This is a genomic window from Avibacterium sp. 20-129 (assembly GCF_026226845.1).
In the GTDB taxonomy this organism is placed as follows: domain Bacteria; phylum Pseudomonadota; class Gammaproteobacteria; order Enterobacterales; family Pasteurellaceae; genus Avibacterium.
The window spans coordinates 1-57671 of sequence record NZ_JAKKOE010000004.1; the positions used below are offsets into that span (position 1 = coordinate 1).

General features: G+C 40.2%; 47 protein-coding genes, 2 tRNA genes and 1 riboswitch (1 of these 50 running past the window's edge). Of the genes, 19 read left to right on the forward strand and 30 right to left on the reverse strand.

Annotated elements, in window-relative coordinates; all coding sequences use genetic code 11:
• Positions 1 to 212, reverse strand: a 212-nt coding sequence (locus tag L5B90_RS11235; protein ID WP_265762988.1) for a hypothetical protein, incomplete at its 3' end; no start/stop codon positions are given.
• A 396-nt stretch (positions 213 to 608) separates the two neighbouring features.
• On the opposite strand from L5B90_RS11235, the gene L5B90_RS11240 reads away from it, so the two are divergent.
• Positions 609 to 6944: a S8 family serine peptidase gene (locus tag L5B90_RS11240; RefSeq protein WP_265762989.1), complete on the forward strand. Its 6336-nt coding sequence runs from the start codon at positions 609 to 611 to the stop codon at positions 6942 to 6944.
• Positions 6945 to 7165: 221 nt separating this feature from the next.
• On the opposite strand, the gene L5B90_RS11245 is transcribed toward L5B90_RS11240, so the two are convergent.
• The 4 genes from L5B90_RS11245 to potA form a co-directional block, all read right to left on the reverse strand.
• Positions 7166 to 8242, reverse strand: a complete 1077-nt coding sequence (locus L5B90_RS11245) for an extracellular solute-binding protein (RefSeq protein ID WP_250363336.1) — start codon at positions 8240 to 8242, stop codon at positions 7166 to 7168.
• A gap of 135 nt (positions 8243 to 8377) precedes the next feature.
• Positions 8378 to 9145 carry a spermidine/putrescine ABC transporter permease PotC gene (gene potC / locus L5B90_RS11250; RefSeq protein WP_250349812.1) on the reverse strand — a complete coding sequence of 256 codons (768 nt, stop codon included), beginning with the start codon at positions 9143 to 9145 and terminating at the stop codon, positions 8378 to 8380.
• A complete protein-coding gene (potB, locus tag L5B90_RS11255; RefSeq protein ID WP_250363335.1) occupies positions 9145 to 10005 on the reverse strand; it encodes a spermidine/putrescine ABC transporter permease PotB in 861 nt (286 codons plus the stop codon). The genes potC and potB overlap by 1 nt, the downstream gene beginning before the upstream one ends.
• Positions 9992 to 11107, reverse strand: a complete 1116-nt coding sequence (gene potA, locus L5B90_RS11260; protein WP_250349814.1) for a spermidine/putrescine ABC transporter ATP-binding protein PotA — start codon at positions 11105 to 11107, stop codon at positions 9992 to 9994. Before potA ends, potB begins: the two co-directional genes overlap by 14 nt.
• A gap of 201 nt (positions 11108 to 11308) precedes the next feature.
• On the opposite strand from potA, the gene pepT reads away from it, so the two are divergent.
• Positions 11309 to 12565: a peptidase T gene (pepT, locus tag L5B90_RS11265; protein ID WP_442778777.1), complete on the forward strand. Its 1257-nt coding sequence runs from the start codon at positions 11309 to 11311 to the stop codon at positions 12563 to 12565.
• Here pepT and glnE read toward each other — a convergent pair.
• Entirely contained in the window at positions 12562 to 15522 is a 2961-nt protein-coding gene (glnE, locus tag L5B90_RS11270) for a bifunctional [glutamate--ammonia ligase]-adenylyl-L-tyrosine phosphorylase/[glutamate--ammonia-ligase] adenylyltransferase (RefSeq protein ID WP_265762990.1), read from the reverse strand. The two genes, pepT and glnE, sit on opposite strands and share 4 nt — an antisense overlap.
• Positions 15523 to 15638: 116 nt before the next feature.
• Positions 15639 to 15727, forward strand: a riboswitch (TPP riboswitch).
• A 43-nt stretch (positions 15728 to 15770) separates the two neighbouring features.
• On the opposite strand from glnE, the gene thiB reads away from it, so the two are divergent.
• The 4 genes from thiB (at position 15771) to bioB (ending at position 20177) form a co-directional block, all read left to right on the forward strand.
• A complete protein-coding gene (gene thiB / locus L5B90_RS11275; protein ID WP_265762991.1) occupies positions 15771 to 16778 on the forward strand; it encodes a thiamine ABC transporter substrate binding subunit in 1008 nt (335 codons plus the stop codon).
• A gap of 35 nt (positions 16779 to 16813) precedes the next feature.
• The gene (gene thiP / locus L5B90_RS11280) at positions 16814 to 18373 is read left to right on the forward strand and encodes a thiamine/thiamine pyrophosphate ABC transporter permease ThiP (protein WP_265763029.1); all 1560 of its coding nucleotides are present in this window, start codon (positions 16814 to 16816) and stop codon (positions 18371 to 18373) included.
• A 97-nt stretch (positions 18374 to 18470) separates the two neighbouring features.
• Entirely contained in the window at positions 18471 to 19124 is a 654-nt protein-coding gene (thiQ, locus tag L5B90_RS11285) for a thiamine ABC transporter ATP-binding protein (RefSeq protein WP_265763031.1), read from the forward strand.
• 39 nt (positions 19125 to 19163) lie between these two features.
• Positions 19164 to 20177 (forward strand): biotin synthase BioB, encoded by a 1014-nt coding sequence (gene bioB / locus L5B90_RS11290; protein WP_265762992.1) that lies wholly within the window; start codon positions 19164 to 19166, stop codon positions 20175 to 20177.
• A gap of 115 nt (positions 20178 to 20292) precedes the next feature.
• Here the strand turns inward: bioB and L5B90_RS11295 are convergent, their stop codons facing one another.
• Positions 20293 to 20850 carry a Crp/Fnr family transcriptional regulator gene (locus tag L5B90_RS11295; RefSeq protein ID WP_442778779.1) on the reverse strand — a complete coding sequence of 186 codons (558 nt, stop codon included), beginning with the start codon at positions 20848 to 20850 and terminating at the stop codon, positions 20293 to 20295.
• Between the two features lie 12 nt (positions 20851 to 20862).
• Entirely contained in the window at positions 20863 to 21666 is an 804-nt protein-coding gene (locus L5B90_RS11300) for a sulfite exporter TauE/SafE family protein (protein WP_250349819.1), read from the reverse strand.
• Positions 21667 to 21956: 290 nt separating this feature from the next.
• Between L5B90_RS11300 and L5B90_RS11305 the strand changes: the two genes are divergently transcribed.
• Both L5B90_RS11305 and L5B90_RS11310 read left to right on the forward strand, forming a co-directional pair.
• Positions 21957 to 23021 (forward strand): porin, encoded by a 1065-nt coding sequence (locus tag L5B90_RS11305; protein WP_250363330.1) that lies wholly within the window; start codon positions 21957 to 21959, stop codon positions 23019 to 23021.
• A 10-nt stretch (positions 23022 to 23031) separates the two neighbouring features.
• Entirely contained in the window at positions 23032 to 26037 is a 3006-nt protein-coding gene (locus tag L5B90_RS11310; protein WP_265762994.1) for a chondroitinase family polysaccharide lyase, read from the forward strand.
• 63 nt (positions 26038 to 26100) lie between these two features.
• Here L5B90_RS11310 and L5B90_RS11315 read toward each other — a convergent pair whose 3' ends face one another.
• The 3 genes from L5B90_RS11315 to can form a co-directional block, all read right to left on the reverse strand.
• Positions 26101 to 27291, reverse strand: coding sequence for an amino acid aminotransferase (locus L5B90_RS11315; RefSeq protein WP_250349822.1), 1191 nt, complete (start codon positions 27289 to 27291; stop codon positions 26101 to 26103).
• Between the two features lie 173 nt (positions 27292 to 27464).
• A complete protein-coding gene (gene purK / locus L5B90_RS11320) occupies positions 27465 to 28562 on the reverse strand; it encodes a 5-(carboxyamino)imidazole ribonucleotide synthase (RefSeq protein WP_265762995.1) in 1098 nt (365 codons plus the stop codon).
• 65 nt (positions 28563 to 28627) lie between these two features.
• Positions 28628 to 29326 (reverse strand): carbonate dehydratase, encoded by a 699-nt coding sequence (gene can, locus L5B90_RS11325; RefSeq protein ID WP_250349824.1) that lies wholly within the window; start codon positions 29324 to 29326, stop codon positions 28628 to 28630.
• 256 nt (positions 29327 to 29582) lie between these two features.
• Between can and L5B90_RS11330 the strand changes: the two genes are divergently transcribed.
• Positions 29583 to 29765 (forward strand): type II toxin-antitoxin system RelE family toxin, encoded by a 183-nt coding sequence (locus L5B90_RS11330; protein WP_250363326.1) that lies wholly within the window; start codon positions 29583 to 29585, stop codon positions 29763 to 29765.
• Between the two features lie 52 nt (positions 29766 to 29817).
• Complete coding sequence (locus tag L5B90_RS11335) at positions 29818 to 30165, forward strand: helix-turn-helix domain-containing protein (RefSeq protein ID WP_250363325.1); 348 nt, start codon at positions 29818 to 29820, stop codon at positions 30163 to 30165.
• An 85-nt stretch (positions 30166 to 30250) separates the two neighbouring features.
• Here L5B90_RS11335 and trpA read toward each other — a convergent pair whose 3' ends face one another.
• The 8 genes from trpA to fumC form a co-directional block, all read right to left on the reverse strand.
• Positions 30251 to 31057 (reverse strand): tryptophan synthase subunit alpha, encoded by an 807-nt coding sequence (trpA, locus tag L5B90_RS11340; RefSeq protein WP_250363324.1) that lies wholly within the window; start codon positions 31055 to 31057, stop codon positions 30251 to 30253.
• Positions 31057 to 32253, reverse strand: a complete 1197-nt coding sequence (trpB, locus tag L5B90_RS11345; RefSeq protein WP_250363323.1) for a tryptophan synthase subunit beta — start codon at positions 32251 to 32253, stop codon at positions 31057 to 31059. Before trpB ends, trpA begins: the two co-directional genes overlap by 1 nt.
• 15 nt (positions 32254 to 32268) lie before the next feature.
• A complete protein-coding gene (trpCF, locus tag L5B90_RS11350; protein WP_265762996.1) occupies positions 32269 to 33678 on the reverse strand; it encodes a bifunctional indole-3-glycerol-phosphate synthase TrpC/phosphoribosylanthranilate isomerase TrpF in 1410 nt (469 codons plus the stop codon).
• 15 nt (positions 33679 to 33693) lie between these two features.
• Positions 33694 to 34698, reverse strand: a complete 1005-nt coding sequence (gene trpD, locus L5B90_RS11355) for an anthranilate phosphoribosyltransferase (protein WP_265762997.1) — start codon at positions 34696 to 34698, stop codon at positions 33694 to 33696.
• Between the two features lie 318 nt (positions 34699 to 35016).
• Complete coding sequence (locus L5B90_RS11360) at positions 35017 to 35403, reverse strand: tautomerase family protein (protein WP_250349829.1); 387 nt, start codon at positions 35401 to 35403, stop codon at positions 35017 to 35019.
• A 10-nt stretch (positions 35404 to 35413) separates the two neighbouring features.
• Positions 35414 to 35995 carry an aminodeoxychorismate/anthranilate synthase component II gene (locus L5B90_RS11365; protein ID WP_250349830.1) on the reverse strand — a complete coding sequence of 194 codons (582 nt, stop codon included), beginning with the start codon at positions 35993 to 35995 and terminating at the stop codon, positions 35414 to 35416.
• 9 nt (positions 35996 to 36004) lie between these two features.
• Positions 36005 to 37549: an anthranilate synthase component I gene (gene trpE, locus L5B90_RS11370; RefSeq protein ID WP_265762998.1), complete on the reverse strand. Its 1545-nt coding sequence runs from the start codon at positions 37547 to 37549 to the stop codon at positions 36005 to 36007.
• Positions 37550 to 37744: 195 nt separating this feature from the next.
• On the reverse strand, positions 37745 to 39139 hold the full coding sequence (gene fumC, locus L5B90_RS11375; protein WP_265762999.1) for a class II fumarate hydratase: 1395 nt from the start codon (positions 39137 to 39139) through the stop codon (positions 37745 to 37747).
• Positions 39140 to 39381: 242 nt separating this feature from the next.
• On the opposite strand from fumC, the gene L5B90_RS11380 reads away from it, so the two are divergent.
• From L5B90_RS11380 to L5B90_RS11420, 9 genes are all read left to right on the forward strand, one after another.
• The gene (locus L5B90_RS11380; RefSeq protein WP_250349833.1) at positions 39382 to 39825 is read left to right on the forward strand and encodes a DNA polymerase III subunit chi; all 444 of its coding nucleotides are present in this window, start codon (positions 39382 to 39384) and stop codon (positions 39823 to 39825) included.
• The gene (locus L5B90_RS11385; protein ID WP_265763000.1) at positions 39825 to 40262 is read left to right on the forward strand and encodes a GNAT family N-acetyltransferase; all 438 of its coding nucleotides are present in this window, start codon (positions 39825 to 39827) and stop codon (positions 40260 to 40262) included. Before L5B90_RS11380 ends, L5B90_RS11385 begins: the two co-directional genes overlap by 1 nt.
• Positions 40262 to 40438 (forward strand): hypothetical protein, encoded by a 177-nt coding sequence (locus tag L5B90_RS11390; RefSeq protein WP_165779949.1) that lies wholly within the window; start codon positions 40262 to 40264, stop codon positions 40436 to 40438. Before L5B90_RS11385 ends, L5B90_RS11390 begins: the two co-directional genes overlap by 1 nt.
• On the forward strand, positions 40428 to 41024 hold the full coding sequence (locus L5B90_RS11395; RefSeq protein WP_250363314.1) for a zeta toxin family protein: 597 nt from the start codon (positions 40428 to 40430) through the stop codon (positions 41022 to 41024). The genes L5B90_RS11390 and L5B90_RS11395 overlap by 11 nt, the downstream gene beginning before the upstream one ends.
• Positions 41025 to 41044: 20 nt before the next feature.
• Complete coding sequence (locus L5B90_RS11400) at positions 41045 to 43909, forward strand: valine--tRNA ligase (RefSeq protein WP_265763001.1); 2865 nt, start codon at positions 41045 to 41047, stop codon at positions 43907 to 43909.
• A gap of 117 nt (positions 43910 to 44026) precedes the next feature.
• A complete protein-coding gene (gene pgsA / locus L5B90_RS11405) occupies positions 44027 to 44575 on the forward strand; it encodes a CDP-diacylglycerol--glycerol-3-phosphate 3-phosphatidyltransferase (RefSeq protein WP_265763002.1) in 549 nt (182 codons plus the stop codon).
• A gap of 359 nt (positions 44576 to 44934) precedes the next feature.
• Positions 44935 to 45010, forward strand: a tRNA-Gly gene (locus L5B90_RS11410).
• Between the two features lie 2 nt (positions 45011 to 45012).
• Positions 45013 to 45099, forward strand: a tRNA-Leu gene (locus L5B90_RS11415).
• Positions 45100 to 45181: 82 nt separating this feature from the next.
• Entirely contained in the window at positions 45182 to 46336 is a 1155-nt protein-coding gene (locus L5B90_RS11420; protein WP_265763003.1) for a 3-phenylpropionate MFS transporter, read from the forward strand.
• A 39-nt stretch (positions 46337 to 46375) separates the two neighbouring features.
• Here the strand turns inward: L5B90_RS11420 and L5B90_RS11425 are convergent, their stop codons facing one another.
• The 11 genes from L5B90_RS11425 to putP form a co-directional block, all read right to left on the reverse strand.
• Positions 46376 to 47122, reverse strand: coding sequence for an SDR family oxidoreductase (locus L5B90_RS11425; protein WP_265763004.1), 747 nt, complete (start codon positions 47120 to 47122; stop codon positions 46376 to 46378).
• Positions 47123 to 47135: 13 nt separating this feature from the next.
• Entirely contained in the window at positions 47136 to 47852 is a 717-nt protein-coding gene (gene mtgA, locus L5B90_RS11430) for a monofunctional biosynthetic peptidoglycan transglycosylase (RefSeq protein ID WP_265763005.1), read from the reverse strand.
• Positions 47836 to 48138 carry a trp operon repressor gene (trpR, locus tag L5B90_RS11435; RefSeq protein ID WP_103852641.1) on the reverse strand — a complete coding sequence of 101 codons (303 nt, stop codon included), beginning with the start codon at positions 48136 to 48138 and terminating at the stop codon, positions 47836 to 47838. Before trpR ends, mtgA begins: the two co-directional genes overlap by 17 nt.
• 49 nt (positions 48139 to 48187) lie before the next feature.
• Positions 48188 to 50344 (reverse strand): transglycosylase SLT domain-containing protein, encoded by a 2157-nt coding sequence (locus L5B90_RS11440; protein WP_265763006.1) that lies wholly within the window; start codon positions 50342 to 50344, stop codon positions 48188 to 48190.
• 176 nt (positions 50345 to 50520) lie between these two features.
• Positions 50521 to 51489 (reverse strand): protein translocase subunit SecF, encoded by a 969-nt coding sequence (secF, locus tag L5B90_RS11445; protein ID WP_250350017.1) that lies wholly within the window; start codon positions 51487 to 51489, stop codon positions 50521 to 50523.
• Between the two features lie 10 nt (positions 51490 to 51499).
• Positions 51500 to 53350 carry a protein translocase subunit SecD gene (gene secD / locus L5B90_RS11450; RefSeq protein ID WP_265763007.1) on the reverse strand — a complete coding sequence of 617 codons (1851 nt, stop codon included), beginning with the start codon at positions 53348 to 53350 and terminating at the stop codon, positions 51500 to 51502.
• A 33-nt stretch (positions 53351 to 53383) separates the two neighbouring features.
• The gene (gene yajC, locus L5B90_RS11455; protein ID WP_250350019.1) at positions 53384 to 53683 is read right to left on the reverse strand and encodes a preprotein translocase subunit YajC; all 300 of its coding nucleotides are present in this window, start codon (positions 53681 to 53683) and stop codon (positions 53384 to 53386) included.
• A gap of 248 nt (positions 53684 to 53931) precedes the next feature.
• Entirely contained in the window at positions 53932 to 54444 is a 513-nt protein-coding gene (locus L5B90_RS11460; protein WP_265763008.1) for a hemerythrin domain-containing protein, read from the reverse strand.
• Between the two features lies 1 nt (position 54445).
• On the reverse strand, positions 54446 to 55624 hold the full coding sequence (tgt, locus tag L5B90_RS11465; RefSeq protein WP_265763032.1) for a tRNA guanosine(34) transglycosylase Tgt: 1179 nt from the start codon (positions 55622 to 55624) through the stop codon (positions 54446 to 54448).
• 60 nt (positions 55625 to 55684) lie between these two features.
• Positions 55685 to 56776, reverse strand: a complete 1092-nt coding sequence (gene queA / locus L5B90_RS11470; protein WP_265763009.1) for a tRNA preQ1(34) S-adenosylmethionine ribosyltransferase-isomerase QueA — start codon at positions 56774 to 56776, stop codon at positions 55685 to 55687.
• A 133-nt stretch (positions 56777 to 56909) separates the two neighbouring features.
• Positions 56910 to 57671 carry the 3' portion of a sodium/proline symporter PutP gene (gene putP / locus L5B90_RS11475; RefSeq protein WP_265763011.1) on the reverse strand. 738 nt of this gene lie beyond the right edge of the window, so 762 of the gene's 1500 nt are visible here — the last part of the coding sequence; its start codon lies off the right edge, out of view; its stop codon occupies positions 56910 to 56912.

Below are 57671 nucleotides of genomic sequence, written 5' to 3' on the forward strand. Positions count from 1 at the left end.
AAATGTTTTTTTTTTTTTTTTTTTTTTTTTTTTTTTTTTTTTTTTTTTTTTTTTAAATTTTTTTTTTTTTTTGGGTTTTTTTTTTTTTTTTTTTTTTTTTTTTTTTTTTTTTTTTTTTTTTTTTTTGCAATATATTGATTTTGAAAGGTTTTTTGTAATTCGGGTTTTTGTTTATTTTGTTTTGTTATTTTTAGTAATGTAATTATTTTCATATGTATTGAAAAAGTAAATGCTCGTTATTTTGCGCATTTATTGTAACTTGGGTGAATTATTGCGTGATAAAAATATTTTGGGATGACCTAAAATAGTTTACAGCTAGAAATATTTGATGATGAGATTAACGCAGATGAAAGTTATTTTGGTTGTACGCTTAAAAGTAAGTAAGCGTACGAAGTTGTGAGTAAATTCGCTATAATCTGGCTTCTCAAGTGTAACGGCAAGGCTTATACTATCTTGTACTGAATATGCAATTAGCTAGCTTTATTTCTATTACGATTAAAATTCTGACATAAAGAGATACACTATTAGAGCAATTTGGAGTAAACTTTCATTCTAAGACATATCAATCTTCTTTTTACATCAAAAAATAATTAAAGGATATCCATATAATGAACTCACCTCGTCTTTTCTCGCTTTCACCATTGGCGATGGCGATTACGCTCGCACTTTTTCCTTACTTAGCACAAGGAAACCAAAACGATGCAGAAAACCGCCAAGACGCCGTGGCTAAATTAGCACATTTACCCGAAGCACAGGCTCAACCACATCAATGGCAAGATACAGATCATAATCATATTAATCAGGATAAACTGACGACTTTACGCGCGATGTTAGTGGATACGGGTGTTGATCTTCATACCTTTGAAAAAGACGAAATTTACCCAGAAAGCATTGTTGCTCACGGTTTCTCTTTCTATGATAGTGTTAGTCATCACATTAGTACTCAACTTAGCCCAGATATGATAGACGATGGTCCAGAAATGCACGGAACAAAAATGGCGCGTGTATTATTAAACACTGCTGGCGGTGGTTCAATTTATCCAGTACAAGGCTTAGTAAGAAAAAGAGGTGAGCCAGTTCCCCATTGGCGAAACCGATTATTAGCAATGGGGGTGGCGAATGAAAGAAGCATTGCACAAACAGGGCGAGCGGCTCCTGTTGTAGCCAATATTTGGGTAGAAGGTATCTCACAATATGCACAACCTGAATATATTGAAAAAATTGCTCATATTGCAAACCAAGGCTCTTTATTACTCTTTGCAAATGGCAATGAACCCCTTGATCCTGCGATTCCTAATGAACCTTATTCCTCTGTCTCAAGAATGCTTGCACCGAATTCTGGGCAACTTGATGAACGTTTAAAAGATAGTGCCATTGCCATTACAGCGATTACGAATGGTAAGCAAAAATATCAGCCTTGTGGAAAAGCGAAAAATTTTTGTTTGGCGGCAAATGCAGATACACCAATCAACTATTTTGATCCGATTCTAAAGCAATGGATTTATGCGGATATTCCTAATGGCACTTCTAGTGCAACCGCTTATGCGAGTGGCGTTGCGCTTGCTATTGCACAAAAATACGATTGGTTTAAAGCAAAAGATATTCGTAACACTCTCTTTACCACGGCAAATGATAAAGGTGACGCGGGCATAGATGCCGTTTATGGTGTGGGTGAAATCAATAAACAAAAAGCGTTAAATGGCTATGGACGTTTTGATGCCCAAAATAATAATGTGCTTGATGTAAATGGTATCGCAGAACGCTATTATTTTGACAATGATATTGAGGGCGATAGCGGCTTCACAAAACGCGGTGATAAAGAACTTGTTCTTAATGGTAATAATCGTTTTCAGGGAAAAGGGGTAATAGAACAAGGAAAACTCACCATTAACGGAACAAATACTGCGCAATTTGAAGTTAAACAAGGAGCAACACTCGCAACGGGAACAAGCCCAAATAAAATCTCTACGGGAAGCCTTTATAACAGCGGGCGTCTTGAAGTTATCAATCCTTCACCATTATATATTGAGGGGGATTTTACCAATACGGAAACAGGCGAGATCAATACTGCAATAGGCTCAAGCATCAATGTGAGTGGACGGGCAATTCTAAATGGTGTAATGCGAGTCAGCCAAATTGCTCAAGGCTATGTTCCTCAAGCGGGGCGGAGAGAAGTGCTGTTACGAGCAAATGAATTGGTCGATGATGGCATTCGTTTACGCTTGGATTCTGCATTAATTCACATTGCTGATACCATCGCCTTTGATCAAAATAAAAAACAAATCTATGTTGGATTACAACGTAAAAATATTAGCGAGGCACTTGATGATTTAACTCATACGATCACTCCACCATCTCCGCCGATATCCCAAACATCGGATACAGCTATAACAAATAAAGAAAAAACGGATACAACAGTTTCCGCTCATTCAGAAAGTGCGGTAATAAATTTAGCAGATTTACCTGAAGCAGAAAAAAACTATTTTCCGAATTGGACAGATACAGATCGTTATCCAACAACCTCATCCTCTCATAAACCAGCTATCGCAATGCTAGTTGATACGGGAGTGGATGCTCGTACCTTCAAAGAAGGGGAACTTTATCCTGAAAGCGTTGCGGCTAAACCAAATCAAACACCGAGTTTTGAAGTACAACATTACTTTCAGCCAGATGTGAATGATCATAGCTTCCATGGTTCAAAAATGGGACGTATTTTGCTTAATACCGCAGGAACGGGTCAATTATATATCACTCAGGGAGTACGGGCTCCTAATAGTTCTTGGCGTTCAATCTTATCTGCTAGTTATGCAGCAAACCAACGTTTACAACAACAAACTCAAAAAGCAGCTCCCGTTATTGGAAATATTTGGAAAGATTTTATAGAAATACAAAATTATCAAGAGTACATCAATCAAGTACAAAATATAAAAGAACAAGGTTCTTTACAGCTTTTCGCAACAGGTAACGAAAGCAGTGAATATCACAGTGAAGCTGGTACTCAACCAGGGCGTACAATCATCGCGCTTATTGATAATAATACTGGAGATTTGCTGACCTCACTTAAAGATACAATTATTGCGGTAACAGGTGTGAAGAGCAATGGACAAAAAGTATTTCGTCCTTGTGGAAAAGCTAAAAACTTCTGTATAACATCTAATGTGGATACGCAAATTAGTTATTTTAATCCTGATAAAGGATATCGTGAAATTAGTCGTCCCGGTGGTACTTCTAGTGCTACGGCATATGCCAGTGGAGTAGCCCTTGCAGTAAAACAAAAATATGATTGGTTTGAAGCTAAAGATATACGCAACACACTGTTTACAACAGCTATTGATAAAGGTACCCCAGGTATTGATGAAACTTGGGGTGTTGGCGTAATTAATAAATCTCAAGCATTAATGGGATATGGACGCTTTGATTCCCAAAATGATAACCGACTCACTGTCAATGGTATTGCAGAACGTTATTATTTTAATAATGATATTGAGGGTGATGGCGGTTTTACGAAATTAGGTGAAAAAGAACTCGTTTTCAATGGTAATAATAGCTTTAAGGGTGATGGGATCATTGAACAGGGTAAACTAACTCTAAACGGCTCGAATCAAGCCAATTTTATCGTAAAACAAGGAGGAACACTCGCATCTGGAACATTAGTTAAGCTTTCATCAAAAGATCAAAAAGCTCAACCGATAACATCTGGTAGTGTAAACAATTTTGGAATAATAGAATCACTTAATCAAACAGATTGGAATATCAATGGTAATTTAATTAATAACGCGACTGGCGTAATTAATAAAGCAATTGGTTCAACCATTAATGTGAGCGGTATAGCAAACCTTGGAGGCATAATGAATGTCGATCAAATTGCTCCATACTATGTGCCACAAAACGGCCGACGTGAAGTATTATTGCGTGCCAATGGGTTAGTTAATAATGGTATTCAACTTAATTTAAATCCTGCTTTAATTGATGTGGCAAACACAATTGTTTTCGATGAGAATAAAAAAGAGATTTATGTAGGATTACAGCGTAAAAGCGTTCAGCAAGCCTTAGAAGATCAAGATACCTCAAATGGGCATTCACCAGAAACACCTGTAATTAAGGATAAAGTCACTCCTCCAACGGAAGAAACAGCTTCTACTGTTGAAACAGACAATCCAACTGAGTCGGCATCAACTGAACATTCAGAGGAAACATCGACAACCGAAGAAACAACTGTTCCATCAACGGCAGAAACAGCTTCTACTGTTGAAACAGGCAATGCAACTGAAGCTGCATCGACTGGGCATTCAGAGGAAACATCGACAACCGAAGAAACAACTGTTCCAGCAATGACTGAAACAGCTTCTACTGTTGAAACAGGTAATCCAACTGAATTCGAATCAAATGGTCATTCAGAGGAAACATCGACAACTGAAGAAACAACTGTTCCAGCAACCACTGAAACGGCTTCTACTGTTAAAACGGACAATGCAACTGAATCTGCATCAACTGAACATTCAGAAGAAACATCGACAACTGAAGAAACAACTGTTCCAGCAACCACTGAAACAGCTTCTCCCGTTGAAACGGACAATGCAACTGAATCCGCATCAACTGGACATTCAGAGGAAACATCGACAACCAAAGAAACAACTGTTCCAGCAACCACTGAAACAGCTTCTACCGTTGAAACGGACAATGCTACTGAATCCATATCAACTGAACATTCAGAGGAAACATCGACAACCGAAGAAACAATTGTTCCAGCAACCACTGAAACAGCTTCTACCGTTGAAACGGGCAATGCAACTGAATCCGAATCAAATGGTCATTCAGAGGAAACATCAACAACCGAAGAAACAGCTGTTCCAGCAACCACTGAAACAGCCTCTACCGTTGAAACGGACAATGCAACTGAATCTGAATCAACTGAACATTCAGAGGAAACATCAATAATCGAAGAAACAACTGTTCCAGCAACCACTGAAACAGCTTCTACTGTTGAAACAGATAATACAACTGAATCCGAATCAACTGAACATTCAGAGGAAACATCGACAACCGAAGAAACAACTGTTCCAGCAACCACTGAAACGGCTTCTACTGTTGAAACGGACAATGCAACTGAATCTGAATCAACTGAACATTCAGAGGAAACATCAACAACCGAAGAAACAACTGTTCCAGCAACCACTGAAACAGCTTCTACTGTTGAAACAGACAATCCAACTGAGTCGGCATCAACTGAACATTCAGAGGAAACATCGACAACCGAAGAAACAACCGTTCCTGCAACCACTGAAACAGCTTCTACTGTTGAAACAGACAATCCAGCTGAATCTGAATCCAACGGACATTCAGAGGAAACATCAACAACCGAAGAAACAACTGTTCCACCAACGACTGGAACAGCTTCTACTGTTGAAACGGGCAATGCAACTGAATCCGCATCAACTGAACATTCAGAGGAAACATCGACAACTGAAGAAACAACCGTTCCACCAACCACTGAAACAGCTTCTACTGTTGAAACAGACAATCCAACTGAGTCGGCATCAACTGAACATTCAGAGGAAACATCGACAACCGAAGAAACAACCGTTCCACCAACCACTGAAACAGCTTCTACTGTTGAAACGGACAATGCAACTGAATCTGAATCAACTGAACATTCAGAGGAAACATCGATAACCGAAGAAACAACCGTTCCAGCAACCACTGAAACAGCTTCTACTGTTGAAACAGATAATACAACTGAATCCGCATCAACTGGACATTCAGAGGAAACATCGACAACCGAAGAAACAACTGTTCCAGCAACGACTGAAACAGCTTCTACTGTTGAAACCGACAATGCAACTGAATCCGAATCAAATGGTCATTCAGAGGAAGCATCCTCGATAAATAAAAAGAATAAAGCGCAGAGAGCTTATTTAGGGGCAATGGAAGATGCAAGATTACTCGATCGCGTTTTAGAAAAACTCGATCAAGGCTATGCTTCACAGCAATTAAATACACAGCAAAAACAATGGGCAAACCGTTTATTCAATATAGATAGAACACATTTTACTGAATATTTATTCAGTCAAGGGATTCAATCATTAATACATCAGCAGCAAAGCTGGGTTAACCACGAGGCCTTTCAGCGTTTAAATTGGATTGCATCATTTTCACAAAAAAATCATACCGCACTTTGGATTAGTGGTGAAAATCGTTCTGCCTCGCCTGAGGTTAGCCATATTAATACGACTGATCACTTTAATAGTGTGGCAATTAATGGTCTTCTTGTGGAAGGCAAACACCGATTCAGTTTCAGCATTAGTGAGCAGCGGCAGAAATATGAAGAGCATTACAAAGAGGTTGAAAAATCGTTTAATGAACGTGATGTTGCATTCCGTCTAGGTTATGGATATGAATTGATACCAAACTGGACGCTCTTAACAAGTTTTAACTACGGTGTAGGAAAATTAAAATATCAACAACAATTTAATACACAGAACACCCATTCACAAGGCAATACTCAATCTTATGCTTCAACCCTTGGCATTCATTGGTCACAACCTATTAATGCCCAATGGATATGGCATAATATCGCCAATATTGATTACACACATAAACAATTAACACATTTAATGTTAAATGATGATGTGAAAATTAATCGCTTAGTCACAGAGCAGACAAATATTGGTATCATTTCAGAGCTAGAATACAAACTGAAAAACCTTACTTTATTCGGTCGCTTAGCTTTACAAAAAACCTTACATAATAAAAATCGTGGTCGCGTAAGCTATGCTACAACCACAGTGGATATTGAGCAGTCTTATCGTCTCTATCCTGATTGGAAACCACAATTTGGCATTGGGATGGGCTATCAATATCATAATTGGCGTTTTTCTTTATCTGGAGATATGGCTAAAGATCATTATCATCGAGTTAATGTTTCTGTCGGTTATTCTTTTTAGATAGCATATTTGCATAAAGCACGGTTTATCGTGCTTTATGCTTTTTTCCGTTTACTCCGCTTCTCATTATAAAACTCACTTTTTAAGAATACGTTTGCAACATAAGGATTATTGTATTCGCGATATTTTGAGTACATTAAGTGCGGTAAGATTTTGATAAATTTTTTGCTAGAAGACAAAAATAAACCTCGCATTTAGCGAGGTTTATTTGTCGCGAGAAATTATTTCGCGGCTTTTAATTTTTGGTAATATTCTTCATAGTACTGAACCGCATCACCAACATCATCTTGCCAGTAGCTGTTTTGTAATACTTCAGCGGTTGGGTAGATTGCTGGGTCTTTAGTAATTTCATCAGGAAGTAATTTTAATGCTTCAACATTTGATGTTGGATAACCAATTTCTTCCGTTAATTTTGCCGCAGTTTTAGCACCTAACATATAGTTAATTAGTTTGTGTGCGCCATCAGGGTTTTTAGAGGTTGCTGGAATGGCAAGGGTATCAACCCAAAGAACAGGCCCTTCTTTCGGGAATACCATATCTAAAGGTGCTTGTTCTTTTTTCGCAATACGCACAGAACCGTTCCATAATTGACCAACTGTTACTTCACCAGAGATGAATGAGTTAGCTGGGTTGTCAGAGTTGAAAGAAAGTACGTTTGGACGTAATTTGAGTAACTCTTCATAAGCCTGTTTGATAATAGCAGGATCTTGGGTATTTGGATCTTGACCTAATTTTAATAACGCAATGTTAAAGACTTCGCGTGCATCATCAAGTAATTGTACTTTTCCCGCAAATTCAGGTTTCCATAAATCACCCCAAGAAGTGAAATCAGCTCCTTTGTAATCATTGGTGTTATAGGCAATACCCGGCGCGCCTAATAATTGTGGTAAAGAATATTTGTTACCTTTATCATAAGGTTTATCTAACCAGTCTGGGTTTAGCTCTTTAATAACAGGTAATTTGCTGTGATCTAATGGCATTAACATACCTTCACGCGCCATTTTTGACACAAAGTAGTTTGATGGGGCAATCACATCGTAACCACCGGATTCACCTTGTGTTTTTAATTTAGCGTACATTGTTTCATTAGATTCTAGACTTGAAACAATGACTTTGATTCCAGTTTCTTTAGTAAATTCATCTAATAGACCATCTGGCACATATTCTGTCCAAGTATAAAGATATACGGTATCGTTAGCGGGTGCTTTGGTTTCCGCATTCTTTGTTTCTTTATCATTACAAGCTGTTAAAGTCACTGCGATCATTCCGGCTGTGAAAAGACCTGCAAATTTTTTCATTTCTATCATTCTCCTGTTAAGAGGGTTAGAGATATATTTTGTTAAACAAAATACGAATAAAAAACGCCTTGAGGACGTCAAGGCGTATTCTATTTTGTCTATACTTATTTGTGAAGTATTATTTTCCCTTTTGGGCTATTTATCTTTTTTCGCCACAAGCTGACTTAATATGACTAAAGTTAGCGAGAAAATAATCATTATGGTTGCCAGTGCATTCACTTCAGGTGTTACCCCTGTTTTTACCAATGAGAAAATTTTCAGCGGTAAAATTTCGTAGCTGACACCACTTACGAAAGAGGAAACCACAACATCGTCAAGTGAAATGGTAAAGCTGAGTAACCAGCCTGAGACAATGGCAGGCAACGCTAAAGGCAGAATAATTTTTCGCAGAATGGTAATTTCACTCGCACCTAAATCTTTTGCCGCTTCAAGCATTTTGGCATCAAATCCTTTTAAGCGAGAAAAGACGGTAACCACCACATAAGGTAAGCAGAAGGTAATATGTGCCAGTAATAATGACCAAAAACCTAATGAAATGCCGACAATCATAAATAGGGCAAGTAAGGATACGGCCATAACGATATCAGGCGACATCATAACGATAAATAACATTCCGCTCACCGCTTGTTTACCGCGGAAACGATAGCGATATAAGGCTATGGCGGTTAATCCCCCCACAATGGTGGCAAGGGTTGCCGCAAAAAAGGCAATGGTAACAGAGTGCAATGCGGCTTGGATCAGCGTATCGTTATTAAATAAACGCTCATACCAATTCCAGCTAAACCCTTTCCAACTCAATCCATAACGATCAGCATTAAAAGAATTGGTGACCAAAATGATAATTGGGATATACAAATAAGCGTACACCACCAACATAAAAATATTACGCAGTAAACGACTCATTATTCCAACTCCATTTTCTTATTCATTAATTTACTTGCTTTGTAATAAACAAAAATGAGTAACGCCATTAAAATGGTTAAGCCAATACTAATTGCTGAACCAAATGGCCAGTTACGTGAAATTAAGAACTCGCTCTTAATCACGTTACCCACCAGCAATACTTTCGCACCGCCAAGTAAATCAGCCACATAGAACATTCCCATAGCAGGTAATAACACTAATAAGCAACCTGCGATAATGCCCGGCATCGTGAGTGGAATAATCACTTTGACAAAGCGTTGGAAACTGTTTGCTCCTAAGTCTTTAGCCGCTTCTAATAAACGGTGATCTAATTTTTCAATAGCGGCATACAATGGCAAAATCATAAATGGTAATAATAAATAGACTAAACCAATAATTACCGCCACTTCGGTATTTAGAATACGAATTGGTTCGTTAATTATGCCTAAGGTCAGTAATGTACTATTTAATACCCCTTTTACGCCAAGGAAAATTTTCATTCCATAAATACGAATGAGTGAGTTTGTCCAAAATGGTAAAACCACTAAAAAAAGCAAAATTGGACGATATTTTTCCTTAATTTTGCTAATCATAAAGGCAAAAGGGTAACCAATAATTAAACAAATAATGGTGGCAATACCCGACATATAAAGTGAATTCCACACCACTTGGGCATAAAGCGGTTCAAATAGGCGTGTGTAATTCTCAAATGTAAATGGCAATGTATAAAAATCACTGCCATCACGGGTTAAGAAACTGACTGTTAGCACCAATAGGTTAGGCGCTAATACAAACAAAATTAACCAAGCAAAGATGGTTGTAATGGTAATTTTTTGAAATCCCGTATTAGCTGTCTTCATCGTCTAACACAACCTCCCAACCTTCGTGCCAAGTGAGGGCGACCTTTTGTCCTACTGAGTGATCAATATGCGGATCATCTTCATTGAAGAATTCACTCACTAACACTTTCATATCATTATGATCAAGAATAATGCTGGATTCCAACGTCATTCCTTTATAGTTACGATCAGAAACGTGTCCGATAATCGCTTTAGATTGCTCATTTTCATCTAATTCTTCAATCACAATATCTTCAGGGCGTAACAGCACTTTCAAGTGTTGATCTGGTTGAACCGGTAAATCCGTATAGATTTCGCAAATACGTCCTTCAACATTGGCTTTTACGGTTTTTTCGCTTACACGCTCAATCACTTTGGCATCAAAAACGTTGATCTCACCAATAAAGCGTGCAACAAATAAATTCTTCGGCTCTTCGTAAATTTCACGAGGCGTACCGTCTTGTTCAATATTCCCTTTGTTCATTACGATAATACGATCAGACATCGTCAAGGCTTCTTCTTGATCGTGAGTAACGAAAATAAAGGTAATCCCTAATTGACGTTGCAATGCTTTCAGTTCATTTTGCATTTCTTTACGCAATTTATAATCCAATGCAGAAAGAGATTCGTCTAGTAATAACACTTTTGGCTTATTGACTACCGCTCTTGCAATGGCAATACGCTGTTGCTGACCGCCAGAAAGCTGAGTGGGTTTACGTTCAGCCATTTCTTCTAAACGAACCATACGCAAGGCTTCCATTACACGTGGCTTAATTTCTGCGTTTGGCACTTTTTGCATACGTAAACCAAAAGCCACATTCTCAAAAATCGTCATATGTGGGAAAAGAGCATAACTTTGGAATACGGTATTCACAAAGCGACGTTCTGCCGGCACGTCAGTAATATCCTGACCGTCAAGAATAATCTTACCGCCGTTAGGATCTTCTAATCCTGCAATTAAACGTAAAACAGTGGTTTTACCACAGCCTGAAGGCCCTAAAATCGTTAAAAATTCGCCATTGTTAATGGTAAGATTTAAACCATCAATAATCGTTTTGTCGCCATAAGACTTAGTTAAAGAACGAAGCTCAATAATCGGTTTGGTTTGAACTGAATTTTCCACTAGCTTTGGTTTTCTCCCTAACAAGTTGGTTGAACAATCAATAGATAAAAATAAGTGCTAATGATATAGCGAACGCCTTACAATGAAAAGCAATTAATCACATTTTGCCTAAAAAAATTAGGTTGAATTTTGTTATATATCAATACCTCAAGCCAACAGCCTCGTTAGAATAAAATGCAACAATTTTTGTAAGGCGATAAAATGATTATGGAAAACAGCACGCAATATCAAGAAGGATTACTGGAACGTTTTTTAAACTATGTGAGTTTTGATACACAAGCAAAGTTTAATGCCAAACCCATTCCCAGCTCCATAGGGCAAGCAAAGTTAGCCAAATTTCTGCAACAAGAGCTTTTCGCACTGGGCTTGCAACAAATTGAATTAAGTAAACAAGGTATTCTTACCGCATTTTTGCCTTCCAATATTAGCCCCAAAATGCCAACAATTGGGTTTATTAGTCATCTTGATACGTCACCGCAATGTAGTAGCAAACATACCTTACCTGAAGTGATTGAAAATTATCGCGGAGGTGATATTTCTCTTGGCGTTGGTGAGGAATTTATTAGCCCTGTATATCATCCGTTTTTGCAAAAACTGATTAACAAAACCTTGGTGGTGGGTGATGGAAAAACCTTGTTAGGGGCAGATAATAAAGCAGGAATTGCAGAAATTCTGACCGCACTTTATATTTTGCAACAAAATCATCTTTCTCATTGCAATATTCGCCTCGCCTTTGTACCAGACAAAGAAACAGGGCAAGGAATGAAACATTTTCCTTTTGATAAATTTACTTGCGACTGGGCATATTGTCTTGCAGGGGAAGGGGTTGGCAGTTTGGGCTATGAAAATGTGAATGTTGCTACCGCCACCGTAACGCTTTATGGACGCAATATTCAAGCTGGCGTAGGCAAAGATAAAATGCGTAATGCATTGACATTAGCGTGTGAATTTCAAAAAGGCTTGCCCGCCCAAGAAGTGCCAGAAAAAACAGAACGCAAGCAAGGTTTTTTTCATTTAGAAAGTCTAGCGGGCGACATTGAAAAAGTGGAAATGCGCTATTTAATTTGTGATTTTGATAGGGTGAGTTTTGAGCAACGTAAGGCATTTTTGGCGATGATGATTGTGGATTTTAATCGCAAAAAACGTTTAAGAAAGAAAGCACAGCTAAGTATTGAAGATCAATATAGCAATATGGCTGAGATCATTAAACAACAGCCAAAATCGCTCCAACTTGCTGATTTAGCTATGAAGCAATGTGGTATTGAACCTATTCTCACGCCGATTCGTTCAGGCTATCTTGGTGCAAAATTGGCGGAAAAGCAAATTCCTTGCCCAATGTTATTTACGGGCGGATACAATTTTCATAGCAAGCAAGAACTGACGACCCTCGAAGGAATGTGGGACGCAACAAGGGTGATTGTGAAAATGGCTCAGTTAGCCAATAAACTCTGTGGCTAATCAAATAACATTTGCCAAATTTGGCGAATAAACTGCCGTTCAGATTGATATTCTGCTTGCTTTACCACCGCAGGCAAGCCAAGTAAGTTTAAATGATGAATACGGTTGCGTAGGCGAGTGTAGGCATTTTTCAAATGTTCAGAAATATCAACATTTAGCACCGCACTTTTGTTTTCGCTATTTTGGAGTTCTGCCATTGACTCAAAAATCCGCACATTATCTGACCAAATGGTTAAATTAGGGTATTGCGGCGCGTAAGTCAATACCAAATATTGGGCGATAAACTCAATATCCGTAATGCCGCCTTGATCGGTTTTAATATTAAATTCATCAGGATTGGTATGGGCAAGATGTTGATACATTTTCTCACGCATTGCTTTTACGTCTTCCTTAAGTTTGACAAGATCCCGTGGCGCAGAAAGTACCTTGCGGCGAATTTGTTCAAAGCGTTGGCGTAAGGCAACATCGCCATAAACGGCACGGCTTCTTACTAAGGCTTGTTTTTCCCACGTCCAAGCGTCATTAAGCTGATAATTCTCAAAGGCACTTAACGAGCAGCCAAGTAAACCCGCATCACCAGACGGGCGTAGGCGAATATCGATATCATAAAGCACTCCCGCACTCGTATTCATACTAAAAATACTGATGATTTTTTGTGTCAGTTTGAGATAAAACTGATTGCTATCGATCACTTTTCTGCCACCTTGCGTTTGACCTGTTTTGCTACCGTCAAACAGAAAGACCAAATCCAAATCAGATTTGTAGCCCAGTTCAATGCCACCTAATTTGCCATAACCAATGACTAAGAAACCTTTCTTATTAGGCGGAAGATATTCAGGAATGCCAAAGCGCGCAGTAACTTGTTGCCAAGCAAGATCTACAACGGCAGCAATAATGGCTTCTGCCAAATAGGTCAAATGATCGCTTACTTTCATTACGGGCAATGCGCCGAGAATATCTGCGGCTGCCACACGTAACAAGGTGCTTTGCTTAAATTGACGCAGGGCATCAATAAACTGTTCTTCGTCATCTTGCGGTAAACGGAGCAGATATTGCTTTAATTCGCTGGCATATTCGCTGAAATCGGTCGGGTTTAATAATGCGTTGCGATCTAATAATTCATCAAGCAAAATGGGGTGTCGCGCCACTTGTTGAGCAATAAGCTGTGAGTGTGAACATAGCTCAATGAGCTGATTGAGTACTTGCGGATTTTCCACTAATAATTCCAAATAGGCGGTGCGAGTGAGAATTTTATCCACAATATCCAACATTCGGGGGAGCAAGCTTTCATAGGCTTGATGTTGAAACACTTGGGCAAGTAGCATTGGCATTAACTGCCTTAATACGCCACGCCCTCTGGCTCCAATCGGACGGCGAGCCAGTTCGTTGCGAAACTGAGTAAGGCGTTGTAAGAGCGGTGCATTTTCTGCCAATGTTATGCCATTTTGTTGCAGAATGAGCTGAAGGTCTTCTTCATTGAGATCCGTTTCTAAAAAATCGTTCCATTGGCTATTTTCTTGTGGCGAGGGATCATTTTCTGCACCAATTAATTGCGAAAAAACCGACCGCACTTTATTTTGGTGCGATTGTAATAAGGTATCAAAATCCACCCAGCTTGTTATGCTATTTTCCACGAGGACAGGCTGTTTTTGCGTATTCCATTGGGTATAACGTTGCAGAGCAACAATCAGGCGCTGGCGATCCAGCTCTTTTTCTGGCAAAAGCTGAGTTTGTTTGTCGTCAATGGCTTGCAACACATTTTCTACACGGCGTAAAAAAAGGTAAGCATTTTTTAAATCAGTGACTTCTTGAGAGCTAAGTAAAGCGAGTTGTTCCAATTCAGGTAATATGTGAAGCAATCCGTGTTGTTGCAATTTAATTTCACGTCCACCACGAATAAGTTGGAAAACCTGTACAATAAATTCAATTTCACGAATGCCTCCCGCGCCCAGTTTGATATTATCCGATAACCCACGGCGTCGCACTTCCCGTTCAATTTTATGTTTCATTTCGCGTAAAGATTGGATAACGCTAAAATCAATATAACGGCGGTAAACAAAAGGGCGGAGTAAATTTTGTAAGTTTTTGATATTGGGATCTTGCGGATCAGCGCCTAAAATACGCCCTTTGATCATTGCATAACGTTCCCAATCTCGTCCTTGTTCTTGGTAATATTGTTCCATTGCGGTAAAACTTAGGGCTAATGCCCCCGCTTCACCAAAGGGGCGTAGACGCATATCTGTGCGATACACAAAACCATCAGGGGTATATTGATCTAAAGCATTAATCAAACGTTGTCCTAAGCGAGTGAAAAAGACACTATTTTCAATAGAACGTCTTGCGCCTTGCGTTTCGCCGTTAGCAGGGTAGGTAAAAATGAGATCAATATCTGAGGAAAAGTTTAGCTCAAAACCGCCTAGTTTCCCCATTCCTAAAATATAAAGTTGTTGCGGTTTGCCGTGGCTATCCATTGGTATGCCCATTTCAGCACAGGCACGCTGATAAAGCCAATCCCGAGCGGCAATAATAATGGTTTCTGCCAATTGTGAAAGGGCAATGAAAATTTCTTCGACCGTCGCTAAGTTTAAACTTTGACATAAACTTAACTTCGCCATTTCGCGATGACGAAAAAGACGTAATTGGCGATAAAGTTGGGTGTCATCAGTAACTTCTTGAAGTAAGGAATGCAAGGCTTGTTGGTAATAGGCTGTATTTTCTAAATGGGGGAATTGTTGCCAACATTGGTGTAAAAAGTGCGGTTGTTTTTTTAACGTTTCTGCCACAAAATCAGACATTGCAATGCCTTGTGCCAGTTTACCTATTGGGCTAGTCGGATCATTTTTCTGCTGTGCAAGTTGCGTGTAAATCCCTTCATTATAATGTTCAGGGTAATGCTGAATTAAACAATCTGCCAGTGTTTTCAACGTATCGTCAAGGTGAGGAACAGAAAATGCCATAGGTTATCCTTATCAATCATTAACTGATTGCTAACTATAAAGAAATTTTAAGAATTTTTAAATACATAGATTGCATTGGTAAAGGAAAATTACTACACTGAGCGCGAGCTAGAGGCTCAAATTAGTCGGGGTGCTTGATAGCTGAGATCATACCCGTGAACCTGATACAGTTAATACTGACGTAGGAAACTAATTTTTTTGCTGTTCACGTCAATATTGCTGGTCGTTTTTTATTGGAAGGAAACACTATGCAATTCAAAAAATCTTTTTCTCTTACTTTTCTTACCGCACTTTTTAGCACTAGTCTGATGGCGACACCAAGCTCCGCGCAAGAGGTGCAAGTTTATACTTATGATAGTTTTAGTGCTGATTGGGGCGCCGGTCCAAAAGTGAAAACGCTATTTGAGCAAACTCACCCCCAATGTCAGGTGAATTATGTGCCTTTTGATAGCACAGGGGTAATGTTTAATCGGATTCGCCTTGAAGGGAAAAAGAGCAAAGCCGATATTGTGCTAGGCTTAGATCAAACAATGCTTGAAGAAGCGAAAAAGACCTCATTATTTGCAGAACATCAGGTGCCAATGGCGCAACTTTCTTTACCTGAGAAGTGGGAAGATAAGGTGTTCTTACCTTATGATTTTGGTGCTTATGCCTTCGTGTATCATAAAGAAAAATTACCAAACCCACCGAAAAGCCTAAAAGAATTGGTTGATAATCCACAACTTCGCATCATTTATCAAGATCCGCGTACCAGTGGTGTAGGGCGTGGATTAGTGATCTTAATGAATGAAGTCTATGGCGATGATGTAGAGGCGGCGTGGAAGAAATTGGCTCGCCATACCGTTACCGTAGGGAAAGGTTGGTCAGAAACTTACGGCGCATTTTTAAAAGGCGAATCAGATTTGGTGTTTAGTTATAACACTTCACCACTTTATCATCTGTTAAATGACAAGGATGCCAATTATGCCGCGACAGATTTTTCTGAAGGGCAAGTGCTACAAATTGAAACCGCAGCGCGAATGGCAAATCACCCTAACGCTTGTGCTGATGCCTTTATGCAATTTTTGATTACTCCAGAAGCGCAACGCCAAATTTCACAAAAAAATATTATGTTTGCCGTTATTGATGAAAAAATTGAACCGCACTTTGATGCGTTGAAACAAGCACAGCAAAGCAAAACCACGTTGGGAAGTGGCGTCAATACAGAACAATTAAAACAATGGACGAACACTTGGCAAGCCAGCTTAACACAATAATACGCCGTTATTTGCAAAAATTCCCCCTTTCTTCAATGCTTGGGGGAATGGGCGTGATATTGCTATTGGCGACATTTTATGGCTTTACCTTAAGTGCGGTGTTAAATCTTGGCAATCATCAGCAATGGACAGCGCTTTGGCAAGATGACTACATTCGCCACGTTATCGCCTTTAGTTTTGGGCAGGCATTTCTTTCGGCATTCTTATCGGTGAGTATCGGATTATTATTTGCCCGTGCGTTTTTTTACCAAGATTTCCGTGGTAAATCGCTTATTTTGAAGTTATTTTCCCTCACTTTTGTGTTACCTGCTTTGGTGGCTGTACTAGGACTATTAGGGATTTACGGACATTCAGGTTGGTTGGCAAGGTTATTTTCCGCCCTTGAGATTGACTGGAAACCCAATATTTATGGCTTAAGTGGCATTTTAATCGCACATTTATTTTTTAATATTCCTTTAGCAAGCCGCCTATTTTTGCAAGCACTATCAAGTATTCCTAATCAGCAACGTCAGCTTAGTTCACAGCTTAATATTCGCGGTTGGCAATTTATTCGTTTGATCGAATTACCTTATTTACGCCAACAATTTTTGCCTGCCTTTGCGTTAATTTTTATGCTTTGCTTTACTAGCTTTGCCATTGTACTCACACTTGGTGGTGGGCCAGCGTATACCACCTTAGAAGTGGCGATTTACCAAGCCATTTTATTTGAATTTGATTTACCTAAAGCGGCAATGTTAGCGTTGTTGCAATGCGGTTTTTGTGTCCTATTGCTTATGATGAGTAGCTTCTTTCATCGCAAAGATCCTAGCCAGCTCGATTTACGCCAGTTCTGGCGAGAAAAGCAGACAAGTGCGGTACAAATTTGGCAAGTTTTTTGTGTGGGCAGTGTGCTGATTTTTCTTTTTTTACCCTTGCTTTATATGGTGGTGGCAGGATTAGATTGGGATGCGTGGCAAAAAGTGGCACAAAATCCCCAGTTGTGGCGTGCTTTGGGTTATTCCTTAAGTATTGCGCTATGTTCTGCGCTATTTGCTATTGTATTGTCAATGGCATTACTCTTGCTCGTGCGACGCTTAGCTTGGCAAAGCCACCGTTACTGTGCCAATGTTATTAGTAATATGGGAATGATCGTCCTTGCGATCCCGACTTTAGTGGTGGCATTAGGGCTGTTTATTCGTTTGCAAGATCTTGATTTTCAGCCGTGGCATCTTCTCCTTATTGTAGCGTTTTGTAATGGCATTTTGGCAATGCCTTTTGTGATTCGCACGCTTTCTGCCCCAATGTATCAAACAATGCAATATGAGCGACTTTGCCAATCTCTTGGCGTACAAGGCTGGCAACGCTGGCGAGTGGTAGAATGGCAAACTTTGCGTTCAGCGATGCGGTATGCTAGCGCATTGGCTTATGCCTTATCGCTGGGCGATTTCACAGCGATTGCTTTATTTGGTAATCAAGATTTCATCTCTTTGCCTTATTTGCTTTATCAGCAATTAGGCTCATATCGTATGCAAGAAGCGAGCGTAACCGCCTTAATTTTATTAGGGTTATGTGGTCTGTTATTTATGATGATTGAAAAACCGCAAAATGTGGCATAGCGAAAAGCAAGAGCAAAGCGAAAATAGCAAAAAATTGCACCGCACTTTGTTTTTGTTCGATATTGGTTCTTATTACGTTAATGATTTAGGCAAGATAATGATTAAACTGGATACTTATTTTCATTACCCCAATCAAGCGATGCACTTCCAACTGCATATTTCGGCGGGACAACGTGTTGCCATAGTGGGGGCGAGTGGCGCGGGGAAAAGCACTTTACTCAATTTAATTGCTGGATTTGAACTCGCCGATAAGGGGGAAATTTGGCTTAATGGGCAAAATCACACCTTTAGCGCGCCCCATCAGCGTCCTGTTTCGATGCTCTTTCAAGAGAATAATTTGTTTACGCATTTAACGGTGGCTGAAAATATCGCTTTAGGTTTAAAGCCCAGTTTAACGCTGAGTGCGGAAGAAAAAGCACAAGTGGAAAAGGCAGCAAGTGCGGTCGGATTAGGCGATTTTTTATCTCGCTTACCTAATGCCCTTTCTGGCGGGCAGAAACAGCGTGTCGCTTTAGCCCGTTGTCTGCTTCGTGATAAACCGATTTTATTGCTTGATGAACCATTTTCTGCGCTTGATCCTCATTTGCGTCAAGAAATGTTGAATTTATTAGAGAATTTATCTCAGCAGAAAACATTGACGTTGCTCATTGTTACTCATCAACCTAATGAATTAGTCGGAAAAATTGATCGCCTTTTATGTGTTGAAAATGGTAGGATTAGTGATAAATCATTACCTGAATTAAAAATTTAGGTCTAAAATAGACCGCACTTTTTGTAATAAGGATAATTTATGACAATCACAAACATTCAAATTCCTTCTTTAACACCGCACCCAACCCTAGAATATTGGTCAGTGTGTAAAGTGGAAGCGTTATTTGAAACCCCTTTTTTAGAGTTGGTGTATCGTGCCACTCAGGTTCATCGTGAGAATTTTAACCCACGGGCGATTCAACTTTCTACCTTAATGTCGATTAAAACAGGGGGCTGCCCTGAGGATTGTGGTTATTGTCCACAATCGGCACGCTATCAAACAGGGGTGCAAAATCAACAATTAATTAATGTTGATGAGATTGTAGAGAAAGCGAAAGTGGCAAAATCCCGTGGTGCAAGTCGTTTTTGTATGGGGGCGGCTTGGCGTGGACCAAAACCAAAAGATATTGAAAAAATCACCACGATTATTAAAGCAGTAAAAGATCTGGGGCTAGAAACCTGCGGGACGTTTGGCTTATTGCAAGATGGTATGGCGGAAGATTTGAAAAAAGCAGGATTAGATTACTACAATCATAATATTGATACCGCACCAGAGCATTATGAAAAAATTATTGGCACACGCCAATTTGATGATCGTATTAATACCCTTGGGAAAGTGCGTAAAGCCGGCTTAAAGGTATGTTGTGGGGGAATTGTTGGGATGGATGAAACACGGAAAGAACGTGCCGCATTTATTGCCAGCTTAGCTAATCTTGATCCACAACCAGAATCCGTGCCAATCAACCAATTAGTGAAAGTGGAAGGCACACCATTGGCTGATGCGGCGGAATTAGATTGGACGGAGTTTGTACGTACCATTGCCGTTGCACGAATTGTGATGCCAAAAAGTTATGTCCGTTTATCTGCGGGACGTCAAGGAATGTCAGAAGAAATGCAAGCAATGTGTTTTATGGCTGGGGCAAATTCGATTTTCTATGGGGATAAGCTATTAGTAACAGAAAATCCTGAAGAAGATGGCGATCAGCTTCTAATGGCAAAACTCGATCTTGAACCAGAAACAGAAGAAAATCGTCTGCAACAAGAACAAAATTAATGTAACGATTTATTGACGCAATGGCAGCATAGACGCTGCCATTTTTATTGCGATGTCAGTTTAACAAGATAATGCAATGCGCTAAGTACAGGATAAACCGTTGAGGAAAATGAAATTACGATAATAAATTTTTCTTTCTTAAATCACGAGTAATGCGAATAGCAGTTTCGGTTTCACAGCCAGCGTACTCAGCGATTTCTCGGTGTGTCCAATGGTAATCAGGAAAGTTTTCTGTTAAGAAACAAATACTATCAATCACACGATCTAAACTTTTTAAATACGCACTTTTAGCAAGGCGATCTTCTGCATCACGCAGTTCATTTGAAAGAATTTGGAATAAAAAGCGAATGGTTTCAGGGTTTTCTAAAAAGAAGGAATCAATATGTTGTGGCGTGATTTTGATAATTTCTGCTTCCATTAATACTTTCGCCGTGCAATGGTATTTCTTATCACCAAATAGGGTACGAAATCCAAAATAATCCCCTGCTTTATAAATTCTCACTAAACTTTCTTTACCATTTTCAAGGGTATGATATAAGCCAATAAGCCCATTTTTTACACAATAAAACGAGTGGGCAGTTTCCCCTTGACGATAGAGCTGAGTGCCTTTGTCAACAGCAACCAAATGATTATATTGACAATTTTTAAAATTCATCGCTTTAAGCATTTTCATATCCTATATAATTTATCCTTGTATTACTCGCAATAGTAGCATATAGCAAGCAATAAAAAGTAAGATCATACTAAGCAATTTACGTGCGGTTTCCTCTTTGATAATGCCACGAAGTTTCATACTGATGAAACTCATAAAAAAAGCACTTAGCACGACAATGAGTACAATGGAGAAACTTACATAGCCAATCTGTAAGGAATGGGGGATAATCACTTCTGGGGTTTTGGTTAAATAGCCGTAAAGATTGCCAATGCCACCAATCACCATCATATAATTGGTATAAACCGCCACACTTTTAATGCTAACACTGGGCAACTGGCTAATTAGTGGCGACATAATTGAGCCACCACCGATCCCTGTAATCCCAGCAATTCCCCCACCCAGAAAGCAGAACAGGCTACCACGTAAGCAATCTTTTTTCTGTGCTTGTTGCTTTTTCTTATTGTTCGGATGCAAAAAGGTTTTTAATGCCAATACAATCAGCGTAATGACAAAAACCCCTATTATCAGGTTATCTGAAACATTAAAGCTGAGATGAAAGCCAAGTTGTACACCAATGATCATACTTAGTGACCAAAGGAGCAATTTTTTCTTATCAATCTCAATATTTAGCTTATAAAAGTAAAACAGATTAATTAACGCTGATCCCATTACGATAGTCAGTGAAGTGGCAGAAATCATTTGGATTGGCATATAAGGGAAAAGCGTATGTAAAATGGGTACCATCAACACCCCGCCACCAATACCAAAAATAGCTGACATCAGGTTAGTTAATATACCGCATAAAAGAAGAATAATGATCAAAGAAAAGGTCATAGTCTATCCTTATGATTTTTCTTTTATTATGAATAATCAAATTAATAATCCTTATGATCGGCATCATAAAAACAAATATCAAAACTCTGTTTTAATATTTTTGTGATCTTGATCTTATTTTTAAAGTGCGGTGCTTTTCCCCTGTGAAATATTTGCCTATGATAAGGTTGAATGCTCAGTTTTAGTTATTTTTGTGTCGTATCTAACCAGCTTGAACATCGTAATGGCTCAGATTAATCGTCTTTGATTTGAGGTGCCTTTTCACAATAAATAATAAGGATAATTGTTATATGAAAAAATCACTTTCTCTTCTTGCACTTTCACTTATTGCCGCAACAAGTACAGCAAGTGCGGTAGAAATTTATAAAAAAGATGGCACTAGCGTACAGCTTAATGGGCAATTTAGACCAATGCTTGCGCATACCGAAGGGCAACGTTCAGATTTGCGTGATCGTGGCTCGCGTGTGGAGTTTATCTTTGCACAAGATATGACAGAAGAGATACGATTAATCGGTAAAACCAGAATTGTTTTTAATGGAAAAGATGCCAGTGGTAGCAATCATTCAGGTTTTGGTGATCCGCGTACTGCACAACTTTATCTTGGTATAGAACATAAAGCTGTAGGACGTTTATATTTAGGTCGTTTACCAACCAATGGCGATGCCATTATGTTAGGTGATTGGCAGTTAGGCGGAAGCGGACGTAATCCACTTACCGCAGAAGCCAATAAAGGCTTGCATTTCCGTTCTGTAGAATTAGCTGGGTTCCAATTTGGTTCGGATTATTTATTTGGTTCGGCTGAAAAAGGAGTGGATAACTCACCGAAGCATTTAAAAAATGGCTACGGGCTTGCATTATATTATACCAATAAATTGAATGACGACTGGCGATTACGCTTTAGAGCGGGTTACACTCGCGATAATTATGATAGTTATCAATTCTCTGCACCAGATAGCGCAGGAATAAATCAATCTTGGATTGAAAAAAATGTAAATCGTTCTGCGTGGCGTGTGGCGGCGGAAGTGAAATACCGTAATTTAGAAGTTGCTTATAACTATGGTGAATTAAAAGATCTACAACGTGCGAACTACCTTGATCATAATGCAGTAAAAGAAAAAAGACATTTCCTTGCAGCAAAATATTTCATCACACCAAAATTTGCTGGTTATAGCCAATTCCGTTATGAAAAACGGGGTGAAAATGTGAACCACGGTTACACCTTAGGGCTTGATTATCGTCCAATCAAAGACTTAATCACCTTTATTGAATTTGGACGTGATCGTAATATCAGTAACGTGAATGTGCATAATAAATATGTAAATCAATACTACACGGGTTTCCGTTTCTTATTCTAAGGGAGAGCCTATGAAAGCGAGCTTATTTCCAAAGCTAAGCCTATTAACTGCTTGTGTCATCACGGGCAGTGTGAATGCGGCGAATTATGCGTGGGATTTTTTTGAAAATGCACAGCCTCCAGCTTATTTAACCGTTACAAATGGGCAAGTTGCACCGAGTGCGTTGCATTACAAAGATGGGAAGCAGGCGTTGCATTGGCAGTTTGAGCCAAAAGGGCGCTTAGTGTTTTCACAAAATTTAGATTTTTCACAAAATGATGATATTTTACCGCAAACGTTTATGCTATGGCTTTATAATGAAAAAGCCATTAAACAGCCTCTTCACTTTAGTTTTGAACAACAAGGCAAGGTGAAAAAATCTTTTGATATTAATTTAGATTTTACAGGCTGGCGTGGTATTGCAGTACCATTTCGCGATATGCAAGGAGAAAAAGTTGCAAGTTTAGATAAATTAGTTATTCAAGCACCTAATCAAGCTGGAACACTATATTTGGATCAACTTTTATTCAATGTTCCTGTGGATAATCGTTACCCAATTCCTGATTATCAAGCCTCTTTTGTTAATCCTACTGCAAGTACGGCAGTGAATAAAAACTGGAATGGTTTGCTGTTGTATGATCAAATGTTAAGCAAAAATTACCCGCACTTTGATTTTAATAGAAGTCTGCATTCCGATCCGCAAAGCGAAAGCATTTACCAACGTTTTGAGCAAGTGTTAAATGTGTTTACGGATAAACCAAGTGTGGTGGATTTTTCACAAATTTTACAAAAATATCAATCTTTTAATATCAGTGAAAAAGATGGCGTCATTCAAGGTCCAATGCTTGATTTCCCAGCGCGACAGAAGTTTATGAAAAATGATCAAGTGTTTAGCAAGCAAGATCAAGATTTCTTACTTCGTTCTGTGTCAATGCGTGAGCTAGGTAAAGTGATGCTAGAAAGTGCAAAAGCCTTGCGTACAGGCAAACTGACAGAGGAACAACGCCAACAGCTGGAAGCCAAATTCTTGCTTGCCACCCGTTATTTATTTGATCAAGGTTTTGTGCGTGGTAGCAGTATCCAAATTGTTACCCATATGGGCTATCAAAACCGAGAACTTTTTGATGCGTGGTTCTTAATGCATGATTTACTTGAAAAGCAAGGATTGCTTGAACAAGCACAAGGCGCAATGGCGTGGTTTAGTGGAACAGGGCGTATTTTTGAGCCTGATGAACGTATTGTTGAAGCAAATGTGGATATTTTAAATACGCAACTCCAATGGATTATAAAAAGTATTTTACTGTTACCAAATGAACAGCAACGAACAGGCTTGTTAAAACAATTTTCCCATTGGTTGAGTACCACCATTTTACAATCAAAAGGGGTTGCCGGGGGATTTAAGCCGGATGGCTCAATTTTCCACCATTCACAACATTACACCGCATACGGAAAAGACGCCTTTGGTGGGCTAGCCCCTGTGGTTTATGCTATGAGTGATTCACCTTATGCACTTAATCAAGCAGCCCGAGAACGTCTAAATGATGTGTTATATAAAATGTGGGTTTATAGTAAAGATGGGCATATCCCAATTGTTATTAGTGGGCGCCACCCAACGGGAAAATTTTCTGTTGCTGCAGCACCATTTAAATGGTTTGCCTTAGCAGGTAATGAGAAAAATGGGGAAAAAATTAACCGCACTTTTGCAGGAATTTATGCGGCATTATCGCATAAGCCAACCTTTGAACAAGTTCCAGCCATTGCAGAACCCGTAGGGGCTTGGACGATGAATTATGCGTCAATGGTAATACAACGCCGTCATCAAGATGATCCAAGCTTGTCTTGGCTTGCTATTGCACGAGGATTTAGCCGTTATTTAGTAGGAAATGAATCTTACGAGAAAAACAATCGCTATGGACGTTATATGTCCTATGGTGCATTAGAAATTATCCCCCAACATTTTGATGATCGTGGTTATCGTTATGATGGTTGGGATTGGAACCGTTTCCCCGGCACAACAACCATTCATCTGTCTTATCCAGAGCTAAAAGCACAGTTGTTACAACTTCCTGCGGCGGGGCTTGAGGAAATGCTACTTTCCACAGAAACCTATGCAGGTGGAACAGATTTGCATAATAACAGTATGTATGCAATGAAACTGCGTGGACACAGTAAATATCAGCAAGACTCGCTATTTGCACGAAAATCTTATTTCCTATTTGATAACCAAATTATTGCATTAGGGACAGATATTCAGAATGATGATAAACAACATAGAACAGAAACCACCTTATTCCAGCATAGTGTGGCAGAACTTCAACCTGTTTTAGTCAATGGAAATGCTGTTTCGACATTAGGCACAAAACAAGATATTAAACAAGCTGTTACCTTTGCGGATCCTGCCGGTAATCGCTATTATGTGCCAGAAGGACAAAATGTTGTGTTTACTTATCAAGAGCAAGAATCTGTTGATGATCGTGATGACAAACCAACGAAAGGGAAATTTGCCACAGCGGTTATTGATCACGGTGTCGCCCCGAAAAATGGGCAATATGAATATGCCATTCTTGTTGCGGCTAAAAATGATCAAATGCCAGCTTATCAAAAATTATCGCAAACGAATAAACTGCACGCAGTTAAAGATAAGCATAGTGGACAAGAAGCCTATGCTTATTTTGAAGCAGAGCATAATGATGTAGGTGGGATTGTACTTGGAGCAGATCAGCCTGTTATGGTGATGGCACAACAGCAAGATCAATCACTTGATTTATCTATTGTGAATCCAGATCTCGCTTTCTATAAAGGGATTGAAGCGGATCAGGTTAAAGCGGGTAAACAAGCCGAAGTTAGTATTTATTCCCGTCAATGGCGTGAAAGCGCGTCTCAGACGCAAAATTCTACCTTAACGGTAAAAGGTAAATGGCAGCTTAAACAGGCTAGCCAGTGTGCAACGGCAACGGTGAAAGGGGAGACCACATTGATATCCACCCAAACCACAGATGCAACACCTTGCAAAGTGAGATTAGTCGTAGCGAAATAGCGCCTAAAAAACCATAAAAAAATACCGCACTTTAAAGTGCGGTATTATTTTTTCAAATTTTGATTAAAGCACTTTTACAATACTTTCACAAAGGTAACGAATGTTATCTTCGGTGATACCTGCAACATTGATTCGCCCTGAACGCACAGCATAAATAGCAAATTCTTCTTTTAAGCGATCGACTTGCTCTGGTGTTAAACCACTAAATGAGAACATACCGTTTTGTTGTTCAATAAAGCTGAAGTCTTGCTGTGCGCCGTATTCTTTTAATAATGCGACGAATTGGTGACGCATTTCTTTAATACGATGACGCATTTCCCCTAGCTCGGTTGTCCATTCTTCTCTTAATGCGGGATCGGCGAGTACGATCGCCACACTGGACGCGCCGTGGGAGGCAGGGTTAGAGTAGAGTGTGCGGATAATGGATTTCACTTGAGTCAATGCTGTTGTGGCGATTTCCGCGGTTTCGGCAACTAAGGTGAACGCACCAACACGCTCATTATATAAGCCGAAGTTTTTAGAATAAGAACTCGCAATTAATAATTCTTTGTGGTTCGCTGCGAAAGTGCGTAAACCAAAGGCATCTTCTTCTAAACCATTTGCTAGTCCTTGATAAGCGAAGTCGAATAGCGGTAACCAGCCATTTTTAGCAGACATTTCAGCCAGTTGTTGCCATTGTTCTGGGGTTGGGTCGATACCTGTCGGGTTATGGCAGCAGCCGTGTAATAACACCACATCGCCTTCACTTGCATTGCTTAAATCAGCGATTAAATTCTCCCAGTCAAGGGCTTTGCGTTCTGCATCATAGTAACGATATTCGCGAATAGTTACGCCCACCGCATTAAAAATCGCATTATGGTTTGGCCAAGTAGGCGTGCTAATCCAAACATTTTGGGCTTTTGTTTGACGTTTAATAAATTCTGCGGCAATACGCAATGCTCCAGTTCCACCAAGGCTTTGTACGGTTTTAGCTCGTCCTTGTTTTACAATTTCTGAATGCTCGCCAAACAAAACGCCTTGCGTACGCGCATTAAAATCAGCAACCCCATCAATCGAAAGATAATTTTTGGTGGTTTCAGCCTCAAATAAACGTTGTTCGGCTGATTTCACCGCTTTCATAATGGGTGTGTTGCCTTTAGCATCTTTATAGACACCAATCCCTAAGTTGATTTTGTGAGTACGATCATCGGCTTTAAAGGCTTCACCTAAACCTAAAATAGGATCGGCTGGAGCAGCATTAATATGTTCAAACATCGTGATTATCCTTCTAATGTTGTGTTGAATTTGTGGTTAATAATGTTATTTCTCTAAGAGAAGAAATCCTGTGTAACGTTATACTTGAGAATTCCCCCTGTTCGCAAGTATTTATTAGTACTAAGTTGGCTTTATGTCTAAGAAAGCCAATATTTTTTCAAAAAATGCGATGATTATTTAGATAATTTCAATTTGTCTTTTGCCCAAACTAAACCAGATTGATATTCTTGTGGCAGTATTTGCGAAAATTTATCCAGTAAATGCACTAGTTCTTGACGATCTGGATGAGCCAAATTGATATGCCCTAGCTTACGCCCTTCACGCACTTCTTTACCATACCAATGCAATTGACTAAATGGCATATTGAGCCATTGCGGATTATGCGTTGTGCCAATTAAATTAATCATCACTGCGGGCATTGTGCTAGTCAGTTCTGGTGTTGGCAAATTGAGTAATGCTCGTAAATGAAGTTCAAATTGGCTGATTGCACAACCTAGTTGCGTCCAATGCCCACTGTTATGCACTCGAGGCGCAAGTTCATTAATGAGTAATTTATCGCCAATGACAAAACATTCCATTGCCATTACGCCGATATAATCTAGCTTGTGCATTATTTTTGCTAACATCGCTTCTGCTTGCTGTTGTAATACAGCCTGTTGTGGCTGAGCGCTATCTGCAACGCTATAACGTAAAATCCCGCTTTGTTGTAAATTATGCGTAACAGGATAAAAACGGGTTGCGCCGTCTTTAAATCTTGCCCCCACTAGAGATATTTCACCATCAAAGGGAATAAATTTTTCCGCAATGACTTCGCCATATAAATCTTGAGTGATTTGCGCCTGATTTTCTTCGGTGATGATCCATTGACCACGTCCGTCATATCCCCCAGTACGGCGTTTCACCACAACTTTATCGCCAATTTGCTGCCAAATATCTTGCCATTGGGAGGCAGAATGAATGAGTGTCCAAGGGGAAGTGGGAAGATTGAGTTCATCAAGAAGCGATTTTTGCGAAAGGCGGTCGGCGAGTAAGCCAAAAACGGAACGATTAATAAACTGCGGATGATTGGCTAAGGTTTCTGTCAGAGGTGTGTTTTCCCATCGTTCAATTTCTGCGGTAATTAAGCAACCTTCTTCCAGTTCAAACACGGGGGCATTGAAAGGCAATGGCACAACCTGAATATCTAAAGGCGCACCAGCATAGCGCAACATTCGTCCAAGTTGCCCATTACCTAACACATAAATAACAGGGTACAAAGCACTTTTTTGCATTATAAAATCCTTGATGATGTTGGTTAAAAAATAATGCCGCATAGAAAGTGCGGGGCATTTTTTGCTTATTTTTCTATTTGTTCAGTCGGTGTTTCAGCGTTTTCTTGTTCATCTTCATTTTGTTTTAAAAGACGAGAAATCGCACTTAAATAAGAAATTTCCAGCGTTTCGCGGCTCGTTGCCATTACGCCTTGATCAATCAAATAGCCGTCATTCACATCATAAACCCAGCCGTGTAGGGAAAGTTTTTTCCCCCGTTTCCACGCCGATTGCACAATAGAAGAACGCCCAAGGTTGTAAACTTGCTCTGCAACGTTGAGTTTGGTTAGCATATCCGCACGTTTTTCTGGCGGCAGTTTACCCAATAAATGGCTATGTTTAAACCAAATATCACGAATATGTAATAACCAATTATTTATCAAGCCTAAATCCTGTTCTGACATCGCCGCTTTAATTCCACCGCAGTTGGTATGCCCACAAATGATAATATGTTCAATATCCAACACGTCCACTGCATATTGCACCACTGAAAGGCAGTTTAAATCGGTATGGATCACTTGGTTTGCCACATTACGATGGACAAACAGCTCACCGGGTCCAAGGTTGGTGAGCTTTTCCGCCGGCACACGACTATCAGAACAACCAATCCACAAATAACTTGGCTTTTGATGATCAGCAAGCTCACGAAAATAATCGGAATTTTCCTCTTTCATTCGTGTTGCCCAGCTATAATTATTGGCGAAAAGTTGCTCGATTTTTTTCATTGAAATACTCCAAAATTAATGGATGCACAGTATAACGAATAATAAGACAAGGGTAAATTAAACTATACGAGATAAACAACAGGTATGAGTTGCTGGGCTGAGGGGAAAAGTGCGGTGAAAAATTAACAAAAATTTCACCGCACTTTTTGAGGGCGGCCTAAATAAAAGTTGCCTTTGTGATAGATAGTTATAAATCTTCTTGATTTCTTATAAAATGGCTTATAAGATAAGTTTAAATCACTGATATTGCGTCTAAATGAAAACTTTAATTATCCAACCTAAAGCCTTAAAACAACTGCGTCGTATTCCCGAGCGTTCTGTTATTATTGATAAATGTGAGGAATTAAAGCAATTTCCTTTATGCACCAATGTAAAATCCTTAATTAATCATAAATATCCTTATCGCTTCCGTGTGGGGCGTTATCGGGTATTTTTCTAGTTGATTGGCGACGCATTAAGCGTGGTCTCTATTGAAGAGGTGAAAAAACGCGATGAACGCACTTACTAATATCCAATATATTAACGATGAGCAAGGCAACCCTGCTTTTGCGGTTGTGCCACTTGCAACCTTAGAATGGTTAAAAAGCAAAGCAGGCTTGAAAAATCCTCTTGATACTGGTGTCCCCTATGAGGTTGCTGCTCTTGCACTTAAACAGGATATTTCTGCCGTGCGGGCGTGGCGAGAATATTTGAATCTTACTCAAGCAGAGGTCGCAGCTCGCCTTGGGGTATCGCAATCAGCTTATTGCCAGTATGAAAATGCTACTCGCCTACGCAAAAGCACTAAGCAGAAAATTGCCAATGCGTTAAATCTTCATCTTGAGCAGTTGGATTTTTAATTCTCTTGGGAAAATTAAATGCAAAAGTGCGGTGAAAATTAACAAAAATTTCACCGCACTTTTATGTTTTGAATTGAAATTTAGCTTACAACGTGGCGTCTTTCATCGCTTTCACAAACTGAGCCAATTCGCTCAAGCATTTTTGATGATTATCTAGATTGCGTTCGATAATTTTGACTGTTGCAGAGCCTGAAATAGCCCCGGCTGCACCAAGTTGCAAGGCTTCTTTAACCTGTTGGGGGTGGGCGATGCCGAAACCTTGTAGGATTGATGGGGCTTGCTGAGCTTTAAGTTGTTCTACTAGGGTATCTAAATTTGTTGCATGGCTTTGGTTTTCTGCACTGGTTACGCCAGCGCGAGAAACTAAATAGGTGTAGCCTTCGCTATGTTGTGCTACGCCTTTAATGGTTGCTTCATCCGCATTTGGTGGGCAGATAAACACAGGTTGTATGCCGTGTTTTTTCGCAGCTCGGATATAAGGTTCAGCTGCAAGTAAAGGAATATCTGCCACAAGCACAGCATCCACGCCCACTTCGGCACAACGTTGATAGAAATGATCTAAGCCCTGTGCATAAATTAAATTTGCACATAATAATAAACTGATCGGAATTTCAGGATATTTCGTCCGCACTTTTGCCAGCAGCTCAAAACTTTCTGCCGTACTACAACCTGCATTTAAGGCACGATTGTTAGCCGCTTGAATGACGGGGCCGTCTAATAAGGGATCAGAAAAAGGAAAACCCAGTTCTAACGCATCTGCACCGTTATCGACAAGGGTACAAATAATCTCAAAAGAGCGTGCTAAATCGGGATCGCATAGCGTGACAAACGGCACGAATGCGCCTTCATTTTTAGTATTAAGTTGGGTGAATAAGGTTTCAAAACGGCTCATTACATTTTCCCCTTTTCAGTTAAGATTTTATCCACCGTGAAAATATCTTTATCCCCACGCCCTGATAAATTTACGACGATTAATTGTTCTTTGTTTGGATTTTGTTGGATTAATTTTAACGCATAAGCCAACGCGTGCGAGCTTTCCAACGCTGGGATAATACCTTCGTGTTTGGCGAGCGCTTGGAAGGCATCTAGGGCTTCATCGTCCGTAATACTTTCATATTCTGCACGTCCGATAGCGTGTAAATGGGCGTGTTGTGGCCCCACAGAAGGGAAGTCTAAGCCCGCAGAAATGCTGTAAGATTCTTCGATTTGTCCATCATCGGTTTGCATAATTGGCGATTTCATTCCGAAATAAATCCCCACTTTACCGTGGCGAAGTGGCGCGCCGTGTTGCCCAGTGGTAATGCCTTTGCCGGCAGGTTCAATGCCGATTAAACGCACTTGTGGTTGATCAATGAAATCAGCAAACATTCCAATGGCGTTAGACCCCCCGCCTACGGCAGCGATAATCACATCAGGTAAACGCCCTTCTTTTTCTAAAATTTGGCGTTTGGTTTCTTCGCCGATCATTTTTTGAAATTCACGCACGATAGTTGGGAAAGGGTGAGGCCCTGCTGCGGTACCAAGTAAATAATGTGTGGTTTCATAGTTGGCAGACCAATCGCGCATTGCTTCACAACAGGCATCTTTTAACGAGCAAGAGCCTTTTTCAACGGGGATAACTTCCGCCCCCATCAAACGCATACGAAACACATTTGGTGATTGACGCTCCACATCTTTTGCCCCCATATAAATACGGCAAGGCATATCCAGCATTGCACAAGCAAGGGCCGTGGCAACCCCGTGCTGACCAGCACCTGTTTCAGCAATGATGCGTGTTTTTCCCATTCGTTTAGCAAGTAAAATTTGCCCTAAAACTTGGTTAGTTTTGTGCGCACCACCGTGCAATAAATCCTCCCGTTTTAGGTAAAGTTTCGTTTTAGTACCTTTGGTGAGATTACGACACAGGGTCAATGCGGTAGGACGACCGGCATAGTTTTTCAGTAAATCTTGAAATTCCGCTTGAAATTCAGGATCGGCTTGCGCCGTTACAAAGGCGTGTTCCAGTTGTTTTAGCACAGGGACTAAAATTTCTGGCACATACATTCCGCCAAATTCACCAAAATACGGGTTAAGCTGGGTTTCTGACATAATTTTTCCTTATGCTTAATAATCTAAAATTTGTTGAAATAATTGCGCGAGCTTGTGGGCGTCTTTCACACCCGCACTGCTTTCAGCACCTGAATTAATATCTAAACCTAAGCAATGTTGCGATAGGGCAAGTGCGACATTTTCCTGATTAATGCCCCCTGCGAGCATTGCTTTATTTTTTATTTCAGTAGGAATGAGCGACCAATCAAAGGGTTGCCCTGTACCACCTTGTTGCTTGGCAAGTTGGCTATCGAGGACATAGCGATCAATATGTGAAATGGGTTCAATTTGTACCGCACTTTGTTTTTCTACTGGAATGGAAATGGCTTGCCAAATTTGGCATTCAGTAGGCAATTGCTGACGTAATTGTGCAATAAATTCTGCCTTTTCACTACCGTGTAACTGGACGGCAAAAAGCGTCAGCTGAGAAGCAATTTTTACAATAAAATCAATTTGTTGATTTTGGAATACACCGACAAAGCGCAATGGGGCTTGCGTCACAAGCTCTTGCGCTTGACGTAAAGATAGTTTGCGTTTTGAGATTTCAGCAAAAATCAATCCACCATATAAACCACCTTGTTGATACACGGCTTGAACATCTTGAGGGCGTGTTAAACCACAGACTTTATTTTCACCAAATATCACCGCCCTTACCGCATTGTTCAAATCATCACTTCCCATTAGGCTGCTGCCAATTAAAAAGCCATTGACATAAGGTTTTAATTGTTGAACTTGTTGATGAGAATAAATGCCTGATTCGCTAATGATGATGCGATCCGCTGGAATCTGGCGAGCAAGAGGCGGCGTGCGGTCAAGATCGACAGAAAGATCGTGTAAATCACGGTTGTTTATTCCGATAACTTTCGCCCCTAATGCAATAGCACGTTCTAATTCTTGCTGATTAGAGGTTTCTGTTAGCACCCCCATACCTAATTCGTGGGCTAATTCTGCCAGTTGTGAATAAGTTTCATCATCTAACACGGAAAGCATCAGTAAAATCGCGTCAGCTTGGTGATAGCGCGCAAGGTAAACTTGATATGGGCTAATCATAAAATCTTTGCACAGCACAGGTTGGCTAACCTGCTGACGAACTTGCTGAATATAAGCAAAATCCCCTTGAAAATATTTTTCATCCGTAAGCACGGAAATGGCTGCGGCATAATGCTTATATACTTGAGCAATTTCATCAAGGTTAAAGTCTGCACGAATTAAGCCCTTAGAAGGTGAGGCCTTTTTGCATTCTAAAATATAAGCTGGACGTTGATGCGTACCTTGTGCTAATGCTTGATAAAAAGAGCGGTCAGATTTTTCAAGTTTTTTTTCAAACGCTTGCAAAGGGAAGGCGTGCGATTTTGCCTCCACCCATTGCGCTTTATCTTGCACAATTTTTTGTAAAATCGTTGGAGTTTGGTTGTTAATGATCATTGTGTTTTCTCTTGATTATTCTACTGCACGCAATGCGATTAAGGTTTCAAACGCTTTTCCTGAGGCAAGCACAGCAAGCACTTTTTCAGCATTTTGTTTCAAATCTTCATAGCCGAATAATTTCATTAATAAGGCAGTATTCATTGCCACCGCTTGGGCGTGTTCTGCTTTGCCTTTGCCTTGTAAAAGTGCGGTCAAAAATTTTGCATTTTCTTCTGGCTCACCGCCACGCAGACTTTCTAATGGTTGCGGCTCAAAACCAAAATCGTAAGGGCTTAGGCTATAACGTTCAATTTTTCCATCACGAATTTCTGCCACTTCTGTTTTGCCGTGGATGGCGACTTCATCTAAACCCGCACCGTGTACCACAATGCTGTGTTTATGCCCTAAACGCACAGCCGTTTCTGCATAAGGTGCAATCAATTCAGGGGAATATACTCCTAATAATTGATGTTTTGGGTGAGCAGGGTTACATAATGGGCCTAAAATATTAAAAATAGTACGTGTTTTTAATGCTTGGCGAACAGGCACCGCGTGTTTGAAACCCGGGTGATATTGTTGTGCGAACAAAAAGCAAATGCCAATTTCATCAAGGGCTTGGCGTGCTTGTTCCGCACTAATATTAATATTGACCCCTAATGCACTGAGAACATCACTTGCCCCAGTTTTACTGGATACGCTACGATTGCCGTGCTTTGCCACTTTCAAACCACAAGCTGCCCCCACAATAGCAGACGCTGTGGAGATATTAATGGTGTTTGCACCATCGCCACCAGTGCCAACAATATCGGCAAACACATAATCAGGCGTTGGGAAATGGTTGGCATTAGCGAGAACGGCATTGACCGCACCGCTGATTTCTTCTGCACTTTCTCCACGCAATTTTAGCGCAATGAGTGCGGCTGCTAGCTGTTCGTTATTTAACTCACCTTGCAAAATGGCATTAAATAGCTGTTCTGCTTGCGCTTGGGATAAAGATTGTTTATCAAAAAGTTGGTTAAGAAGTTGTTCGGTTTGCATAGGGTATTCCTTTCAATTCTGTTAATTTTATTTTTAAATTTTAATCGTGTATATCTATTTTAGGTTTTCGCCCTAAAGGCGACCTACTTTTCTTTGCTTGTGCAAAGCAAAGTAGGCAAAAGAAAGCACACCCAGCAGTCTTGTTTTTCCTCATTCCAACTAAATTTTTCGGGCGGCGAAAAAAGAGATTTTGTTCCGTTTCACTACACAAAATTACAATTTTTTTCGCCTAAAAATTTAGCTTCCATTCGGACAAGACTGAAGGGAACCGAAGGTGCTTTGTTTAATATTGCATAATAACTAAAATACAAAGTTTGGCTAACGATAAATGCTGTAACTGAGATCTTTTGCCTCATCACCTGTCATTCCACGAAATCCCCAGCAGTGAGCTGGCTGCTCTTTTATGGTGATCTCGACATCTATGGGAGAAAGGTTGAGTTTATTTTCTAATTCACAAAAAAGCATTTTAATTAATCGTTTTTTAGTAAATTCAGTCCTGCCTTGCATAAGATTAATTTCAATGGCGGTGAAATCTTGACTACGTCCGCTAGGTAGATACAAATTTTCTGCTTCTGTCCCTTGGAAATAAATAAAATGTTTACCCGTTGGAATATCCATTTCAAGATTCAAGCAAGCATAAATAATTTCTGCAAGCTGTGCCTTGCGTGAATTTAGGCGATCTTTTAATCCATAAACAATAATCATCGTATTATCCTTAATGACGATTAAGCAACCAATTTATTGCGTTTTCTAGCAATTTTCCTCCTTGCACGGTAAGAATGCTTTCTGGGTGGAATTGGAAACCGCAAATGGGTAGCGTTTTGTGACGGATTGCCATAACAATGCCGTTATACTCAGCGTTTACAATAAATTCATCGGGCAAATTTTCTCCCATTAGGGAATGATAGCGTGCCACTGGCATTGGGTTATTTAACCCCGCAAACATTGCTTGCCCATCGTGTTGAATATTGGAAACTTTGCCGTGCAGCACTTCGCCAGAATGAACCACATCACCACCAAATGCTTCGATTAACGCTTGATGACCTAAACAAATGCCAATCATTGGCACATTGCCTTTAAGACGTTTAATAAGTGGCAGTAAAATGCCTGCTTCTTGTGGGTTACCCGGTCCGGGAGAAAGAGCAAGGATACTATTTGGCTTTAGTGCCATTTTTTCTACCAGCGCAATATTGCAATCATTGCGGTAAATTTGCACTTGATGTCCAAGCGTTCTAAATTGATCCACAAGGTTATAAGTAAAGGAATCAAAATTATCTAAAAATATAATATTTGCCATAGAGTTTCCTTATTGTGCAAGTTGGTTGGTTTGCATAATGGCATTAATTACCGCTCTGGCTTTGTGGCGAGTTTCATCTGCTTCCATTTGGGGATCAGAATCTAGCACTTCACCGCAGCCAGCTTGGATATAAGCAATGTCGTTTTGCACGAAAGCAGAGCGGATCACAATACAGGTATCGAAATTTCCATCTGATGAGAGATAGCCCACCGCACCGCCATAGCTATGGCGTTTTTGTTGTTCCACTTGATAGATTAATTGCATTGCTTTGATTTTCGGTGCGCCTGTGAGTGTTCCCATATTCATACAGGCTTGATAAGCGTGCAAGGCATCTAATTCAGGGCGAAGTTTACCCACCACGCGAGAGACCAAATGCATAATGTGTGAATAACGATCCACTTGCATTAAATCTTTCACTTGACGTGTACCACTTTGGCAAACCCGTGCGATATCATTCCGTGCTAAATCCACTAGCATTAAATGTTCTGCTAACTCTTTTTTATCTAAACGTAATTCTAATTCTAAACGCGCATCCAGTTCGGGATCGATATTCCCTTGAGCATCAAATCCTCTTGGGCGTGATCCTGCAATAGGGTAAATTTCTAATTGGCGAGAATCTTGGCTGTATTTTAATGCACTTTCAGGGGACGCACCAAATAGCGTGAAATCTTCATCTTGCATATAAAACATATAAGGGCTTGGATTATTCACTTTCAATTGGCGGTAAGTAGCAAGACTGTTTGGACAAGCTAAAGAAAAACGGCGTGAAGGCACAATTTGAAATACATCGCCAATGTTGATGTGGTGTTTTAAACGGCGAATAATCTCTTTAAAGGGTTCATCTTCAATGTTCACGCTCACTTTCGTTGAAGCCGATTGGAGAGGTAAGTGCGGTTCAATTTTCTGTAATTTTTGCGTAATTTGTACCGCACTTTGTTCCGTGGCAGAAAGCGCATTTTGATTAAAACAGAAGGTTTGGAGTTGAGCTTGTTGGCGTTGATGATCGAGAATCAATAAATTTTCTGCTAAATAGAAAACGTAGTCAGGACAGCTTAAGCCATCATTGTGTAGCACAATATTTTCCATTGGAATAAAATTTGCCACTAAATCATAAGCAAATAGGCCACCAAGAAAAATGGGTGTTTCGCTTGTTTTGTAAAGCGCGGTTAAGCAACGTAAACCATCAAAAATTGTGGGCGCTTGTAATTTACTGTCTTCATCAAGATCAGGATTGAGTGGCGCAAATTCTGCGATGAGTTGATTGTCTTGCTGTAAAAGGCGTTGTGCCATATGTTGTAATTTTTCTTGTAGCAAAGGCAATAATGCCACACCATTTTCATTTAATGCGTTAAAGGTTACGCATTGACCTAAACAGCTAATTTTTAACGCAGAATTAATTAATAAAAGACTTTTTAAACTATTTTTACTGCTGATTTCGGCGGATTCAAGTAAGAGTGTATTGGTTTGATCTTGGCATAATGTCGCAAAAACAGCGGTTGGATCGCTGTGATAAGGCACATTTTGTGAAAATACGTGGAGAAAAGGCATTGTCATTGGAATTCCTTTTTTGTATAAAATAATAACGCACTATTAAACTAGTACAAAAGGGTTTTGTCAAGGACTGTTTTCATCAAGAGGGAAATTTAGCTAATTGGCTTATTTGAGCGGTTTCGCTATAAAAGAGAAAAGAAATGTTGGTAAAGAATATTCCTTACCAACATTTCAAATAAGATGAAGGCTAAATTGGCATTATTTCAAGCTGCCAACCATATCTTCAGGGCGTACCCATTCATCAAATTGTTCAGGCGTGACTAAGCCTAGATTTATGGCTTCTTCTCTTAATGTCGTACCATTTTTATGCGCTGTTTTGGCGATTTTAGCCGCATTTTCATAACCAATATGGGTATTTAATGCCGTTACCAACATTAATGAATTTTCAAGTTGCTGTTTAATGCGTGGGTAATTGGGTTCAATGCCACTTGCACAGTGTTCATCAAAAGAAACACAGGCATCAGCCAATAACTGAGCAGATTGCAAGAAGTTATACGCCATTACAGGTTTAAACACATTAAGTTGGAAATGCCCTTGTGAACCTGCAAAAGAAATGGTGGTATCGTTACCTAACACTTGTGCGCATACCATTGTTAAGGCTTCACACTGTGTTGGATTTACTTTACCGGGCATAATAGAAGAACCGGGTTCATTTTCTGGAATTAAGATTTCACCAATACCAGAACGCGGGCCTGAAGCCAATAAGCGAATGTCGTTTGCAATTTTGAATAAAGACATTGCAAGTTGTTTTAACGCACTGTGTGTTTCAACAATGGCGTCATGGGTGGCAAGGGCTTCAAATTTGTTTTCCGCGGTGATAAATGGTAAGCCGGTAAATTTCGCAATATATTCTGCTACTTTCACATCATAGCCTTTCGGTGTGTTTAAGCCAGTACCTACCGCCGTACCGCCTAAAGCAAGCTGGGCAAGATGAGGTAAGGTATTTCTCAATGCACGCAAGCCAAAATCTAATTGCGCAGCATAGGCAGAAAATTCTTGTCCTAATGTCAGTGGTGTTGCATCCATTAAGTGAGTACGCCCAATTTTCACCACATCTTTAAAGGCTTCTGCTTTTGCAGCAAAGGTTTTTTGTAAACGTTCAATGCAAGGAATAGTGACTTCCACCACTTTTTTATAGGCAGCAATGTGCATTGCGGTTGGATAAGTATCATTCGATGATTGTGATTTATTGACATCATCATTTGGATGAATAATTGATTTTTCACCTAATTTTCCGCCATTGATAACGTGCGCACGGTTTGCAATCACTTCATTTAAATTCATATTAGATTGCGTACCTGAACCAGTTTGCCAAATGACTAATGGGAATTGATCGTCAAGTTTATGGGCTAAAATTTCATCGCAAGCTTGGGCGATTAAATCACGTTTTTCAACGGGCAAAACGCCTACCTCATTATTTGCGTAAGCAGCAGCTTTTTTCAAATAACCAAACGCCTCAATAATTTCCTGTGGCATTGATGCCGATGGTCCAATTTTGAAGTTATTGCGGGAGCGTTCTGTTTGTGCCGCCCAGTATTTATCTGCTGGCACTTTCACTTCGCCCATCGTGTCTTTTTCAATACGAAATTCCATTCTAGTTACCTCAAATGATTGAATTAATAATAAGAAAACGTTTTGAGTTTACCACTTTAGAAGTATGAATGGAATCTGAGGAAAGTTGGCAAAGTTGGGTTTTGTGATGTAGATCATAAAGTGCGGTAAGATTTTTTTGAATTTTTTGGCAGCGGAAAAATTAATGTTTTCTATTTATCGGATTTTTCGTTAAAATTAGGCGTTTAAAAATCTGATTTCATACGGGTAAAAGACGCATTTTTATGGCAAAGCACGCACAGTTTTACATTTTAGACAAAACACAAGCAAAATCCCCATTGTCTGCAATGGAAACTTTGGCTTGTGATTTGGCTGCGCAGGCTTGGCGATTAGGCAAAAAAGTGCTAATTAGCTGTGAAAGTGAAGAACAGGCTTTTCGCCTTGATGAAGCCCTATGGGCAAGAGAGCCAGAAGAGTTTGTGCCACATAATTTATCGGGCGAAATCACTCAATATGCCACCCCCATTGAAATTAGCTGGGCGGAAAAACGCAACGCACAACGCCGTGATCTATTAATAAACTTGCAAGCCCAAATTCCCGATTTTATTGCGAGTTTTAATCAGATCATTGATTTTGTTCCCGCTGACGAAACGCAAAAAGCCATCGCACGGGAACGTTATAAACAATACCGCCAATTAGGTTGGCAGCTCAGCACGGAGCAAGCCTGATGAGGTGGAATGCAAAAACCTTTGCTGAACTCAGCACACAAGAATTATTTGCGATTTACCAAATTCGCACCGCCATATTTGTGGTGGAGCAACAATGTGCTTATCAAGAAGTGGATCATTGGGATCAAAATGCGGTGCATTTTTGGCAAGAATTTGACGGCAAAATCTGTGCTTATTGCCGCATTATTCCACAAGATGACGGCATTCATATTGGCAGAGTGCTAGTGGCGCAGCACGCACGGGGCAAAGGCTTAGCCAACGAATTAGTGCAACACGCATTGGCTTATTGCCAACAACATTGGGCAACAGAACCTGTGCTAATCCAAGCGCAAACTTATTTGCAAAATTTCTACCGCACTTTGGGTTTTCAGCCCACTTCAGCAGAATATGTAGAAGATGGCATACCGCATTTGGATATGAAGTTGGAGAAGAGATAATGAAACCAATGACAAAAGAAGAAATTATCGAACAGCAACGGCAATTAGCTATTCGCTTCAAACCTTGGATGGAAGATAAGAAAAAGCGTGAAATTCTCACCTTCCAGCGTCCTAATGGTGATATTGTCGATCATTATCCTGATGGACGAGAAGAAGTGATTAAATATGCGAAATAATTTAGCCATTTTTTATTGCGGTACGAATGGGGCAGGTAAAAGTACTTTGCGTTCTTTTAATCAAGATCAGGTGCAAGTGGTGATTGATTCCGATCATATTGCAATGGAACTCAATCCACAAAATCCACGATTGGCCGATATTGAAGCAGGAAGAAAAGCCGTTGAATTATTTAAGTATGCGGTAAAAAATCAGGTTTCATTTTCAATGGAATCGACTCTTGCAGGAAAGTCTATTTTGCACCGTATGCAGCAAGCTAAATCAAAAGGCTTTTATGTAAGGCTAAATTATATCGGTGTCAATGATCCTGATATTAATGTGAAAAGGGTGCAGGCTAGAGTACGAAAAGGCGGCCATTTTATTGATGAAGCCACAATTCGTAAACGCTACGAAATTAGTCGGCAAAATTTAATTTTAGCCTTACCGCTGTGCGATGAAATATTTATTTATGATAATTCGGCGGAAATGCCAATGCTTATTTTTCATCTTTCTAAAGCGAAAATAATTACGCAGTTTGAACAAGTATTACCTGATTGGTGTGAAAATTTATTAGCAGAATTATTACGGTTAGATTTTAATTTAGTTTAGTTACAAATAGAGAAAAACCAATGACACAAAAATTTGAAATGGCAGATCGTTTTGATCCCTCTGCCGTAGAACAAGCTCTTTATAAACACTGGGAAGAAGCGGGCTATTTTAAGCCGAATGAAAACCCGAATGCACCGAGTTATTGCATTGCCATTCCACCGCCGAATGTAACGGGATCATTGCATATGGGACACGCTTTCCAGCAAACTTTAATGGATACGCTGATTCGTTTTCATCGTATGGAAGGGGATAACACCCTTTGGCAAGCGGGGACAGACCACGCAGGGATCGCCACGCAAATGGTGGTGGAGCGTAAAATCGCGGCGGAAGAAGGTAAAACTCGCCACGATTACGGTCGTGAAGCCTTTATTGAAAAAATCTGGGATTGGAAAGCCTATTCCGGAGGCACAATCAGCCAGCAAATGCGTCGTTTGGGGAATTCAATCGACTGGGATCGTGAGCGTTTCACGATGGACGATGGGCTTTCTGATGCGGTGAAAGAAGTGTTTGTACGCTTGCACGAGGAAGGGTTGATCTATCGTGGCAAACGCCTTGTGAACTGGGATCCAAAATTGCACACCGCAATTTCGGATCTTGAAGTGGAAAATAAAGAAAGCAAAGGCTCGCTTTGGCATTTCCGCTACCCATTAGCTAATGGCGAAAAAACGGCTGATGGCAAAGATTATCTCGTAGTTGCTACCACACGTCCTGAAACAATGTTGGGCGATACCGCGGTGGCAGTTCACCCTGAAGATGAACGCTATCAATCTCTTATTGGCAAAACCGTGATCTTGCCTTTAGCAGATCGTGAAATTCCAATTATTGCTGATGATTATGTGGATCGTGAATTTGGAACAGGTGTGGTAAAAATCACCCCAGCTCACGATTTTAATGACTATGAAGTAGGTAAACGCCATCAGTTACCAATGGTAAATGTGATGACGTTAAATGCGGATATTCGTGATGAGGCGGAAATTATTGGCATAGATAATAAACCTCTCGTAAATTATGTGGCAGACATTCCAGAAAAATATCGTGGAATGGAACGTTTTGCAGCGCGTAAGCAAATTGTGGCGGACTTTGATGCCTTAGGCTTATTGGAAGAAATTAAACCACACGATCTAAAAGTGCCTTATGGCGATCGTGGTGGCGTACCAATTGAACCGATGCTCACCGATCAATGGTATGTGAGCGTAAAACCATTGGCAGAAGTGGCGACCAAAGCGGTAGAAGAGGGCGAAATCCAATTCGTACCGAAGCAATATGAAAATCTCTATTTCTCGTGGATGCGTGATATTCAGGATTGGTGTATTTCTCGCCAACTTTGGTGGGGACATCGCATTCCTGCTTGGTATGATGAACAAGGTAATATTTATGTGGCTCGCAGTGAAGCAGAAGTGCGGTCAAAATATCAGCTAAATTCTGATATTGTACTCAAACAAGATGAAGATGTGCTAGACACGTGGTTCTCTTCGGCTTTATGGACATTCTCTACCCTTGGTTGGCCACAGCAGACCAAAGAACTGAAAATGTTCCACCCAACAGATGTCTTGATCACGGGGTTTGATATCATTTTCTTCTGGGTTGCACGTATGATTATGTTTACGATGCACTTCATCAAAGATGAAAGTGGTAAACCGCAAGTTCCATTCAAAACAGTCTATGTAACAGGACTGATTCGTGATGAACAAGGGCAAAAAATGTCAAAATCAAAAGGGAATGTCCTTGACCCGATCGATATGATTGACGGTATTAGCCTTGAAGATTTACTCGAGAAACGTACGGGCAATATGATGCAACCGCAATTAGCGGAAAAAATTGCGAAAGCGACCCGTAAAGAGTTCGCTAATGGCATTGCTGCACACGGTACAGATGCATTGCGTTTTACCTTGGCCGCCCTTGCAAGTAATGGGCGTGATATTAACTGGGATATGAAACGCTTAGAGGGATATCGTAATTTCTGTAATAAACTGTGGAATGCAAGCCGTTTCGTGCTGACCAATGATAAATTAGATTTATCTGAGGGAGAGCTGGAGTATAGTCTTGCGGATCGCTGGATCAATTCTCAGTTTAACCGCACAGTAGAAGCCGTGCGTTCTGCATTTGCACAATATCGTTTTGATTTAGCAGCGAATGCCATTTATGAGTTTACTTGGGATCAGTTCTGTGATTGGTATTTAGAACTCACAAAACCAATATTTGCACAGGGTAATGCGGCACAAAAACGCGCGGCAAGTCGTACACTGGTAAATGTATTAGAAAAATTGCTACGCTTAGCTCATCCAATTATTCCATTTATTACTGAAGAGATTTGGCAAAAAGTGAAAGGTTTTGCGGGCGTGAGTGGTGACACCATTATGCTACAACCTTATCCACAGTATGAAGCAAGCCAAATTGATGAGCAAGCAGAGCTACAAATGAGTTGGTTGAAAGAGATCATCGTCGCAGTGCGTAATATCCGTGCGGAATGCAATATTGCGCCAAGCAAAGGCTTAGACGCATTATTACGTCATTTAACGCCAGAACAGCAACAAATTCTTGCCAATAACAGCACATTATTAGCAAGTATGGCGAAATTAGATAGCGTTGAACTGTTAAAGGATGGTGGAGAAGCGCCATTCTCGGTAACCAAATTGGTTGGTAACACAGAGCTTCTTATTCCAATGGCGGGCTTTATTGACAAAGATACCGAGTTAGCACGTTTAACTAAAGAGCTAGAAAAACTCAACGGTGAAATTGCTCGTATTGAAAACAAATTGAGCAATGAAGCCTTTGTGGCAAAAGCGCCAGAGCAAGTCATTGCGAAAGAACGTGAAAAAATGCAAGGCTATCAAGAGGCCATTGCAAAAGTTCAAGCGCAATATCAGGCGATTGAGGCACTTTAATTCATTACATCATATCCCTCTTTTTAGAGGGATATTTTTTTAAATAGTATTTTCTAATTAGAAAAATATGCTTTAAAATAATTGACGATTATCTATTTTCTGTGACTGTTACGCCCTATGAAATTAAATTTCCCTACAATTCTAACCTTATTCCGTGTCATTTTAATTCCATTTTTTATTATGGCATTTTATTTACCATTCTCTTGGGCGCCTTTCTTGACAACAGCCATTTTTTTTGTCGCCGCGATTACAGATTGGTTTGATGGATATTTAGCCAGAAAATGGAATCAAAGCACACCCTTTGGGGCGTTTTTAGATCCCGTGGCTGATAAAGTTATGGTTGCGGCCGCATTGGTGTTAGTCGTGGAGTATCAACATAGTTTTTGGGTAACTTTACCAGCGATTGTGATGATCTCAAGGGAAATTATCGTTTCTGCCCTACGCGAATGGATGGCTGAAATCGGTAGCCGCAGTAAAGTGGCGGTATCTTGGCTCGGTAAAGTAAAAACCGCTTCCCAAATGCTTGCTTTAGGTGGATTGCTATGGCGTTATAATGTATTAATGGAAATCGCAGGAATCGTATTTTTATATATTGCAGCAATTTTAACCGTCTGGTCAATGCTACAATATTTAAAAGCAGCAAAAGATAATTTATTAGACAGTTAAAAAAATTTCACTATTTTATACCGCACTTCATCAAATAATAAAGTGCGGTATTTTTTTACTTATTTTTTATAATAATTCAGTTATCGAAGAATGATAGCCAAGAGTATTTTTATAATGATCAATATTATTGCGTTATTGAGATAGCCATTTCAAAGCGAAATAGGGAATATAGTTTTTTATCCCTAAATTTTTCATCTTGTACTTTAAATCTTCTCATATTGCTTGAACAATAAACGAATAGATAAGGATTGAGCTTTTTTTAGTCGATTAAACTAAATCAAGCAAATTTCTATTTGACTAATAAATTGAAATCCGTAAAATGCACCTCGTTGTTTAGCGAAACAGAAAGTTAGCTAAATGCGGGAATAGCTCAGTTGGTAGAGCACGACCTTGCCAAGGTCGGGGTCGCGAGTTCGAGCCTCGTTTCCCGCTCCAACGCCCGAGTGGTGAAATCGGTAGACACAAGGGATTTAAAATCCCTCGACTTTCGAGTCGTGGCGGTTCAAGTCCGCCCTCGGGCACCATTTAAAATTATAGATAAATCAATAAGATAGTCGCCAAGAGCGGCTTTTTTTGTATCTGAAAATCAAAGTTGGGGCTTTCCCTATGTTGAAACTCACTCCCTTTCAATGGTCATCATTTAACTTTTTTGGTTTTTATTGCGCTTATGGTGTAATTGTTCCATTTTTACCAATCTGGTTAGCGCAGTATGGCTATGATGTGGAATTAATTGGCACATTGATTTCCCTTGGTTATCTTTGCCGTTTTGCTGGCGCAATCTTTTTTACTAAAAGTGTTCATCATCTCGATCAGCTTATTCCATTAAGTCGTCTTCTTACTTGGCTTAGTGTATTGGTTCTCATCGCTGTCGCTTGGGCAGTGCAGTCTATTTGGTGGTTAGTTCCCATTCTTGCGTTATTTCATATGTTGAATGGGGGAATTATGCCGGTTTGCGATACCATTGCAACGAGTTGGCATCAACAGTTAGGAATGGATTATGGTAAAAGTCGTTTATTTGGTTCGCTTGCTTTTATTATTGGTTCAATTACTGCAGGCTATTTGCTCGGTTGGCTAGGTAAAAGTGCCATCATCGGTATTATTATTGGCTATCTCGTTTTTTGGGGGCTGGGGATTAGTTTAAATCCTACGCAAAGATTTAATCAGCAGGAAAAACAAAACACGACAGTAAGCGCAAGCTATCGAGAATTATTGCGAAATCCAACAACGGTCAGAATGATTATTGCCACAGCGCTTATTCAGGGTTCACACGCGGCTTGTTATGCCTATGGCACAATTTATTGGTCTGCAAATGGCATTAGCACTTCGCAAATTAGCTGGCTGTGGAGCTTGGGGGTAATCGCTGAAGTGGTCTTTTTCTTCTTTTCTAAACGTTTTTTTAGGACTTGGAAGATTCATTATTTGACTTTATTTTCAGCATTTGCAGCGGTTATTCGTTGGACAACCCTTGCGCATACGACAAATTTTACTTTGCTGATTTTCGCCCAAATGTTGCACGCATTTACTTATGCAATGGGGCATTTTGCGATGATCCGTTATATTACCTCTCAGCCAAGTGAGAGAATTCCGAAATTGCAAGGCATCTATTTTGCAAGTTCTAGCTGTATTATGATGGCGCTTTTTACGTTCATTTCTGGATTAGTTTATCCTGTTTCTGCGCAGATGAGCTTTGCCTTAATGGCGATTTTTGTTCTACCTGCAATTTTCCTTGTACCAAAGACCTTTTCAAATACAGCAAAATAAAAAAGATAGGCAATAGTGCCTATCTTTTATTTCTTAAATTTACTTTCTCACCACATTCAATGCGGAGAAGCTTTGTGCTACAGGCATTATTTCAATACGGTTAATATTAACGTGAGCAGGTTGTTGATAGATCCATAATACTGTATTAGCAATATCTATAGGTTCAATGGCTTGCACATTTTGATAGACGCTTGCTGCTTTCTGGTTATCGCCTTTAAAACGGACATTAGAAAATTCTGTACCACTACATAAACCAGGTTCGACATTGGTGACGCGCACATTGGTACCCGCTAAATCAGCACGCAGATTTAAGCTAAATTGTTCGACAAAAGCCTTAGTTGCACCGTAAACATTACCGCCCGGGTAAGGATATGTCCCTGCGATTGAACCTAGGTTGATAATATGCCCTTGTTGGCGTTCCACCATTTGAGGTAACACTTTTCTGGTGAGATAGGTTAAACCGATGATATTGGTATTAATCATTGTTAGCCAATCGTCAAAATTTGCTTGATGGGCTGGCTCTAAACCCAGTGCTAGCCCCGCATTATTTACTAAGAGATCAATGCAACGAAAGGCTTCAGGTAAATTAGAAAGTGCGGTATTAATTTGTTCTAAATTATTCATATCCATTTGTAATGGAAAGAAATTTTCGCCTAATTCTGCGTGTAGTTTTTGCAGTTTTTCTAAACGGCGAGCTGCACCAATAACGTGATAGCCTGATTTAATGAATACTTCGCACATTGCTTTACCAAAGCCTGCAGATGCGCCTGTAATTAATACTGCCATATTATCCCCCTATTTAGAGTTGTGTTAAATATCCCTTACCTAAGGCATTCATTTGTCGCATAATCCAACGTTGTCTTTTTTGTACAAAAGCACTGGGTTTATTTGCCTTAAATAAGATTGGATTAGGTAAGACTGCCGCTAATAGGGCAGCTTCTTGTTGATTAAGTTGTTTTGCCGATTTTTTGAAATAGGCTTGGCTTGCCGCTTCTACGCCAAAAATACCATAGCCAAATTCGGCAATGTTTAAATAGACTTCTAGAATCCGTTTTTTCGACCATAATTGTTCTAGCATTAAGGTCATCGGCAATTCAATGGCTTTGCGTAGCCAGCTTTGCCCGTGCCATAAATATAAATTTTTCACAGTCTGCTGTGAAATGGTTGATCCACCTCGTACTTTTGTAGATTTTTTATTATATTTCAATGCGTTATTAATCGCATTCCAATCAATACCGTGATGTTGTGCAAATTTTTGATCTTCTGCCGCAATCACGGCCAGCTGCATTTGCCACGAAATATCATCCAAACTCACCCATTGATATTTAATAGGGTAACTTTCCCCATTTAAAAGATGGCTGACTTTCTGCTGTGCCATATAGGAAGAGAATGGCACAGGAACAATGCGAAACAATAAGGTAATCCCTAAAAAAGCAGCAAACACATAAAGCGAATAACGCAATATCCTTTGTTTTATGTGTTGCAACCATTTTTTCTTGTTATTCTTTCTGCCCATCAAGCTGTTCTTTTACCCATTGCATAAATTCAGGTGGCATTGTTTTGATCATATTTGATCCTCTTGTAATTGTTGCCGCACTGGTGTTTAAGTTTTGTTGAATTTCTCGTTGTGAGCAGCGTTTATCTAACAATTGTGCCACAATTTGTAATCGAAGTCCTACTGCATCACGTTCATCAGCCGTGAGTAACAGGGTGAGTAATTCTTGTTCTTTATTCTGTGCAAACGCGGTGCGTAAAATCTCGATAAATGCCTGCCATTGATCCATATTTTTGCTCACATACATAGCGTTCTCCTAGGATTAAAACGTTTCACTGTGCTATTAAACTACTTCACTAGTATAATCTATTCTGCTCTGCTTGGGTAAATTTTTCTGCCTTTTCACCTTGTAGTAACTGGTAATAATAATCGTACGCTAAGACATTCTGCACATAACCACGGGTTTCATAAAATGGAATGGTGGCGATAAATTCTGCCATTGTCATTTTCCCATTTGCACGAGCGAGCCACTCATCTACACGTTTTGCGCCAGCGTTATAAGCCGCCGCAATTAAAATGCGATTATTGCCATATTTCTCGGCAAGTTGGTTAAGGTGAGTTGTGCCAAGCATAATATTATCAATGGGATCAAACAGTTGGCTTTCTTTTTTATAAGGTAGCTGAGCTTGCTCGGCGGTGAGTTTCGCTGTGCTGGGTAAGAGTTGCATCAACCCGCGCGCATTAGCCGAAGAGGTTACATTGGCACGCCAAGCACTTTCCTGCCGTGCAATAGCCATTGCAAAAGTGCGGTGGATTTTTTGGGAATTTTGATGATTAATGAATAAATCAAACCAATTTTGATAAGCATTAGGTAAACGCAAGGCAATATAATCCCACGCTTTTGCTTGAATTGTGGCGTCTACTTGCAAGTCAACCCATTGATTTTGTTCGGCATATTGTGCTAAGGCGAGCTTGCCAGCAAAATCTGTGTTATCTAATAATGCCCGCCATTCGCGCTGAATATTGGCGTGATCATTTAGCTGCTGCAACTCATTAATACGACTAAATTGCTGGGTGTAGTTTGATAAGTTTTGCTTATTTGACGAGAATGTTTTCATTGCAGGTTGATAAGCAATACCCAATCGCTGTGCGGCAAGCATTGGATAAAAACCACGTGCATTTTGCTGCATCTCTTGCCAAATCTTTGTGGCTTGTGCGGTTTTGCCTTGCTGAAATAAGGCCTCACCTTGCCAATAACGCCATTCATCTTTCTGCTTGCCTTGTTCAGAAAGCAAATTCAACCAAGGTTGAATCGCTGTTTTTTCACGCAATGCAACACGGATACGACGCTCGGTTTGTTTATCTTCTTTTAATGCTTGTACGGTTTCATCTCGCCATTGCTGAATGGCGGGATTTTCGCTATCAAAAAGCTGACTAAGCAAAATGGATTGCCAGTATTGTCTTTGTTCTGGGGATAAATTAAAACGCGTTGCCCATTGTTCTAATTGGGCAAAAGGTGCGTTGGCATTCAGCTGATTTTCCGTAATGCTTTTAATAAAACGAGGCATTAATGCAAGTAGAATTTGTTTATTTTCATCATTAACGGGCAAATTTTCCACATAAAATGCGTTAGACGAAGAAAGCAATAAGCGCGGTGATTTCAACAAGCTAGCTAAATTTTCAAGCCAAATTTTTAATTCAGCATTTTGCGTAAATGCTGCCAATTCGTTTATTAATACACGATTTGTTTTTTCTACGGCTAATAAGGCGCGCTGTTTGATCAAATCGTCATTAATAATGCCCTGTTGATAGGCTTGCATAAAAAGCGTTTGACATTGGCTGGGCGAGTTGTTTCCTGTGAGCCATAAATTTTTTATCCTTGTTGCAAGTGCGGTGTTTTTTTGTGCAGTTTTTTCAGGTGTAGTCAGTGCTTCTGTTTGTGTTGAAGGCATTTTTTCTTGTGCGGTTAGCACAATGCAAGATGACTTGCTCTCTTTGGGCAGCATTGCGGTATTAGATAAAATCGCCTGCCAATTTTGAGCATCGTATTGCTGTTGCAACCAATAATGAGGCAAATTGTTCAACGGAAAATCAGGATGTTTTTTCGTAAAATCAAGAATTTCATCAAACGATAAGTCCGCTTTCTTCGCGATTAAAAACTGATATTCTGCATAAGGCAAGAGTGGGTAATCTTGCAATTGAGCCAATAATGCCTTTGCAATGCCTAATGTCGTTTCGCTTTGTGAAAGGGCTAAATATTGTTGAAGTTTACGATAGATTTCTCGTTCAGCTGCCCGTTTCTGTTGGTTTAATAACAGGGTTTTTGCGGGATCTCTATCTTCATCGTGTGCATTGCCTTGATTTATCTTTTGTGCATCAGGGGGTTCTTGTGCTTTTGGCTGCCCGTGTTGTGCGACTGAATGTTCTGAAAGGGGGGATTGCTCAGCATTCCTCCATACAAAAAGAGAAAGTGAAGATAAACTTAAGGCTAGCAAAGTTTGGGTAAATTTCATAGCATTCCTTGAATAGAATCAAAATTGGGTAAAAAAACACCGCACTTGAGTTTTGCGATGATTCCTCTTTTCATCAGCACATTTATAAATAAAAGCCCGAATAAATCGGGCTTAAAATCTTGCTTAATGTTAGACCGTACTTGGCTAAAAAAGTGCGGTGACATTTTTAACGTTTTTTACGGCAATTCATCAATATCGTCTTTATTCACTTTTTGAATAATCATATGTTCGCGTCTTAAGCCGAGATCATAGGCGATACTGATAGCAATATAAATGGTTGAGTAAGTCCCAAAACCAATACCGATTAAGAGCGCTAATGAGAAACTATGGATCGTAGGGCCGCCAAATACAAACAAGGCAATCACCACAAACAGGGTTGTGATAGAGGTCATTAGGGTTCTTGATAAGGTTTGAGTGAGTGAAATATCAATAATCTCTACCGTATCAATACGGCGAATTTTACGGAAATTTTCACGCACACGGTCAAATACCACGATACTATCGTTCAGTGAATATCCCACCACCGATAAAATGGCTGCCACAAAGGTCAGATCCATTTCAATTTGGAAATAAGAAAAGATCCCAAGCGTTACAATCACATCGTGTGCAAGGGCGACGATTCCCCCTGCTGCTAAACGCCATTCAAAGCGAAACGCAATATAGGCAAGCAACATTAATAAGGTGATCAAGGTGGCATAAATTGCGCCTTGGGTGAGTTCTTCGCCGACATTTGGACCAACAAATTCCACGCTACGAATTTGGATATCATTATCCAATTTGCTTAGCATTTCTTTAATTTGTGTCCCAATATCTGCACCACCAGCAGAAGCGGAAAGACGGATCATCACATCACGCACGCCACCAGTGGTTTGTACTAATGGGCTGTCGATACCATTTTCTTTTAACGTTGCACGGATTTTTTCTAAATCAGCAGGTTGGGAAAAATGCGTATCCACAACCGTACCGCCAGTAAAATCCAGCCCCCAGTTAAAGCCTTTGGTGACAATGCTTGTAATACAAAGTGCGGTAATAATTAATGAGAAAACATAGCCTACAAGGCGGTATCGCATAAATGGGATAAGCTTGAATGGTAAGATGACCCCTTTATATTCATTCACTTTTTTATCTTTTGCAAATAAGCTCATTATCACCACCTTAAATAGATAATTTCTCAACGCGTTTGCCGCCGTAAAGTAAATTTACCAGCATTCGAGTTCCTGTAATCGCAGTAAACATTGAGATCGCAACCCCTAAGGAAAGGGTGATTGCAAAGCCTTTAATTGGCCCAGTTCCCACCGCATAAAGCACGATAGATGTTAAAATTGTGGTTAAGTTAGCATCAAAAATACTGCTAAATGCGCCGCTGTAGCCTTCATTGATTGCCTGCTGAACGCTACGTCCGTTACGTATTTCTTCTTTTATTCGCTCAAAAATCAATACGTTAGCATCCACAGACATTCCCACAGAAAGAATGATCCCTGCAATTCCCGGCATTGTGAGCGTTGCGCCGGGAATTAAAGACATTAAACCAACGAGTAAGACCATATTGGCAAGCAGTGCCATACTTGCAAATAAACCGAAAACTTTATAGTAAATCAGCATAAACACGACAGTAATGGCCAAGCCCCAAAGCCCCGCTTGTAAGCCTTGTTCCACATTTTGTGCGCCAAGTGATGGCCCGACGGTACGCTCTTCTACAATTTGGATCGGGGCAGTTAATGCGCCAGAACGTAATAACACGGAAAGATTGAGCGCTTCATTTGGGCTATCAATGCCAGTAATTTGGAATTGGCTACCAAAACGCCCTTGGATTGTTGCCACATTAATCACTTCTTCGTGTTTAGTGAGAACGGTTTTGCCATTTTCATCTTTTTTACCGCTGTCTTTATATTCTACATATAAAGTTGCCATTGGTTTTTTCAGATTCATTTTGGTGGTTTGCGACATAATATCGCCACCCTCACTATCTAAGGTAACGCTGACTTGTGGTGTAGCGGAATTTTGATCAACGCCTGATGACGCATTGACAATATGCTCACCCCCTAATACTGCACGTTTGTATAGCACCACTGGGCGACCATTACGATCAAATTTCACTTCAGAATCTGAAGGCACCATTCCACGCATCGCCGCATCAAGGTTGGCATTTTGATTGACTAAACGGAATTCTAAGGTTGCGGTGGCACCTAAAATTTCTTTTGCGCGTGCCGTATCTTGAACGCCGGGTAATTCCACTACGATACGCTCTGCGCCTTGGCGTTGAATGACGGGTTCAGAAACACCCAATTCTTCCACACGGCGACGTAAAATACTCAAATTTTGCTCAATCGCGTGATCGCGTGCTTCATTTAATGCCGCATCGGATAAGGTTAAAGAAAGCGTATTGATTGAAATTTCACGAATATCTAAATTGGGGTGTGCTTGACGCAATAAACGTTGAACCGCTGAAAGTTGATCAGGGTTTTTCAGGGTAACCACAGTGCTATGATTTTCCCCAGCACGAATACTGGTATATGGATATTTTGCTTTACGTAATTCAGCTAATAAACTGTCTTGTAACTGCTCTTGACGTTTCGCTAACGCTGTATTCATATCCACTTCCATTAAAAAGCGTACACCACCACGCAAATCTAAGCCCCATTTCATTGGTGAACCACCAATATCTGAAAGCCATTTTGGCGTCGCTGGGGCAAGATTCAGTGCCACAGAATAACCATTGCCTAATTTTTCGCTAATTTTATCTTTGGCAAGAAGTTGGTCATCGGTGTTATTAAAACGAGCAAGAATTGAACCGTTTTCTAATTTAATGGATTTTGTGGTGAGATGATTTTCGCGAAGAAGAGCTTGCACATTGCTAAGGGTTGTTGTATTGGCTTCTTGTCCACGAGTTCCTGAAATTTGAACGGCAGGATCTTCACCGTAAAGATTTGGAAGAGAGTATAAAACACCAATGGCGACCACGAGGGTCACCATTATATTCTTCCATAAAGGGTAACGATTTAACATAGATTTTGTTCCCTTGCGGAAAGTTAAAATAAATTAAAGGCTTTTTAATGAACCTTTTGGTAAGACAGCAACGATAAAATCACGTTTGATGGTAATCTCAGTTGTGTCGTTTAATGCGATAACGACATAATCACTTTCAGCACCAATTTTGGTGATTTTACCAATAATACCGCCAGAAGTGAGGACTTCCGTGCCTTTTGCTAACTCAGCCATTAATTGTTTATGCGCTTTATTACGTTTTGCTTGCGGGCGATAAATCATAAAATAGAAAATCAAGCCGAACAGAACGAAAATAAATAACATTGACATTGGGCTACCTTGTTGAGCTTCCATCTTTAATCCTTTTGTTAGTTAATGAAAAATATAGGGCGTTAAAATAGCATAAAATCCCTGTATTGACAAAGCGCTTTTACAAAAGTGCGGTGATTTATGGCAAGGTTTTTGCACAAAAAATTTGAGCAAAAAGCACCGCACTTTATTTTTGTAGAATGTATAAAACCTACCAAAATGTAGGTTTTATTTTCATCGTTAAGTGAAGTGGTATTCCTCTTTGACACGCCAACGATGTAATGGGATACACGCTAATTTTTTCGGCGTTCCGCCATCACTTTTCCCATTGCCGTTAATTCTTCTTGCGGGATATGGCTTTTGCCGAGTTCAAATAATGGTTCTTCAATGGCAATATGATTGTCATAACCCGAAATAAATTGGGTGATGAGCTGTTCGGGAATTTGTGTAATTTCGCCTTTTAGCAAGGCGTTTAATTGCACAGACAAGCTTGCCCAGTTTTGATGCAAGGTTTCGTGTTGGCTTGCTAAGCGTGCCACATCTGCTTTGGCTTGCGGGCAGTATTTTAATAGCGCAGGGAAAAAATCCTTTTCCTCATCATCGTGATGTAGCGGGGCTGCAACATTGAAGTAATTCAAAATTTGCTGTACATCTTTTTGCACCGCTTGAATGTTGCCATTTTTCTCCAAATAACTAGGCAAAATATTCAGCTGACGGCAGAACATTTTCACTTTGCCGTGGCAGGCGTAAAGCATTTCAATCGGCTCATTCCAGCTAGCAAATTGTTGTGGTTGGAGGTTAAGCATTTTATTCACCCTGTGCGTCATTCGGTTGTGAATTTTGTTGTGCCTCACTTTGCAATGGCGGAACGGGCTTACCAATGCGTGCATAGAAATCTTGCACAAATTGTTCAAATTCATTTTTATCAATCGCTTCACGGATTTGTGCCATTAAGCGTTGATAATAACGTAAATTGTGAATGGTGTTTAATCTTGCCCCTAAAATTTCACCGCACTTATCTAAATGGTAAAGATAGGCTTTGGTGTAATTTTTACAAGTGTAGCAATCACATTCTGGATCAAGCGGGCTGGTGTCATCGCGGTATTTGGCATTACGAATTTTCACAATACCGTCGGTAACGAATAAATGCCCGTTACGCGCATTACGTGTTGGCATTACGCAATCAAACATATCAATACCACGACGAACGCCTTCTACTAAATCTTCCGGTTTCCCAACACCCATTAAATAACGGGGTTTATCCGCAGGAAGTTGTGGGCAAACATATTCTAAAATGCGGTGCATATCTTCTTTTGGTTCACCAACCGCAAGCCCACCCACGGCATAACCATCAAAACCAATATTGACCAAGCCCTCAACGGACACTTTACGCAATTCTTCGTAAACGCCCCCTTGCACAATGCCGAATAAGGCATTTTTATTACCGAGTTCATCAAAGCGATCACGGCTGCGTTTTGCCCAACGGAGCGACATTTCCATTGATTTTTTAGCATAATCAAAGGTGGCTGGGTAAGGGGTACATTCATCAAAGATCATCACGATGTCTGAGCCTAGATCGTATTGAATTTCCATTGATTTTTCAGGAGAAAGGAAAATACGTTCACCATTAATTGGATTTTGGAATTTCACCCCTTCTTCAGTAATTTTGCGTAATTTGCCTAGACTGAATACTTGGAAGCCACCACTATCCGTTAAAATGGGACGATGCCAGTTCATAAAATCGTGCAAATCGCCGTGTTTACGCATAATGTCTTGTCCCGGACGTAGCCAAAGGTGAAAGGTGTTGCCGAGTAAAATTTCTGCCCCTGTGGCACGCACTTCTTCGGGCGTCATTCCTTTTACTGTGCCGTAAGTGCCAACAGGCATAAAGGCAGGGGTTTGTACATCAAATTCCCCTTGGGGGCGTTGAAACGTCATTGTGCCACGGCGTGCCGTGCCATCGGTTTTATGAAGTTTAAATTTCATTGTCATTATGTTTCCTTTTCGAATAAACAGTTCGAGGGTGATTAAATGGAGTTTAGAAAATTAATCTAACCCCGTTACATTTGGGTTTTTGCTAATAAACATTGCATCACCATAGCTGAAAAAACGATAGCCATTTTGCACCGCACTTTCATAGGCTCGCATTGTATGAGTGTATCCAGCAAAGGCTGAAACCAGCATAATCAGCGTACTTTCAGGCAAATGGAAATTGGTGATTAAGGCATCTACCACGAGGAATTTTTTGCCCGGATAAAGAAAGATTGAGGTATCCGAAAAATACGGCGCAAGCAGTTGTTCGTGCTGATTTTCTTGGCTAAACAATGCCGCACTTTCAATAGAGCGTACAGAGGTTGTCCCCACCGCAATCACACGCTTGCCATTCGCTTTGGTGGCTAAAATGGCATCCACCGTTTCCTGTGGCACTTCTACATATTCTGCGTGCATTCTGTGGTCTTCAATATTTTCTACCCGTACAGGTTGGAATGTCCCTGCACCAACGTGCAAGGTAACAAAGGCAAAATTTATCCCTTTCGCTTTTAATTTTTCCAATAGATCATTATCAAAATGCAAACCCGCAGTGGGCGCGGCTACTGCGCCGGGTACTTTGTTATACACGGTTTGATAGCGTTCTTTATCGGCATCTTCATCAGGGCGATCAATATAAGGTGGCAGTGGCATATGCCCAATTTGTTGCAACACGTCTAAAAGTGCGGTGCGTTTTTCTGCTATTTCTAGTTCAAATAAACTCTCGTGACGGGCTTTCATTATTGCTTTAATACCCTTACCTTCGCCTAATTTATCTTCGCCGAGAAACAGTTCTGCACCTTCTTTGGGGGCTTTAGAAGAACGAATATGTGCCAGAAAGCTATCTTCCGACAAAATGCGTTCTACCAATACTTCAATTTTCCCCCCACTGGCTTTACGCCCATACATTCGAGCGGGGATCACGCGAGTATTATTAAAAATTAATAAATCCCCTTCATTGATCAAATCCAGCACATCAGCAAAAGTGCGGTGAGAAATTTCACCATTTTCACCGTTTAATGTTAATAAACGACTGGCAGTGCGTTCGGCTTTTGGATAACGGGCGATTAATTCATCAGGTAAATCAAAATAAAAATCTGAAACACGCATAATTTTTCATCATATTATTAAAGATTAAAACAGGGCGTAGTCTATTGGGATTTTGTAGATTGCACAAGGAAAATCTGTGAAAGAGGGGATTTATTGAAAGGTGAAGGGCTGGGGGATCCAGCCCTTTCATTCGTTATCGTTGGCGGTTGTAGCTTTTTTCCGCTTCATCAAATTTTTCTGCCACATCTTTAGCGACCGGGGAGAAAATTGACGAAGTAAGGGTAACGAAAGAGCAAGCTAAAAAGCCGGGAATAATTTCGTATAAGTTGGCGATGTCTTGCCAGTTTAAGGCGTGCATCAGTGGTTTCCACGCCACAACAGTGACCGCGCCTGCTAACATTCCCCATAATGCCGCGTTGGAGGTGATGTTGCGATTAAAGAGGGAAAGGATTACTAATGGACCAAATGATGCGCCAAAGCCTGCCCACGCGTAGGAAACTAAGCCCATCACTTTTGAATGGGGATCTTGTGCGATGACAATAGCGATAAGGGCAATGAGCAATACCATAACGCGTCCAACCCAAACTAACTCGGTACTTGACGCATTTTTGCGTAAGAAACCGTGATAGAAATCTTCGGTAATAGCGGCGGAACACATTAAAAATTGTGCCGATAGGGTACTCATAATGGCAGCGAGAATGGCGGATAGCACAATGCCCACGATCCAAGGATTAAAAATGGCTTTGGAGATCTCAATGAAGACAGATTCGGCGGAATCTAAAACGATACCTTTGACTTCAAAATAAGCTAAGCCAAAATACCCCACTGCACAAGCACCACCTAAGCACAGGATCATCCACGTGATCCCGATTGTACGCGCTTTATCAAGGGCTTTTACGGAATTGGCTGCCATAAAACGGGCTAAAATATGGGGTTGTCCGAAGTAACCTAATCC

Bases quoted from the DNA above. Each gene is read 5' to 3' on its own strand.
- L5B90_RS11240 (WP_265762989.1), top strand. From the start codon at position 609: ATGAACTCACCTCGTCTTTTCTCGCTTTCACCATTGGCGATGGCGATT.
- L5B90_RS11245 (WP_250363336.1), bottom strand. From the start codon at position 8,242: ATGAAAAAATTTGCAGGTCTTTTCACAGCCGGAATGATCGCAGTGACT.
- potC (WP_250349812.1), bottom strand. From the start codon at position 9,145: ATGAGTCGTTTACTGCGTAATATTTTTATGTTGGTGGTGTACGCTTAT.
- potB (WP_250363335.1), bottom strand. From the start codon at position 10,005: ATGAAGACAGCTAATACGGGATTTCAAAAAATTACCATTACAACCATC.
- pepT (WP_442778777.1), top strand. From the start codon at position 11,309: ATGATTATGGAAAACAGCACGCAATATCAAGAAGGATTACTGGAACGT.
- glnE (WP_265762990.1), bottom strand. From the start codon at position 15,522: ATGGCATTTTCTGTTCCTCACCTTGACGATACGTTGAAAACACTGGCA.
- thiB (WP_265762991.1), top strand. From the start codon at position 15,771: ATGCAATTCAAAAAATCTTTTTCTCTTACTTTTCTTACCGCACTTTTT.
- thiP (WP_265763029.1), top strand. From the start codon at position 16,814: ATGCTTGGGGGAATGGGCGTGATATTGCTATTGGCGACATTTTATGGC.
- thiQ (WP_265763031.1), top strand. From the start codon at position 18,471: ATGATTAAACTGGATACTTATTTTCATTACCCCAATCAAGCGATGCAC.
- bioB (WP_265762992.1), top strand. From the start codon at position 19,164: ATGACAATCACAAACATTCAAATTCCTTCTTTAACACCGCACCCAACC.
- L5B90_RS11295 (WP_442778779.1), bottom strand. From the start codon at position 20,850: ATGAAAATGCTTAAAGCGATGAATTTTAAAAATTGTCAATATAATCAT.
- L5B90_RS11300 (WP_250349819.1), bottom strand. From the start codon at position 21,666: ATGACCTTTTCTTTGATCATTATTCTTCTTTTATGCGGTATATTAACT.
- L5B90_RS11305 (WP_250363330.1), top strand. From the start codon at position 21,957: ATGAAAAAATCACTTTCTCTTCTTGCACTTTCACTTATTGCCGCAACA.
- L5B90_RS11310 (WP_265762994.1), top strand. From the start codon at position 23,032: ATGAAAGCGAGCTTATTTCCAAAGCTAAGCCTATTAACTGCTTGTGTC.
- L5B90_RS11315 (WP_250349822.1), bottom strand. From the start codon at position 27,291: ATGTTTGAACATATTAATGCTGCTCCAGCCGATCCTATTTTAGGTTTA.
- purK (WP_265762995.1), bottom strand. From the start codon at position 28,562: ATGCAAAAAAGTGCTTTGTACCCTGTTATTTATGTGTTAGGTAATGGG.
- can (WP_250349824.1), bottom strand. From the start codon at position 29,326: ATGAAAAAAATCGAGCAACTTTTCGCCAATAATTATAGCTGGGCAACA.
- L5B90_RS11330 (WP_250363326.1), top strand. From the start codon at position 29,583: ATGAAAACTTTAATTATCCAACCTAAAGCCTTAAAACAACTGCGTCGT.
- L5B90_RS11335 (WP_250363325.1), top strand. From the start codon at position 29,818: ATGAACGCACTTACTAATATCCAATATATTAACGATGAGCAAGGCAAC.
- trpA (WP_250363324.1), bottom strand. From the start codon at position 31,057: ATGAGCCGTTTTGAAACCTTATTCACCCAACTTAATACTAAAAATGAA.
- trpB (WP_250363323.1), bottom strand. From the start codon at position 32,253: ATGTCAGAAACCCAGCTTAACCCGTATTTTGGTGAATTTGGCGGAATG.
- trpCF (WP_265762996.1), bottom strand. From the start codon at position 33,678: ATGATCATTAACAACCAAACTCCAACGATTTTACAAAAAATTGTGCAA.
- trpD (WP_265762997.1), bottom strand. From the start codon at position 34,698: ATGCAAACCGAACAACTTCTTAACCAACTTTTTGATAAACAATCTTTA.
- L5B90_RS11360 (WP_250349829.1), bottom strand. From the start codon at position 35,403: ATGATTATTGTTTATGGATTAAAAGATCGCCTAAATTCACGCAAGGCA.
- L5B90_RS11365 (WP_250349830.1), bottom strand. From the start codon at position 35,995: ATGGCAAATATTATATTTTTAGATAATTTTGATTCCTTTACTTATAAC.
- trpE (WP_265762998.1), bottom strand. From the start codon at position 37,549: ATGACAATGCCTTTTCTCCACGTATTTTCACAAAATGTGCCTTATCAC.
- fumC (WP_265762999.1), bottom strand. From the start codon at position 39,139: ATGGAATTTCGTATTGAAAAAGACACGATGGGCGAAGTGAAAGTGCCA.
- L5B90_RS11380 (WP_250349833.1), top strand. From the start codon at position 39,382: ATGGCAAAGCACGCACAGTTTTACATTTTAGACAAAACACAAGCAAAA.
- L5B90_RS11385 (WP_265763000.1), top strand. From the start codon at position 39,825: ATGAGGTGGAATGCAAAAACCTTTGCTGAACTCAGCACACAAGAATTA.
- L5B90_RS11390 (WP_165779949.1), top strand. From the start codon at position 40,262: ATGAAACCAATGACAAAAGAAGAAATTATCGAACAGCAACGGCAATTA.
- L5B90_RS11395 (WP_250363314.1), top strand. From the start codon at position 40,428: ATGCGAAATAATTTAGCCATTTTTTATTGCGGTACGAATGGGGCAGGT.
- L5B90_RS11400 (WP_265763001.1), top strand. From the start codon at position 41,045: ATGACACAAAAATTTGAAATGGCAGATCGTTTTGATCCCTCTGCCGTA.
- pgsA (WP_265763002.1), top strand. From the start codon at position 44,027: ATGAAATTAAATTTCCCTACAATTCTAACCTTATTCCGTGTCATTTTA.
- L5B90_RS11420 (WP_265763003.1), top strand. From the start codon at position 45,182: ATGTTGAAACTCACTCCCTTTCAATGGTCATCATTTAACTTTTTTGGT.
- L5B90_RS11425 (WP_265763004.1), bottom strand. From the start codon at position 47,122: ATGGCAGTATTAATTACAGGCGCATCTGCAGGCTTTGGTAAAGCAATG.
- mtgA (WP_265763005.1), bottom strand. From the start codon at position 47,852: ATGGGCAGAAAGAATAACAAGAAAAAATGGTTGCAACACATAAAACAA.
- trpR (WP_103852641.1), bottom strand. From the start codon at position 48,138: ATGTATGTGAGCAAAAATATGGATCAATGGCAGGCATTTATCGAGATT.
- L5B90_RS11440 (WP_265763006.1), bottom strand. From the start codon at position 50,344: ATGAAATTTACCCAAACTTTGCTAGCCTTAAGTTTATCTTCACTTTCT.
- secF (WP_250350017.1), bottom strand. From the start codon at position 51,489: ATGAGCTTATTTGCAAAAGATAAAAAAGTGAATGAATATAAAGGGGTC.
- secD (WP_265763007.1), bottom strand. From the start codon at position 53,350: ATGTTAAATCGTTACCCTTTATGGAAGAATATAATGGTGACCCTCGTG.
- yajC (WP_250350019.1), bottom strand. From the start codon at position 53,683: ATGGAAGCTCAACAAGGTAGCCCAATGTCAATGTTATTTATTTTCGTT.
- L5B90_RS11460 (WP_265763008.1), bottom strand. From the start codon at position 54,444: ATGCTTAACCTCCAACCACAACAATTTGCTAGCTGGAATGAGCCGATT.
- tgt (WP_265763032.1), bottom strand. From the start codon at position 55,624: ATGAAATTTAAACTTCATAAAACCGATGGCACGGCACGCCGTGGCACA.
- queA (WP_265763009.1), bottom strand. From the start codon at position 56,776: ATGCGTGTTTCAGATTTTTATTTTGATTTACCTGATGAATTAATCGCC.